This is a genomic window from Streptomyces sp. NPDC001970 (genome assembly GCF_053594115.1).
On sequence record NZ_JBSFDW010000048.1, the window covers coordinates 1 to 57,671 of the forward strand.

Annotated in this window: 43 protein-coding genes, 1 tRNA gene and 5 pseudogenes; 28 read left to right on the forward strand and 21 right to left on the reverse strand. The window is 68.7% G+C overall.

Annotation, left to right across the window (positions count from 1 at the left end):
* Positions 1 to 174: 174 nt before the first annotated feature.
* Entirely contained in the window at positions 175 to 504 is a 330-nt protein-coding gene (locus tag ACWCP0_RS36885) for a helix-turn-helix domain-containing protein (protein ID WP_451083119.1), read from the forward strand.
* Between the two features lie 204 nt (positions 505 to 708).
* Here ACWCP0_RS36885 and ACWCP0_RS36890 read toward each other — a convergent pair whose 3' ends face one another.
* Positions 709 to 930 carry a hypothetical protein gene (locus ACWCP0_RS36890; RefSeq protein ID WP_451083120.1) on the reverse strand — a complete coding sequence of 74 codons (222 nt, stop codon included), beginning with the start codon at positions 928 to 930 and terminating at the stop codon, positions 709 to 711.
* A 765-nt stretch (positions 931 to 1,695) separates the two neighbouring features.
* Here ACWCP0_RS36890 and ACWCP0_RS36895 point away from each other — a divergent pair.
* From ACWCP0_RS36895 to ACWCP0_RS36920, 6 genes and pseudogenes are all read left to right on the forward strand, one after another.
* Positions 1,696 to 2,118, forward strand: coding sequence for a hypothetical protein (locus ACWCP0_RS36895; RefSeq protein ID WP_451083121.1), 423 nt, complete (start codon positions 1,696 to 1,698; stop codon positions 2,116 to 2,118).
* Complete coding sequence (locus ACWCP0_RS36900; protein WP_451083122.1) at positions 2,105 to 2,569, forward strand: hypothetical protein; 465 nt, start codon at positions 2,105 to 2,107, stop codon at positions 2,567 to 2,569. The genes ACWCP0_RS36895 and ACWCP0_RS36900 overlap by 14 nt, the downstream gene beginning before the upstream one ends.
* 225 nt (positions 2,570 to 2,794) lie before the next feature.
* Positions 2,795 to 3,601, forward strand: a complete 807-nt coding sequence (locus ACWCP0_RS36905) for a DUF4158 domain-containing protein (protein WP_451083123.1) — start codon at positions 2,795 to 2,797, stop codon at positions 3,599 to 3,601.
* A gap of 720 nt (positions 3,602 to 4,321) precedes the next feature.
* Positions 4,322 to 5,778: pseudogene (locus tag ACWCP0_RS36910) on the forward strand (transposase).
* 328 nt (positions 5,779 to 6,106) lie between these two features.
* On the forward strand, positions 6,107 to 8,785 hold the full coding sequence (locus ACWCP0_RS36915; RefSeq protein WP_451083124.1) for a transglutaminase domain-containing protein: 2,679 nt from the start codon (positions 6,107 to 6,109) through the stop codon (positions 8,783 to 8,785).
* A gap of 228 nt (positions 8,786 to 9,013) precedes the next feature.
* Positions 9,014 to 9,673 (forward strand): recombinase family protein, encoded by a 660-nt coding sequence (locus ACWCP0_RS36920; RefSeq protein ID WP_451083125.1) that lies wholly within the window; start codon positions 9,014 to 9,016, stop codon positions 9,671 to 9,673.
* 387 nt (positions 9,674 to 10,060) lie between these two features.
* Here ACWCP0_RS36920 and ACWCP0_RS36925 read toward each other — a convergent pair whose 3' ends face one another.
* From ACWCP0_RS36925 to ACWCP0_RS36985, 13 genes are all read right to left on the reverse strand, one after another.
* A complete protein-coding gene (locus ACWCP0_RS36925; protein WP_451083126.1) occupies positions 10,061 to 13,579 on the reverse strand; it encodes a hypothetical protein in 3,519 nt (1,172 codons plus the stop codon).
* On the reverse strand, positions 13,576 to 15,639 hold the full coding sequence (locus tag ACWCP0_RS36930) for a WD40 repeat domain-containing protein (protein WP_451083127.1): 2,064 nt from the start codon (positions 15,637 to 15,639) through the stop codon (positions 13,576 to 13,578). Before ACWCP0_RS36930 ends, ACWCP0_RS36925 begins: the two co-directional genes overlap by 4 nt.
* Before the next feature lie 28 nt (positions 15,640 to 15,667).
* On the reverse strand, positions 15,668 to 18,268 hold the full coding sequence (locus ACWCP0_RS36935; protein WP_451083128.1) for a hypothetical protein: 2,601 nt from the start codon (positions 18,266 to 18,268) through the stop codon (positions 15,668 to 15,670).
* Between the two features lie 177 nt (positions 18,269 to 18,445).
* Positions 18,446 to 19,048, reverse strand: coding sequence for a hypothetical protein (locus tag ACWCP0_RS36940; protein WP_451083129.1), 603 nt, complete (start codon positions 19,046 to 19,048; stop codon positions 18,446 to 18,448).
* Positions 19,049 to 19,060: 12 nt separating this feature from the next.
* Complete coding sequence (locus ACWCP0_RS36945) at positions 19,061 to 20,023, reverse strand: hypothetical protein (RefSeq protein WP_451083130.1); 963 nt, start codon at positions 20,021 to 20,023, stop codon at positions 19,061 to 19,063.
* 11 nt (positions 20,024 to 20,034) lie between these two features.
* Positions 20,035 to 20,769, reverse strand: coding sequence for a hypothetical protein (locus ACWCP0_RS36950; protein ID WP_451083131.1), 735 nt, complete (start codon positions 20,767 to 20,769; stop codon positions 20,035 to 20,037).
* Positions 20,770 to 21,920: 1,151 nt separating this feature from the next.
* Positions 21,921 to 23,081, reverse strand: coding sequence for a hypothetical protein (locus tag ACWCP0_RS36955; protein ID WP_451083132.1), 1,161 nt, complete (start codon positions 23,079 to 23,081; stop codon positions 21,921 to 21,923).
* On the reverse strand, positions 23,078 to 23,872 hold the full coding sequence (locus ACWCP0_RS36960; protein ID WP_385425384.1) for a PP2C family serine/threonine-protein phosphatase: 795 nt from the start codon (positions 23,870 to 23,872) through the stop codon (positions 23,078 to 23,080). Before ACWCP0_RS36960 ends, ACWCP0_RS36955 begins: the two co-directional genes overlap by 4 nt.
* A 16-nt stretch (positions 23,873 to 23,888) precedes the next feature.
* On the reverse strand, positions 23,889 to 24,650 hold the full coding sequence (locus ACWCP0_RS36965) for a vWA domain-containing protein (RefSeq protein ID WP_451083133.1): 762 nt from the start codon (positions 24,648 to 24,650) through the stop codon (positions 23,889 to 23,891).
* Positions 24,651 to 24,692: 42 nt separating this feature from the next.
* Positions 24,693 to 25,640: a hypothetical protein gene (locus ACWCP0_RS36970; protein ID WP_451083134.1), complete on the reverse strand. Its 948-nt coding sequence runs from the start codon at positions 25,638 to 25,640 to the stop codon at positions 24,693 to 24,695.
* Positions 25,641 to 25,658: 18 nt separating this feature from the next.
* Positions 25,659 to 26,117 carry a hypothetical protein gene (locus tag ACWCP0_RS36975; protein WP_451083135.1) on the reverse strand — a complete coding sequence of 153 codons (459 nt, stop codon included), beginning with the start codon at positions 26,115 to 26,117 and terminating at the stop codon, positions 25,659 to 25,661.
* Positions 26,101 to 27,642: a caspase family protein gene (locus tag ACWCP0_RS36980; RefSeq protein ID WP_451083136.1), complete on the reverse strand. Its 1,542-nt coding sequence runs from the start codon at positions 27,640 to 27,642 to the stop codon at positions 26,101 to 26,103. Before ACWCP0_RS36980 ends, ACWCP0_RS36975 begins: the two co-directional genes overlap by 17 nt.
* The gene (locus tag ACWCP0_RS36985; protein WP_451083137.1) at positions 27,609 to 27,989 is read right to left on the reverse strand and encodes a hypothetical protein; all 381 of its coding nucleotides are present in this window, start codon (positions 27,987 to 27,989) and stop codon (positions 27,609 to 27,611) included. The genes ACWCP0_RS36980 and ACWCP0_RS36985 overlap by 34 nt, the downstream gene beginning before the upstream one ends.
* A gap of 246 nt (positions 27,990 to 28,235) precedes the next feature.
* Here ACWCP0_RS36985 and ACWCP0_RS36990 point away from each other — a divergent pair, with 246 nt between their 5' ends.
* The 11 genes and pseudogenes from ACWCP0_RS36990 (at position 28,236) to ACWCP0_RS37040 (ending at position 40,633) form a co-directional block, all read left to right on the forward strand.
* Positions 28,236 to 28,550, forward strand: a complete 315-nt coding sequence (locus ACWCP0_RS36990; protein WP_451083161.1) for a hypothetical protein — start codon at positions 28,236 to 28,238, stop codon at positions 28,548 to 28,550.
* Complete coding sequence (locus ACWCP0_RS36995; protein ID WP_451083138.1) at positions 28,432 to 28,824, forward strand: hypothetical protein; 393 nt, start codon at positions 28,432 to 28,434, stop codon at positions 28,822 to 28,824. The genes ACWCP0_RS36990 and ACWCP0_RS36995 overlap by 119 nt, the downstream gene beginning before the upstream one ends.
* A gap of 307 nt (positions 28,825 to 29,131) precedes the next feature.
* A pseudogene (locus tag ACWCP0_RS37000) lies at positions 29,132 to 29,523 on the forward strand (MBL fold metallo-hydrolase); the annotation flags it as partial.
* A 397-nt stretch (positions 29,524 to 29,920) separates the two neighbouring features.
* Positions 29,921 to 30,799, forward strand: coding sequence for a hypothetical protein (locus tag ACWCP0_RS37005; RefSeq protein WP_451083139.1), 879 nt, complete (start codon positions 29,921 to 29,923; stop codon positions 30,797 to 30,799).
* Positions 30,796 to 35,361, forward strand: a complete 4,566-nt coding sequence (locus ACWCP0_RS37010) for an AAA family ATPase (RefSeq protein WP_451083140.1) — start codon at positions 30,796 to 30,798, stop codon at positions 35,359 to 35,361. Before ACWCP0_RS37005 ends, ACWCP0_RS37010 begins: the two co-directional genes overlap by 4 nt.
* Before the next feature lie 428 nt (positions 35,362 to 35,789).
* A pseudogene (locus ACWCP0_RS37015) lies at positions 35,790 to 36,224 on the forward strand (MBL fold metallo-hydrolase); the annotation flags it as partial.
* A gap of 476 nt (positions 36,225 to 36,700) precedes the next feature.
* The gene (locus tag ACWCP0_RS37020; RefSeq protein WP_451083141.1) at positions 36,701 to 38,608 is read left to right on the forward strand and encodes a sensor histidine kinase; all 1,908 of its coding nucleotides are present in this window, start codon (positions 36,701 to 36,703) and stop codon (positions 38,606 to 38,608) included.
* Positions 38,609 to 38,615: 7 nt separating this feature from the next.
* Positions 38,616 to 39,050, forward strand: a complete 435-nt coding sequence (locus tag ACWCP0_RS37025) for a roadblock/LC7 domain-containing protein (RefSeq protein WP_451083142.1) — start codon at positions 38,616 to 38,618, stop codon at positions 39,048 to 39,050.
* 2 nt (positions 39,051 to 39,052) lie between these two features.
* On the forward strand, positions 39,053 to 39,424 hold the full coding sequence (locus tag ACWCP0_RS37030; RefSeq protein ID WP_451083143.1) for a DUF742 domain-containing protein: 372 nt from the start codon (positions 39,053 to 39,055) through the stop codon (positions 39,422 to 39,424).
* A complete protein-coding gene (locus tag ACWCP0_RS37035; RefSeq protein ID WP_451083144.1) occupies positions 39,402 to 40,061 on the forward strand; it encodes a GTP-binding protein in 660 nt (219 codons plus the stop codon). Before ACWCP0_RS37030 ends, ACWCP0_RS37035 begins: the two co-directional genes overlap by 23 nt.
* Entirely contained in the window at positions 40,058 to 40,633 is a 576-nt protein-coding gene (locus tag ACWCP0_RS37040; RefSeq protein WP_351227434.1) for a GAF domain-containing protein, read from the forward strand. Before ACWCP0_RS37035 ends, ACWCP0_RS37040 begins: the two co-directional genes overlap by 4 nt.
* Positions 40,634 to 40,831: 198 nt before the next feature.
* Here ACWCP0_RS37040 and ACWCP0_RS37045 read toward each other — a convergent pair whose 3' ends face one another.
* From ACWCP0_RS37045 to ACWCP0_RS37055, 3 genes are all read right to left on the reverse strand, one after another.
* On the reverse strand, positions 40,832 to 42,028 hold the full coding sequence (locus ACWCP0_RS37045) for an acyl-CoA dehydrogenase family protein (protein WP_451083145.1): 1,197 nt from the start codon (positions 42,026 to 42,028) through the stop codon (positions 40,832 to 40,834).
* Between the two features lie 471 nt (positions 42,029 to 42,499).
* Positions 42,500 to 43,666 carry a mandelate racemase/muconate lactonizing enzyme family protein gene (locus tag ACWCP0_RS37050; protein ID WP_451083146.1) on the reverse strand — a complete coding sequence of 389 codons (1,167 nt, stop codon included), beginning with the start codon at positions 43,664 to 43,666 and terminating at the stop codon, positions 42,500 to 42,502.
* Positions 43,666 to 44,721 carry a LacI family DNA-binding transcriptional regulator gene (locus ACWCP0_RS37055; RefSeq protein WP_451083162.1) on the reverse strand — a complete coding sequence of 352 codons (1,056 nt, stop codon included), beginning with the start codon at positions 44,719 to 44,721 and terminating at the stop codon, positions 43,666 to 43,668. Before ACWCP0_RS37055 ends, ACWCP0_RS37050 begins: the two co-directional genes overlap by 1 nt.
* Positions 44,722 to 44,967: 246 nt before the next feature.
* On the opposite strand from ACWCP0_RS37055, the gene ACWCP0_RS37060 reads away from it, so the two are divergent.
* From ACWCP0_RS37060 to ACWCP0_RS37080, 5 genes are all read left to right on the forward strand, one after another.
* Positions 44,968 to 45,849 carry an ABC transporter permease gene (locus ACWCP0_RS37060; RefSeq protein WP_451083147.1) on the forward strand — a complete coding sequence of 294 codons (882 nt, stop codon included), beginning with the start codon at positions 44,968 to 44,970 and terminating at the stop codon, positions 45,847 to 45,849.
* 133 nt (positions 45,850 to 45,982) lie between these two features.
* Positions 45,983 to 47,002: an ABC transporter substrate-binding protein gene (locus ACWCP0_RS37065; protein WP_451083148.1), complete on the forward strand. Its 1,020-nt coding sequence runs from the start codon at positions 45,983 to 45,985 to the stop codon at positions 47,000 to 47,002.
* Positions 47,003 to 47,004: 2 nt separating this feature from the next.
* Entirely contained in the window at positions 47,005 to 47,880 is an 876-nt protein-coding gene (locus tag ACWCP0_RS37070) for an ABC transporter ATP-binding protein (RefSeq protein ID WP_451083149.1), read from the forward strand.
* Positions 47,881 to 48,632: 752 nt separating this feature from the next.
* Entirely contained in the window at positions 48,633 to 49,223 is a 591-nt protein-coding gene (locus ACWCP0_RS37075; RefSeq protein WP_451083150.1) for a helix-turn-helix domain-containing protein, read from the forward strand.
* Positions 49,220 to 49,759, forward strand: coding sequence for an N-acetyltransferase family protein (locus tag ACWCP0_RS37080; protein WP_451083151.1), 540 nt, complete (start codon positions 49,220 to 49,222; stop codon positions 49,757 to 49,759). The genes ACWCP0_RS37075 and ACWCP0_RS37080 overlap by 4 nt, the downstream gene beginning before the upstream one ends.
* Here the strand turns inward: ACWCP0_RS37080 and ACWCP0_RS37085 are convergent.
* Both ACWCP0_RS37085 and ACWCP0_RS37090 read right to left on the reverse strand, forming a co-directional pair.
* Positions 49,753 to 50,628, reverse strand: coding sequence for a sugar phosphate isomerase/epimerase family protein (locus ACWCP0_RS37085; RefSeq protein WP_451083152.1), 876 nt, complete (start codon positions 50,626 to 50,628; stop codon positions 49,753 to 49,755). The genes ACWCP0_RS37080 and ACWCP0_RS37085 overlap by 7 nt on opposite strands.
* A 13-nt stretch (positions 50,629 to 50,641) precedes the next feature.
* Positions 50,642 to 54,160 (reverse strand): ThuA domain-containing protein, encoded by a 3,519-nt coding sequence (locus ACWCP0_RS37090; protein ID WP_451083153.1) that lies wholly within the window; start codon positions 54,158 to 54,160, stop codon positions 50,642 to 50,644.
* A 181-nt stretch (positions 54,161 to 54,341) separates the two neighbouring features.
* Between ACWCP0_RS37090 and ACWCP0_RS37095 the strand changes: the two genes are divergently transcribed.
* The 4 genes from ACWCP0_RS37095 to ACWCP0_RS37110 all read left to right on the forward strand — a co-directional run bounded on the left by ACWCP0_RS37095 (position 54,342) and on the right by ACWCP0_RS37110 (position 56,367).
* Positions 54,342 to 54,710, forward strand: coding sequence for an MmcQ/YjbR family DNA-binding protein (locus ACWCP0_RS37095; protein WP_451083154.1), 369 nt, complete (start codon positions 54,342 to 54,344; stop codon positions 54,708 to 54,710).
* 173 nt (positions 54,711 to 54,883) lie between these two features.
* Positions 54,884 to 55,075, forward strand: a complete 192-nt coding sequence (gene tgmA, locus ACWCP0_RS37100) for a putative ATP-grasp-modified RiPP (RefSeq protein WP_351227414.1) — start codon at positions 54,884 to 54,886, stop codon at positions 55,073 to 55,075.
* Positions 55,076 to 55,092: 17 nt separating this feature from the next.
* Positions 55,093 to 56,076, forward strand: coding sequence for an ATP-grasp ribosomal peptide maturase (gene tgmB / locus ACWCP0_RS37105; RefSeq protein WP_451083155.1), 984 nt, complete (start codon positions 55,093 to 55,095; stop codon positions 56,074 to 56,076).
* Between the two features lie 48 nt (positions 56,077 to 56,124).
* On the forward strand, positions 56,125 to 56,367 hold the full coding sequence (locus ACWCP0_RS37110) for a chaplin (protein WP_451083156.1): 243 nt from the start codon (positions 56,125 to 56,127) through the stop codon (positions 56,365 to 56,367).
* A 51-nt stretch (positions 56,368 to 56,418) separates the two neighbouring features.
* On the opposite strand, the pseudogene ACWCP0_RS37115 reads toward ACWCP0_RS37110, so the two are convergent.
* Together ACWCP0_RS37115 and ACWCP0_RS37120 are read right to left on the reverse strand one after the other, a co-directional pair.
* Positions 56,419 to 56,679: pseudogene (locus ACWCP0_RS37115) on the reverse strand (transketolase); the annotation flags it as partial.
* Positions 56,679 to 57,373 (reverse strand): annotated as a pseudogene (locus ACWCP0_RS37120) (transketolase); the annotation flags it as partial. The pseudogenes ACWCP0_RS37115 and ACWCP0_RS37120, both read right to left, overlap by 1 nt.
* Before the next feature lie 125 nt (positions 57,374 to 57,498).
* Here ACWCP0_RS37120 and ACWCP0_RS37125 point away from each other — a divergent pair.
* Positions 57,499 to 57,572 (forward strand) — tRNA-Pro (locus ACWCP0_RS37125).
* Positions 57,573 to 57,671: the final 99 nt, after the last annotated feature.

Consider the following 57,671-nt stretch of genomic DNA (forward strand, 5'->3'; position numbering starts at 1 on the left):
TCGAATGGAACGAGTGATCTACATGGCCAACGGCGCCGTGATCGCGGTCAAGCCCCGGGCATTCAGGCAGTTCCAATACCCGACTCCACCATTACACGTCCAGCAGACCCGGGTCGAGGACGCCTGGGTGTCCGGGCAGCAGCGGGCCGCGAAGCGGCTGGAAGGACTGATGGGATGAAGTGGAACCTGCGGCTGACCGCCGCGAACAAAGGGATCTGGAAGGCATCCGAGCTCCAGCGGAGCCTGGCCGAACACGGCTTGGTGATCTCGGCCGGGAAAATGTCCGGTCTATGGTCCGGCCAACCGGTCTCCCTCAAGCTGGAGGACCTGGACGTGATCTGCGTCGTGCTCGGCTGTGAGATCGGCGATCTGCTGATTCCCGAGCCAGGGAAGGTCAGACTCCCAGGTCAGCAGGCTGGCATCCAGGAGGCCACGACCGGCTCGGTAGTGGCTCCGGCCGTCGTGCCCAAGCGCCGCGACGGCCGTTCACTGCCGCCGATGTGACCTGGCTGCCACCACCATGGGGAAGATCAGCGAGAGCAAGCCGGCGGCCTCCTGCTCAGGCTGTTTCGCCTGGGGGCAGTTGCCCGGCCGGTTCTGCCGCGGCTGCTACACCTACGGCCAGCAACACGCCGTCGGTGCATGCGTCGGCTGCCGGCGACAGGTCCCGGTCGATGACAAGTACGGCTACTGCCGCCTCTGCCGGGCTCAGGCGACCTGGGCGATCAAGGCCAGCGGCAAGGCTTCGGTGATCGAGCCGTACCTACGGCAGGTGGCCTGCCAGCAGCTGTTCTTCGCGAACCTCCAGCGGCCCAAGAACGGCGGGCCGAGAGTCGGCAAGGCCGGACGGCGCGTGCTGAAGCCGCCGCCGCTTCCCGAACCACACCGCGTGATCACCACGTCAACGCAACTGACGCTGTTCACTGCCACTCGGGACTTCCACCGATTCGACCGAGAACTCCACGCCGACCTGGCCAATCCCTGGCTGATCCGGGCCCGGCAAGCCGCTCGGGCGCCGGGAGAAGCCCGCGGCTGGAGCCGCTGGATCACCAGCGACGTGAACCGAGCCCTGGTCATCGTGCTGTCCGGCTTCCGCGAAGGCGAGTCGATCCGATACTCCGAGCTCTTCCCGGCCCTACGACTCCGTGGGCTCCCCGTCGTGCGGACCGCCGAAGTCCTCGACCCTCTCGGCCTGTTTGACGACGACCGGGCACCTGCAGTCGACCGCTGGTTGGAACGAAAACTCGACGGGATACCTCCGGGCATTCGTCGCGCCGTCGAAGCCTGGGTTCGCACTCTCCTCGACGGTGGCCCGCGGTCCGAGCCCCGCTCCCGGCATACGACATGGGCCTACCTCGGTGAGATCCAGCCGGTGCTGCTGGAGTGGTCCAGCCACTACGACCACCTGCAAGAGGTCACCCGGGAGGACATCATCGCGGCCCGGGACGCTGTCACCGGCAAACAGCGCGAAAGCCGGATCGTCGCACTGCGGTCACTGTTCCGGCACGCGAAGAAGGCCAGGTCTTCCGCAACCCGACGATCCGCACCCGTGTCCCCCGACAGACCGGCGGCGTCCTCCAGGCCCTCGTCCAGACGGACATCGACGAGGCCATCGCCACCGCCACCACCCCAGACATCCGGCTCATCATCGCCCTGGCCGCCGTCCACGCAGCACGGCCGAAGACGATCCGCACCATGCAGCTGGACGACGTCGACCTGGGCAACCGGCGCATCACCATCGGCCGCCACGTCCGCCCACTCGACGACCTCACCCACCGAGCGGTCCTGGACTGGCTCGACCACCGCCGCAACCGCTGGCCGAACACGGCCAACCCCCACCTGCTGATCACCCAGAAGACCGCCGTCGAACTCGGCCCGGCCGGCAAGCTCTGGACCACCCGGGCCACCCGCAACCTCACCGCCACCCTCGAACGGCTCCGCGTCGACCGACAGCTCGAAGAGGCCCTCACACACGGCGCCGACCCCCTCCACCTCGCCCTCGTCTTCGGAATCGACGAGAAGACCGCCATCCGCTACGCGGACTCGGCTCGCCGCCTCCTGGAAACCGATTCCGAGTCGCTGAACGCCGTGAAAGCATCAAGGGGTGATCAAAGCTGAGGACCTGGTCGGGAGGCGCCTGCTGCAGGTGACAACGTCCTGGCACCACTACTCGGAGACCGAGCCGTCCCTCCTGCACATGTGGCTACACATGGATGGCCTCGGCCCCGTCCGGTTCCACACACCCGGTGACGACTTGGCCCTGGAGATCGACCAGCCCCACGGCTCCTACGACATGGACGAATACGGCCGCACCACGGTCGAGGACGATCTACGGGACTTCCCGATGAGTCCGTTCGTCGGCGAGCAGGTCCTCTCCGCCCGAGAGATCCGGTATCGGGACGGGAACCGCGACTTCGCCGTCGGCTTCACCGTTCAGTTCCCTAGCGGGAGCATCCGCATCCTCAACCTCGCCGACGAGCTCGTCCTCGCCCACGACCAGCACCTGGGCCCGGTCGAGGCGCATCTCCACGAGACGACGACCCACGCGGCCCCAGCTCCCTCGCCGTGAGTTCGGAGCGAACCCGCGGGTCCGTCTCTGCACAGCACAGCATCGGACCCGCGGGTTCCCGTTGAAGGTCCTTCACTTCGTCTGAACCCACGGGACTCACGGCCCCGGTCTCCTATCTCTGACCCACGGTGCAAAGTAGCCGCCGCGCTGCTGATGGCCTCGTTGCTTTGCGGCCGGCCGCTTCGTTATGCCGAACGAGTAGTCGGCGAAGGGGTGGGAGCGTTCATGCGCCGGGAGTGGTCCCCCGAGGACGTGGTGGCGTGCTGGACGCCGGTGGGCAGCGACTGGGACCTGGTCGCGAACAAGTCCGGCCCGACGCGTCTCGGATTCGTGCTGATGCTGAAGTTCTTCGAGCTGGAGGGCCGGTTCCCCCAGTTCGTCGAGGAGTTCCCGCAGGCCGCGGTCGACTACGTGGCCGACGTGGTGAAGGTGCCAGCGGAGGACTTGGCGAAGTACGACCTGTCGTCCCGCTCGGCGAAGGGGCACCGTACGCAGATCCGCGTGGCGCTCGGCTTCCGACCGGCGACCCGCGCGGACGAGGAGCGGCTGACCGCCTGGCTTGCCGAGGAGGTCTGTCCGGTCGAGCTGGTGGAGGTCCGGCTGCGCGAGGCCCTGTTCGTGCAGTGTCGCAGCGACCGCATTGAGCCCCCGGGCCGGATCGAGCGGATCGTGGCCGCTGCCCGGGCCCGGGCGGACCGGGTCTTCTGCGCGCAGACCGTGCGGCGCCTGGGCGAAGTATGCGTCGGCCGCCTGCTGGCCCTGGTCGCGGAGGGCAACGAGGACGGCACCGCACTGCTGGCCTCACTCAAACGGGACCCGGGCGCGGTGGGGTTGGACTCGCTGTTGACGGAGATCACCAAGCTGACCGAAGTACGCAAGCTCGGGTTGTCCGAGGGGCTGTTCGTGGACTGCTCGGAGAAGCTGGTGGCCGCGTGGCGGGCGCGGGCGATCAAGATGTACCCCTCGGACTTCCGGGATGTGGGTGAGGATGTGCGGATCACGCTGCTGGCGACGTTGTGTGCGTCCCGGTAGGCGGAGATCACTGATGCGCTGGTGGAGTTGCTGGTCGCCCTGGTCCACAAGATCAATGCTCGTGCCGAGCGGCGGGTGGAGAAGCAGCTGACGGCAGAGCTGAAGAAGGTCCGGGGCAAGGAGGGCATCCTCTTCAAGCTGGCGACGGCCGCGGTCGACAAGCCGGACGAGGTCGTACGACGGGCGCTGTTCCCGGTGGTGGGTGAGAAGACGCTGCGCGAGCTGGTCGCTGAGGCGAAGGCGAACGAGAGGGTCTTCAAAGCCAAGGTGCGCACCACTCTGCGCTCCTCGTACAGCTCGTACTACCGGCAGATGCTGCCACCGCTGCTGCAGACGCTGGGCTTCAAGTGCAACAACACCGCGTACCGGCCGGTGATGGACGCGCTCGTGCTGCTGGAGAAGTACGCCGAGGGCGACGGCAAGACCCGCTTCTACGACGGCACTGACACGGTGCCGATGGACGGCGTGGTGCGCAAGGACTGGCGCGAGGCTGTCGTCGACGACAAGGGCCGCATCGAACGCATCCCGTACGCGCTGTGCGTCCTGGTCGCGCCGCGCGACGCGATCCGGCGCCGCGAGATCTACATCGAGGGCGCGATGCGGTGGCGCAACCCGGAGGACGACCTGCCCGGCGACTTCGATGCCACCCGCACCGTCCACTACAACGCGATCCGCCAGCCCGAGGACCCCAAGGAGTTCATCACCGGCCTGAAGCGGCGGATGACGGACGGCCTGGACCGGCTGTCGGCGGCGCTCGCGGACGGCTCGGCGGGCGGGGTGAAGGTCACCACCCGCAAGGGCGAGCCGTGGATCACCGTGCCGAAGCTTCAGCCCTTGGAGGAGCCCACCGGACTGGCGGCGCTGAAGGAGGAGGTCGTACGCCGCTGGGGCGTCCTCGACCTGCTGGACGTGCTGAAGAACGCCGACTTCCTCACCGCCTTCACCGACGAGTTCACCTCGATCGCCGCGTACGAGCGCATCGACCGCGACGTCCTCCAGCGCCGTCTGCTGCTCGCGCTCTTCGGGCTCGGCACGAACATGGGCATCCGCGCGATCGTGGCGACCGGCGAGCACGGAGAGAGCGAGGCCGCGCTGCGGCACGTGCGCCGGCACTTCATCACCGTCGACAACCTGCGGGCCGCCGTCACCAAGCTGGTGAATGCCACCTTCGCCGCCCGGGATGCCGCCTGGTGGGGACAGGGCACCGCGTGCGCGTCGGACTCGAAGAAGTTCGGTTCCTGGTCCAGCAACTTCATGACCGAGTATCACGCCCGCTACGGCGGCAACGGCGTGATGATCTACTGGCACGTCGAGCGCAAGAACGTCTGCATCTACTCCCAGCTCAAGAGCTGTTCCTCCTCCGAGGTAGCGACGATGATCGAGGGACTGCTGCGGCACTGCACGGACGCTGAGATCGAGTCCAACTACGTCGACACCCACGGCGCGAGCGTGGTCGGGTTCGCTTCACCGAGCTGCTCAACTTCCGCCTGCTGCCGAGGTTGAAGAACATCGGCAGCATCCGCCTGTACCGCCCGGACGACGCCCCGCCCGGCTGGCCCGCGCTCGGCGGCTCGCTGACCCGGCCGATCCGCTGGGACCTGATCGCCCAGCAGTACGACCAGATGGTCAAGTACGCCACCCCACTCCGGCTGGGCACCGCGGAGACCGAGCAGGTGCTGCGGCGCTTCACCCGCGGCGGCCCCAAGCACCCCACCTACGCCGCTCTCGAAGAACTCGGCCGCGCGGTGCGCACCATCTTCGCCTGCGACTACCTCGCCAGCCCCGGCCTGCGCCGCGAGATCCACGGCGGCCTCCAGGTCGTGGAGAACTGGAACGGCGCGAACACCGTGCTCCACTACGGCAAGGACGGCGCCCTGACCGGCCCGGACAAGGAACACGCCGAGACCTCGATGCTCGCCCTGCACCTGCTCCAGTCCAGCCTCGTGTACGTCAACACGCTGCTGTTGCAGCAGATCCTGGCCGAACCGGCCTGGGCGAACAAGCTCAGCGACGAGGACCGGCGCGGCCTGACTGCGCTGTTCTGGTCCAACGTCAACCCGTACGGCACCTTCCGCCTGGAAATGGACAAGCGCCTCGAGCTGGGGCCGGTCGCCAACGTGCCCGACCCCCGAACCCCGGCGGACGCCGCCGACCGATCGGCTCCGGGGACACGATGAAGGACTTCCAGGGAGGCCAACCGGAATGCGCCGGAAGCAGGCAACAGGCGTGATCCGTTGATCCCCTGCTCGACACACTGACGGCCCCAACCCATGCACCACTTACAGTAATCTATGTGCCACTTTCCGTGACAGTGCGGGGCTGGAAACGTACTCTCCTGACCGTCCGAGCGCGATCTTCACCGATCGCTTCTGAAGAGATCCGCCGAGCGTCATCGGAGGAGATCTGTGTACGGAGAGGCCTGGGGCTGCCATGGGGTACCGGGAGTGGAGGCACAGATGGAGGCTGTACGCGGCCGGGGTCGCGGGGGTGATGCTCACGGGAACGTTGAGCGCCCCCGCGTGGAGCGCGCCGACGCCGTCCCCGCCCCATGGAGCGTGGCAGAAGTGGTCAGCAGCACTGGAGACGGCGGCGACCGGCGACCGGCGTGGCCTGGCACCTGCCTACGGTGAGGTCAAAGGGCTGCTCGCGGAGCAGAAACAAACCGCGACCCCGGCCGCGCGCCGACGGATCAAGGGCATCGAGAACTCCCTGTCGTCGGGCTACAGGCGTCTGAACGAGAGCGGCTCGTCCCAGGGGCTGGCCAACAATGCCGCGGCCCTGTTGAAGCAGCCGCCGAAGGCGCGACACTCCACGGCCCGGCGTTCGCTGCCCACCGTGCCCGTGCCCCGGACGGGCGAGACACCGAGCCTGCCGAGCAGTGCTCCCGCAGGAGCGGACCTGCGCCAGGAGTCGGTCTCCTCCTCCGACGAGATCAAGAAACTGGCGGCCGACCTCAAGTCCCCGTCCAGCATCTACTCGTGGGTGCGCAAGAACACCGTCAGCGTCCCGGTATGGGGCGTCACCCAGGGCGCCGACGGCTGCCTGCAGACCCGGGTCTGCTCCCCTCACGACACATCTTCGCTGCTGTCTTCGCTGCTGCGGGCCCGCGGGGTCGAGACCCGATATGAGCGCGGCGTCGTCAAGATGAAGGTCAAGCAGTTCCAGCAGGCGATGGGCGACTTCACCGACCTGGACGCCGCGGTGCAGTTCGCCGCGTCGCTGGGCACGCCTGTCAGCGTGGAGACCAACGCCTCGAACGAGCCGGTGGCTGTCGAGGTCGGGCACATCTGGGTGCAGGCCTACCTCCGGCACCGCAACGGCCATGGAGACGATGCCGACGCACAGGATGCGCATCAGGATGAGCATCCACATGCGAAGCCGAGGTGGGTCCGTCTCGACGCCTCGCTGAAGCCACTGAAGTTCATCAAACCCTTGGGCCTCGCCAAAGTCACTGGTGCGACCACGTTTAAGCAACTCGCTGCGAGCACCAGCGTCGACCCCGACTACCCGGCCGTCACCGGAGTGGACGCCGACAAGCTGCAGGCCGTGCAGGACCAGTGGCGCGAGAAGCTGTTGGCCAAGCTCCAGGAGATGGCGCGCCAGGGGGCGACCATCGGCGACGCCATCGGTGGCACGGTCGCCGCGGTGCCCTCCAAGTCAAGGTTCACCGGCCCACCCGGGCCTATCACCAGGTTGGTGTCCCGAACGGCCGACATCCCCGCCGCGGACTACCACTTCGTCCGGCTGACCGTCGCGAACCAGACCACGATCACCGTACCCACCTACCGAATGGCCACCCAGCGCCTGACGATCGCCTACGTGCCGGCATCAGCGGCCGACGCCAAAACCATCAACGACAACGGCGGCCTGGTCAACGTCGCCCCCTACCTGGTGGACCTGCGCCCGGTGATCTACCTCAACGGCAACAAGCAGATCACCGGTGACCCGATCACCATGGGCCAGTTCCAATCGGTCGTCGTGTCGCTGTCCGACCCGGCGGGAGGCGTGCGCACCTACACCCATAGCGTCGCCGCGGGCACCTACGCCAATGTCGGAATCAGCACCGGCAGTGAGACAGGGGACACTCTCGTCGGGCGCGAGGCCAGCTTCAGAAGTACCTACCAGCGGCTGCAGGACGGCGCCGACGTGGACTTCGAGAACGTCATCGGCGCGGTGCTGGACGGACACGCACAGCAGTACTACCTGATGGTCGACGCCTTCAATGCTTCCACCAGCCACCAGCGCAACGTGCGGATGGCCAGCCCGCCCCGCGAGCTGCTGATGATGTTCATGCCCGCCTTCCAGTATTCGGGCGACACGGCAATCTCCACTCTCGGTGTCGGCATGCTCATGGACGCCCAGGGGATGGTGTACTCCTCGGTGTCCCGGACGGGGAACACCCAGGGGGCCGTGGACACCATGCTGCAGTCCGGGCTGATGGGTTCCCAGCTGGAAAGCGGCATCTTCGAGGCAACCGAACTGACCCGCTCGGTCTCCACCGTCGAATTGCACCGCCAGGCCCTGGCCCAGCAAATCCCCTTGGCCGCATTGAACCCCTCCAACGCGGACACCGTCAGCGCCAAGCTGAATCTCAGCCAGGTCGACCGCGACTTCATCGCGTCGGCGGCACGCAACGGCTCTGCCGTCATCGCCACCACCTCCCCCGTCACTTACGGCAGGTGGACAGGTTCGGCATGGGCCACCCTCGATCCCCGCACCGGAGCGACCGGCAGCCTGATCCACGGGGGTCTGTTCGGCGGTGGCACCGCCGAGTTCAGCGAGCAGATGTCTACCTGGGCCACCCCCGTTCTCTCCCAGCTCGAGGCAGCGGAAGGGGTCATCCGGTCGGTCGGCGGGAGTTCAGAGGCCCTGGCCAGGGTCCCCGTGCTCAACAAGTTCCTCGCAGGCCTCATCGCGGTAGATCGCGGTATCGCCACCTACAACAAGACCCGCGATCCCCTGCGGGGAGCATTGGCCGGGTCGGCCTCCTACCTGGTCTCCATGGCCGTAGGTGCGGTGCAAGCCGAGCTCGTCACCGTTGTTAGCGCGGCAGTAGTCGGGACCAGCGGCACCACAGTCGCCCTCGGTGCCGCCGCGATCGTCACCGGCGTGATCTACCTCGACCAGGTCGGCGATCAGCTCACCACTGCCATCATCAACGAAATCGAGGCGCCCGCTCCCTGATCCTCCGACAACACCGGCTGGGTCGTAACGGTGAATACCTCACTGTTACGACCCGGCCATCACCTTTTCGAGCCAAGACCATTTCGGCCGGTCCGCACCTTCACAAAACCATCGTTTTCTGAAGATCCGGTGTTCAAGATCGAACAACCGCGACGTGCCTTCAAAACTCCTTCAGAAACCCGGCTCTTCAACAACCCCGTGAACACCGATTCTTGAGAAGATCCGGGCATGAAAGCGTCCCTGGAGCCGTCCGAACTCCTCACCCCCTCGCCCGCCGTCCTCACCGACATCCGGATCGGCTACGCACGGGTCTCTACCGGCGGGCAGAAACTCGACCGCCAGATCGACGCACTCAACGCCGCGGGCTGCCGCCGCATCTTCGCCGACAAGAAGTCCGGCAAGAACGATCTGCGGCCCGAGCTGAAGGCGTGCCACGCCTTCCTCACCCCCGGCGACACCCTCGTCGTCCCCTCGCTCGACCGCTACGGCCGTAGCCTCCAGGACCTCGTCAACATGGTCGCCGAGCTGCGCGAGCGCGGCATCGGCTTCCAGTCCCTGCACGAGTCACTCGACACCACCACCCCCGGTGGCCGCCTGATCTTCCATGTCTTTGCCGCCCTCGCCGAGTTCATCCGCGAACTCATCGTCGCCGGCACACACGAGGGCCTCGCCGCCGCCCGCGCCCGCGGCAAGGTCGGCGGACGCCCCACGGTCGTCAACGAGGACCTCATCCGTGCGGCCCGCGACATGCTGCCCAACCCGGAGAACAGCGTCACCACCATCGCCAAGATCCTGGGCGTCTCCGTCGGCGCGCTGTACAATCACATCCCGGACCTCAAGGAGCTGCGGAACTCCGGTGTCCCACGGCAGTTGGAGGGGAGCAAGTAGCCCCCGCGGCTACTTTGCACCGTGGGTCAGAGATAGGAGACCGGGGCCGATACGGCCCATGGCCACCTCGAACGCCTCCCGCCAACGAGCGGGATCTATGCTGTGACCTGCGGCCACCGTCTCATCGTTACTCCACACAAGTCACGATGATCAACGGTGGCCGTACCCGTACCCCTACCAGGCCCCACCAGCAAGATCACGATCTACAGCTGGAGTACTAGGGTGGGCTGAGCTGCGCCTTCTTGAGTGAGTGTGCCCAAAGGAGGCCGCCGGTCGCCGAACCTCGCCCAGAGCAAGGACTTCACGGTGCCAGGGGACCCGAGGAGGCCCTGGCTTTCGTTGTCATGGGATGAGATCTCGCCGTCGGTCGGGCTTCTTCGCGTCGTTTCACATGTCGAGGATCCATTCGGCAGGCAGGCGCACGACGTCGATGAAATGGGAGCGTTGCATGAGTTCGGTGGCGGTGGCGGGATCGACGCGAGAACTGGGAAGTTCGATCTCTCGGACGCGGAGCCGTAGCGGGCCGAGCGCGGTGGGTAGTGACGGGAGGTCGGCAACGCCGTCATGGCTGAGCACGGTGAGCCCGTCGACTGGTCGCCAGGCCGGTATGCGGGGGTCGAACTGGTCACCGATGTCAATCAAGTCTACCTCGTCCACCGGCAGCCTCTCCGGTGCGATGCAGTGTTCTACGGTGACCTCGAACGCATTGCGAGCGGCGGGGCCGGTTCCAGCCAGCTCTACCCTCACCGATTTCACCGATTCGCCCGTGCGACTGACCGTCAGCCTGCGGTCTGGGGGCAGTTGGACCAGGTCGGCCGCCACCACCGTGGACAGTTCCAGGCCGCGTAGGCTCTCCGGTTGGTATCGGGCAAGAATGAGCCGGATGAACGGGTTGTAGGACCGGTCGGGGGACGGGGTGCTGATCTCGACGTCGGCGGACCAGTGGTCTGCGGCGTCGGTGACGGCGTACGGGACGGCCTGCACATGTGCCTTGAATTCGGGCAGGAAGAGCCGTTTCACCTCGCCGGTGGTTCCACTGAACCAGTCGGCCGGTGGGAATGTGGGCAACGCTGGTGATGCGGAGATCGGATCCCGGCCTGCGCGAGTGAGGAATTCGGCCTGCTCTGGGCTGGGATCCTCGTCGGCGACGACGACTGCCAGCCGCTCGCCCTCGCCGGTTTCGTACCACGGCCGTGCCAGCTGGACCCGCAGCCGTTGGCCTCGGCGCACCCGTTCCAGCCGATCGGGACCGGCCGGTCCGGACTCCCAGCGGAAGGCCGGGGTCACGGAGCGCACGATCGGCGGCGACGGCCGTGCACTGGACACGATGGACACAGGCTGTTGGGTGGTGGCCACCTGGAACGCGGTGTCTGGCTCGGTCGGATGGTAGTAGTCACGGAACCGGCTGATGGCGGTCAGCGTATAGGTGACCGTCCGATGCTTGGTGTCGCCGAATGAATGGCGCATAGGGTTGAACTGCGGCTTACCGCGGGCGACCGGTTCGGTATGCAGCCGCTCGACGACCACCTCCTCCTCACCGATGTCCGACCGCTCGGTCCAGTGTGCGGCGACGTCCACCTGGACCGTGCTGTCGGTGTTGAGCCCGTTCTCCCTGAAGGTGGGATGCAGCACGGCGGTGGTGTCGCCCTCAGTCCGCACGATGGAATCCGAGGGCAACCGCCACCGCGGTTCCACAAGTGGTCGCCGAACCGCGTGTACGAGGTGGACAACCCTCGGCGGTGACAGCATCGGGTGCTCGCCATTGAGCGCCTCGGCCAACGACGCCTCCGGGACATGAGCCCGCGCCAGCCACTCGTACATGGCAAGATGGCCGGCGTACCCGCGGCGGATGGTGGACGACAATGCGATCGTTGTCTGCTCGGCCTTGGCCAGGCCGACCACGAGGCGGTCACCTCGCCAGTGCAAGGTCATCGGCCCCTCGCCTGCCGACCGGTCGACCAACTCGATCGACTTGTCGTCATAGTCGGGCCAGTCCGGTTGCCATTTGGACAGCTCGCTCACAAACTCTTCCACTCCACCCGGCTCGCCTCGCAGCCTGGCGTTGACGCCGCCCACGGCCGGATCAGGCAGTCCGTGCCCGGCGGTCTCGCCCTGTTCGGCATAGGCGGTCAGGGCGCGCTCAGCCCATCGTCTGGTTTGCTCCTCGGTTCGTGGCGGGTCGAACTCGCCGTGCTGCTCGGCCACACCGAAGGTGGTCTGCGGTGGCAGCAGGACGCGCTGGTCGGTCAGCGGGTAGCCCGGGTCGGCTTGCGACACCTCGGCGACGCTGAGGTTGTGGTCGCTGCGGATCACCAATCGGTCGATGGCCGCGCCGACGGCGAGTGGGCTGGACGCGTGCGGCACCGGCGGCAGCACCGGTTCGTGTCGCCAGTAGAAGATCGTCTCCGTGGCGGTGGAGCTGGAGCTCTCATGGTCGGCACCGAGACCGCCACCTGCCAGGTCGGCGATCCGAACCCTGAGGCTGTACTTCTGAGAGAAGCGCAGCGACGGCAGCGTCCCTGGTTTGAGCCGGTAGTCCCAGGTGAACTCGTACGGCAGCGCAACGTCAGGTCTCCTCGCGGCACCGGCCGTGTTGTCCAGGAGGTTGGGGCGCGGCACGGCGAGGCTCCAGCCGTCCCAGCGGGTGACTATCTGGTCGGCGTGGAGGCTGTTGTCCGCGTCCTTGACGGCGGCGTTGGCCTTGATGTGGCCTTCCTCGTCCCCGTAACCGTCCTCATCCAGGCGGCCGGCCTGCTCGATCGCCAACCCGTTGACCTCGTAGCGGGCTTGCCGGGCGCACAGCGGGTACCAGTGCGAATCGTCGCCCATGCGCACGTCCACCCGGTAGCCGAGAATCAGGTCCTCGGCATGGAATACCGCCTCGTCGGTCGAGTCCAGGCCCGCGTTGGCGGCGGCCACCGCGACCCGGTTGGCGAAATCGTCCGCGCGGCCGGGCCGCACGAGCATGAACCCGGCCGATCGGATGTGCGGCAGGTCGGGCAAGCCGACGTCGTTCTCGGACCGGCGAGCGGACTGGGCCGCGCCCCGCAGCCGGCCGACCACGCCGTCGACCTCGAAGGTGGTGACCGCCCAGCGCGTTGGCGGGGGCGGCTGCTCGGGCTGCGGCGGCGGGGCCACGATCACCGGAGCCTGACCGAGGTCGAGCAGACCTGCGTGGATGTCGACCGCCGAGTCTGTCGACGGGGCAGGTACGAACAGGCTGTCGGTGAGCAGGTAGTGCGTCCACGGCGCGGTCACCAGAAAGCTGAGTGGCGGATCGGGGCATCGGATCGACAGATACCGCTCGTCCGGATCGCCGACGTCCAGTGCGGAGCGGTCCACGGTCACCTCGAAGATCAGCCCGAGCTTGCGCAGCACTGCAGGGTGTTCGCGGAGCATCGCCACGGTGCCGTGGAAGTCGGCGACCGCGTGTGGAGGGATCGGCGGCTGAGGGGGTGCGGACGGCATCGGAGTTTCGTCGAACCAATGGTCCAGTTGCCGGCGGACTACGGCCGGGGTGTTCTCGTCCGGCATGGCCATCGCCGTCGCCGAGGTCTGGTAGGTGCCCACCACATCGCCTGCCTGGCGGTACGTGTCGGCAACCATCGGAGCCGGGTGCGTCTTCCGCGTCCACTCGTTCACCAGGCCTGCCTGGCCGCCGAAGAACGCCTGCCACACGTCCGGGACGGCCACATCCTGGTAGGTGACCTCGGCCTGCACCGCCTGGATGCCGTCCGATGTCCTGGTGCGAATGTCGAAGGTGGACGCTGCGAGGGTGGCGGGCCAGTCCTGGATTCCGAAGTCGGCGAGTTGGCCCGCCTGCAGCCTCGGCACGACGAGAACCTGGATGACGGCCTGCGATCCGGACAGGCCACCGGGGACCGGGACCCACAGCAGCTCGCTCATCCGAGTCTCCCGGCGACGACCCGGGCGTTGCCGTCCTCGCACGCGGTGACCAGCAGTTCGCCGTCGACGTTGAAGGCGAGGTCGCGCACCGGACCCGGATGCAGCACCCGGTACAGCTCCAACCCGGTAGTCACCTCGATCACCTTGACTGTCGGATTCTCGGTGGCCACGGCGAGCGCCTGATCCTTCGGGTGGAACACCAGCGCGGTGATCGGGGCATCGTAGGTCAGGCTGAGCGCCTCGGCCGACTCCTCCTCGGTCAGCCGGGAGATTCGCACTGTCCGGTCGACGCCGCCGGTGGCCAGCAACGTCCCATCCGGACTGAACGCGACCGCGGTCACCGGCCTGGGATGAACCACCGTGCGGCGGACTTCCCCGGAAGCGGGGTCGATCACGCGTACCCGGCCGTCCTCGTTGCCGGTCGCCAGAAGACCGTTCCGGCTGAACGCCAGCGCCCGCACCTTCCCGTCGCCGTCCAACTCGTGCCTCAGCTGCCCGGATGCCGCGTCGATGACGCTGGTCGTTCGGTTGCTTCCCGTGGCGATCAGCGTGCCGTCCGGGTTGAAGACCACCGCAGTGACCCCACTTCGGTGGGCATGCCGACAGCGTTCGTGGCCGGTGGCGAGGTCGAGCACCCGAGCGGTGCGGTCGCCGCAGGCTGTGGCGATCGCGTCCCCTGCTGCGTCGATCGCCACGGCGTTCACCGGCTGACCGTGGTCGACCGCCCACACCAGGCCGTAGAGCGTCCTGAAGAGCCTGGCGCTCCCATCCAGGCAACCGGTGGCGACGGACTGGCTGTCCGCACTGATCGCGAGCGAGGTCACCGGGCTGGGGTGAGTGCCCTCCAGCACGTTCTCCCCGGTGTCCGCCCGGAACGCTCGGACGCGCTGGTCACCGGCGACGGTTGCGGCGACATTGAACGCGGTCTTTCCCATGGCGACTCTGCTGACCGGTCCGCCGTGTTCGACCGTGGCTCGCTCGACACCGGTGTCGTAGACATGCACGAACCCCTGGGATTCCGCGGTGACGCCGCCGATGACCACCCGGCTGCCGTCCGGGGTGAACGCGATGTCCCGGGCCAGGTCGCTGCTCCGGTCCGACCACTTCGGCGTTCCGGTCCTGGCATCCAACACCGTGATACCCGGTCCCGGGGTCGACCCCGGTATCTGATTCACCGCGAAGAACCGCAGATCGGGGCTGTACACCACCTTGGTGCATTCCTCGATATCCGTGATCGGGTCGAACCGGTGCGCTCCGGTGACCGCGCTGAACACGGCGGGGCCCCGCTCCGCCACAGCGGCGATCCATTGGCCGTCCGGGCTGACGGCGAGCGAGAGCACGCCGACCGGGTCGTGGAGTGGGGTGACGAGTTCGCCACCGGTCTCGAGGTTTCGTATCCGAACCTTGCCGTCAGCCATTCCGGCGATCACCGAACGAGAGTCGGGACTGAACGCGATGGATCTGACGGTCTCGGGCAGCTTAGTCGACTCGTCGGGGTCGTTCACGTCGCATACGAACGCTTCCGCGCCGCGGATGACGGCCAACCGCCGGGAATCCGGACTGAAGACCAGCCTGCTGGACTGCCACAGTTCGCTGAGGTCGCCACTGCTCTGCCACTTGGTATCGCCGTTCACGGCGTCGAACACCCAGACCAGGAGGCCTGCGACATATCCGGTGGACGATCCGATGGCGGCGACGCACGAGCCGTCCGGACTGAAGGCGACCTCTTCCGCGTCGGCCTGCTCCGGGTTGACGCACCTGACCTTGCCGGACGCCACCGCGTGTACACCCGTGGTGCCTTGACGGGGAACGGCCAGCCACGCCCCGTCGCTGCTGACCGCGATGCTGTCCACCTCCGCCTCCGTCTCCAGCGTAGCGTCGGGCTGCCAAATCGGTCGACCGGTGTGTGCATTGATCACCGTGATCGCTCCGCCGCCCAGCGTGTCACCGGAAGGGCGGCCGGACGCGACCGCGAGGAATGCGCCGTCCGGAGTCCAGCAGATCCGGTTCACCGGGTACGGCAGTGACAGGGCGTGCAGCCGCTTGCCTGGCTCGCTCATGGAGATTCCGTCCGATCCTCGTATGCGGTCAGTACGCGAACGCCCCGCGGTAGCGCCGCCACCGATCCAGCTCCAGCGTCGCGGCGTCGCGTTGCGGCGCCCCGAGCAGCCCGCGTATCGCGCCGGCGGAACCACCGGCCAGTACCCATTCGCCGCTGTCCAGCTCCACGCTTTCCGACCACAGCGTCAGGTCCACCTCGACGACCAGGGTCGCTCGGCCGACCAGGGCCTTGCGGTCCGACTGGTACGTCAGCCCGATGCGCATCTCGACGGAGAGGGAGATCAGGCCGAGTATCTCGACGCAGCCGCCGATGCGCAGAAAGCCCTCAAGGGACACGGAGCCGTTGTGTTCCAAGGTGAACCGCACGCCGCCGAGCGCGTGCACCTCGCCGCGGGCGACGAGGAAGTCGATCGCGACCAGCGCACCGAACTCGAGTGCCGCTTCGAGGCGGCGCAGACCGCCCCGGTCGAGCGTGATGTCGATGTAACCGCCGCCACCGAACATCAGCACGCTCAGATTGAACGGGTTGGCCCTGCTGCTGAACGCCAGCGACACCTGGACCGGCCGCCCGTCGAAAGGCACCTCGACCTCGGTGTGCACGGCGATGTTGCGCAACGAAAAGGCGCCGGCGGACACCGAGGGCACCGGCAGCGAGTACCGCGCGGTGATGCCGGTCGGGCTTACGTCGAGATACCGCGCGGCGCGTGCCAGGTCAACGGCGTCCTGCAGCTCCTCCAGCAGTTGCAGAACGCCGAGGAACCGGGTTTGCAAACCCGTGATCTTCAAGTCCGGTTCCCGGCCGGTGACCTGAGTGAACTCGATCGAGCCGAAGGAGAGCTTGAGCAACTGGCTGGGCCCGGGAGGTAACACCAGGGCGAAGTCGTTGACCGTGCACGTGGTGTGCGCATGTGGGTTCGGGTCGTCGACCGGACCGGGCGTGGTGGTGACCGTCAGGTTCAGCCGGGCTTTCGCGGACGGCTGGAACGGTCCGACCTGGATCAGTTTGATCTGCTCCCAGCGCATGGTGATGTCCGGCGGACGGCCGTTGTGTACGACCGAGGTGATCTGCGGGGGCACCTTGACCTCGGAGACCAACTCCCGGAGAGGGAAGCCGAGAACAGTGGCCTCCTTCGGGAAAACGCGCTTCGGGTCGAGGAATCCGGTGACCGGGTTGGGCAGGCCTGCCAGGTTGATCGGACCGAGAGACCGGGACAGCGCGTCGGCGGAGAAGACCGGCGCGGCGAGGCCGCCGGACAACTGCGCACGACCGACGAAGTCCACGGTGATGGGGTCACCGGTCAATTCGAGCAGCACGTCCTCGACATCGCCGTTGCTCAGGTAGTTCGCGGCGAACCGAACCGGGGTGGGAGCGTCGTGGCCGATCAGCGACCGCAAGGCGGGGATGCGTAGTTCGAGCCCGGTGAGGGCCGGTCGGTAGCCGTCCGCCGCCAGCCGGCCGCCGATGGTGAGCGCGTGCACCTCGTGCACATCGCCTTCCCGCCGGCCGGCCGAGCGGACCAGGTCGATGTTGGTGCCGGGCAACCGAGCCGACTGGGTGGTGTAGACCGCGCCCAGTTCCTGGGCCAGCCCGAGGTCAGTCAGCGAGGCGAAGTGGGGGGACAGGTCGGTGACGAAGATCAAGGGAAGAGTGCATCGGACATCCCCGGTCGGGGTGGCGAACCGCAAGGGGAACCCGAGCCGCTCACCGGTCCGGTTGGTCGGCCAGAAGTACGTCGGCTGCGGCTGGCCCCCGTCCGGCGGCTGGTACCACTGCCAGTCGGTGGCACCGAGGTCGGCGAACTCGCGTCGGGTGATCTCGACCTCGTCGAACGGGAAGGCTCGCCTGCTCGCCACGTCCGCATCCGCATCCGCACGACGCACCGGATCGGTGATCGTGAGAACCGACCACGACCGAAGGACAGCGGCGTGTCCCGCAGCCGGGTCGAATGTGCGCTCGGTGAACTCCTGGTACATGGCGCGGTGCCCGAAGGGGTACAGCGTGCCGACGACGGCTGCGTGCACGCCCAGATCTCGGCCGAGCGCAGTCCGCTGTCGCCAGCGGAAGTTGTCCCAGACCCCGTCGACGCTGAGCGTTCCGCCGAACGCGCTGAGCTCCAGCCTGCTCGCCGCGGCCGGTCGGTCGGCACCGTTGAGCGCGATCAGGGCACGCTCCGCGGCCGGTAGCGCGACCAGGAAGTCCAGGGCGTCCGCCTGGCCCGCAAGCTCGGTGTCGACCGGGCGAATCGCGAGCCCGGCATCCAGCCGTGTCGCCGAAGGCGCCGTCAGTGCGGTCCGCCACAACCCGGTCACTCCGCCGGCCACCACCGGGGCCGTCGGGTGTACACAACGGACGGCGCCGTGGCCCGCTCGGTCCTCGGGAACGGTGATCAGGCGCCAGGGCAGCTCGATCGCCGTATCGTCGGGGCCAGGCGGAACTGCTCCGATGTGGACCGACGCGGAGCCCATCGCCTCGAGGACACCGGCGACGGTCGGGGTGATCGCGGTGCCCTCGTGAACGGCGAGCACGATGCGGCTCGGCCCGGACAACATGGACCGCCATACCGGTACCGGCGGGTCGAGCAGCTGGAAGGGGGCGTCCATGCCGGGGAAGGACACTTCCTCGACCACGTGTTGGGGCGGGAACGTCACGATCAGCCTGGCGCTGTCGCCAGCAGCGATGAGCAGGGGAGCTCCGGACGAGTCGTTCCTCAGCGTGAAACCCGTCAGGCGAAGCCCGAGAATAACGTGATCTTCGGCTCTGACCAGGAGAAAATCCGGCACGGCAGCCACCTCACAGACAGTCGTTCAGCCAAGGATCGTGCCAACGCTGACGAAGCCGTCGCTCTCGCTCCAACCGATGTGACCACGCTCGAACCAGCTCACACGCCCGGGTGCCACGACGCGCTCCCCGGAGATCGGATTGCCGAGTTCGCCTGCCTCCTCACTGAGTTCGCGATATTTGTCGAGTATCACGCCGCGGACTTCCCAGGTACCCCATCTCGGGTGGCTGAAAATGTGAGCGAACCCGGTGGTGGTCGTCCAGTCGAACACCGCCCCGAGGCCATCCGCGGTTCGGCGTTCGCTGTCCCTGGGTACCGAGCCGCTGCTAGCCCCCGAGCTCTCGGCGTGGTGCACGGCAAACGAACGGAGCAGGGCGTCGTCGTGGAATGTCACGGCCGGGCCGCGCAACCGAGAGAACGTGATGTCTCCTGGATCCGCGATCCGATCAGCCACACCGAACTGGGCGCGTTGGAACAGCTCAAGCGCGATACGGGTCGCCGAGCCCCAACGGCCGTCGATGTTCAGTCCGGCCCGTGGTGTTCCATTGAGCAACAGTTGGACCAGTGCGACATCTTCGGGATGGTTGGGCCGCCCGTCGCCGACTCCTGCGCGCAGTTGAACCGACATTGCCACTCCGTTCTACTGGCCGATCTCCTGGCGGGCTCGTTTCACGTCCTTGGCGAATTCGGCGAGATACTGGAAGTGCATGATGTCGCCGGATTCCGGTCCCATGGAGCAGGCGCCCCAGTCCATGCCAGCCGTGGTCAGCGCGACCACGAGATCCTTTGGCAGCGCATCCAGGAAGCCGTTCCGGGGGTCGGTGTGTTTGAAAGGCCGGTCGGCAGGCTGTCCATTCGCCTTGATCACGGGCTCCAGCGGCAGAATCGGGGTGCCCGGACCGCCGCCGTGATCGGAAAAGTAGGTGCCAGGGTGCTCGGTAAGGGTGCGGTACTGCTCCACCATCAGGCTTTTCTGAGTGAGGGCGAGCTGGGTCTGGGCAGGCTCCGGCAGGAAACTGGGGATCTTCCCCGAGTTGACCATGTAAGCACGGAGGACGTCGACGGGCTGGTCGAGGAACCCGAAGTACACCTTGAAGTCGTCGCTCTCCCGCTTGAGCGAGTCGTAGAATCCCGGCACCGAACCTGCGGGCAGAGTCAGCGGCAACGCGTTGAGGACGCTCGGCACTCCGCGCATGAACAGGGAGATGGCCCCGTAGGTAAGTGCCAGCTTGAGATCTAGTGCCTGCTCGCCACGCTCGCCGATCAGGTAGGGGCAGCGGTCGCTGTTGATGTCCAAGCAGAAGCCCCACTCGTGGCCGCCGAAGTCTTTGGTGTTCAAACCCTGGATCTTGGGCCTGGTGGCAGCGATGGCAGCGCGCTGGTCCGACCGCAGCAGTGCCTTGGCCCTGACCAGTACCCGCAGGAGATCCCCGGACACCCCGCCGACGATTTCAACGCCCGGCAGGAGCTGCCCGCCGATCGCATTGGCAGGATCGCGGGTCTCCCGGTCAATCCGCGCGCAGTAGGCTGCGTAGTCAGGGTCGGCGGTACCGAGGTTGTGGCTCAACTGTCGGGCAACGGCGTCGCGATCGTAGGTCACCATGCCTCCTTTGGTCAGTCGATCGGCACCGGATCAAGCGGGATGCGGATCGGATGAGAACGCTCCATGTGGGCTGCGGTGAAGCGGCCAGTCGTGTCATCGCGAACGATGACCATGCAGCGGCCTTCGCCGATGCGACTCTCTTCGCCGTGCAGGATCCGCCCTGCGGAGTTGGCGGTCACATCGGCGGCCACCTGCTTCCCGCCGACCAGGAACGTCAGGTGTACCGGACCGTCGGGCGAGAAGCCGGTACCGGCCACGGATATCCAGCCAGGCCGAGCCTGGACCGTGATCTCGGGCTGAACGACCACCGGTGTCGAGGCTGGGGTGGGCACGCTGTAAGCAGCGCTGCCCGTGTGGTCGTGCTGAGTGCCCGCCGGGCAGATCCCGCCATGGCCACCGCCTGCGAATACCAACACCTGGCATCTGTTGCACCAGCGCCAGCCCTCCTGCGCTCCGGCAGGAACCGTATCCATCGGTACGCTGTAGGCGGCGCTGCTCTCGAGCGAATGGACGCCACCGGCATAACATCGCCCGGCCTCACCCTCGCCGTAAGCCAGACTTTGGCATCGCTCGCACCAGCGCCAGCCGGGTTGCGTGCCGTCCGGGTTCGATCCGATGGTCACCAAGTACCGGCCGCTGGTGCCGAAGTTATGCCCCTCCTCGCCCCCGCACTGACCCCTGCCCGATGTGCTGTAGGCCAAGCCGTAACACTGGTTGCACCAGCGCCAGCCGTCCTGCATATCCACCTTGGGCTCCTTCCCTCTAAGGATCTGAAGCTCCCATCGACGATCGGTATGAGATTGATCGGTCCGACCGGCCCTCGTCATCAAGGCTGAGCCTGATGACGCCTTTCGTGCTCGGTGGTGTGCCACGAACGTGTACGGGGTGGCGTAAGGGGATAGACCTGCCGACGTGGCGGATGCAGGTATTCGATCACGGCAAAGACGTGTCGGTGGTCGTCACGTTGCAGTGCTGACGCTCGCTCAGTATTGGTTCTGCGCCACGAGACGAGGCTATCCTCCTGGCGGCCTCAGCGCAGGACTTCGGGAAAGTCGCGTGATATCCGTTTTATGATCACGTCGGGTCAAGGAAGCCGACGCGGTTGCGTTCAGCGGGTTTGAGTCAGGTCAAGGGGGTTGAGTGAGGCGAAGGGATATCCATGGAACAACGATTGCCGAATGGAGTCGATCAAGCGCATGGGCCGACCCGTTGATGAAGAGGCCTGTCAGCGCTCGGACGATCGGGCGATCGGGCGATCGGGCGACTGGAGGTGTGTATGCCTGGCCGATTGGGTGAGTTGACCCAGTTCGTGCACTTCGCGTCGGACTCGAGCGTGCTCCGCCGGTGCTGGTGGCGCTTCGGCAGTTGGGCCAGGGCGAGGTGGGTGAAGGTGATGTGGTCGGCTGCGGTGTTGCAACCGGCGTGCCCGGTCCGCGGCAGAGCGGCCACCGGCTCGGCGGCGCCGGCCTGCTGGTTGCCGTCAGCGGTGGAGCGGCCATGGCCCCGGCCGGCACCGCGCGGACGAAGCCCATTCCGCCCTCATCAGGTCGATCGGGTGCGGATGCACGGCAGGGGCGCAGAATCTTTGCCCATGGACACGGCACAACTGGCCGCCGGTTCGGGCCCGAGTTCGTGGCTCAGCGGACGGCGCCGCTATGGTCCACGCTTGCCACAGTGTGTGCCGCTGTCCTGCGACCTGGCGGTGGAAGAGGTGTACGAGCCCTGGCGGGCTTGGCTGGTCGCGCAGCTGGCGCACCTTCCGGAGAAGGCACCGAACCAGCCCGGATCAGGAACCTGAAGATCCGCGAAGAGACCGACTCGGCGGGGATCCTCATCAGTACCAACATGTAGCTCCATCAGGGCGGATGATGAATCGGCACCCTCAGTGCGCATGCTGTCAGCCGTTTGCCACGATCAGGATCAGCACCAGGACCGCCAGGACGACGAACGCCAGGATCAGCGCCTTCGGCATTACCGTTTCGGTGTTCTCGTCACTGTCCGGGACCCCGGGGGCAGGCGGAGGCGGCGTCACGTTGAACACATCGTGTCCGGTGACGGCGGCACGCTCGCACCAGGGGCAGCCGGCCAGATGGGACCCGTAACTGTGCCTCGGCCGTGCCGCGCACCGCTGGACCAGTGACCGTTCCTCGTCCAGCGCGCGCAGCCAGGCTTCCGCCCCTGGCCGCGCCTCCGGCTGCTGCACCCCCGGACCGAAGGCGTCGCGCGCCAGGGCGAGGAGCGCCGGTGGCAGCACCGTCGGGTCGATGACACCGCGCGGTACGACGACGCGGTCCGGCCGCACCACATATGAGACGCTCGCCGCGATGTTGTCCTTGACGGTCGACTCGGAGGCGCTGTTGTGTCGCACTCCCCCGAAGGGATGGTTGCCCGCGGTCAGCAGCTGGTAGATGAGAACGGCCAGTGCGAAGTCATCACCGGCCGCGGTGGCTGGAACGCCCTGCTGACGCTCGGGCGCCGCATAGTCGGCGGTCTGCATCAGGCACGGGAAGGATTCGTGCGTGGCCGGATCGGTGAAGGCGATGGAGTCGCAGTCGAGGAAGGTGACGAAGCCATTGCGGTCGACGACGACGTTGTTGCTGGAGAAGTCGCCGATGACCAGGTTTTCGTGGTGCATCCGGGCCGTCATGAAGGCGAGATTCCAGCCGACTCCGAGCAGGAACCTCCAGTCCGTGTGCTCGGGGAACAGCCGCAGCCGTTGCGCTCGCGTGAACAGGCCCACCAGCGGTACATGCTCGGGTTCACCGAATCTGCTCATTGAATAGCCGAGGAACTCCCCGTCCTCGCCGTGGGCCAGTGCGGTGGGCCAGGCGAGTTCGGGCGGCTGGGCGTGATCGGTCGGGCGGCCGCCGAGCGGGGACATCGCCAGCATGCGGGCGAGCCTGCGCTCCTGCTCGGCACCCGGCGGGTCGCGGTAGAGCTTGACGACGATCCCGTCGTGGCCCTCGACCGGGAAGACGGCCGCCTGGCCGCCGCCCTTCAGGGGGGTCTCGGCGAGTACGACCGGCTCATTGCCCAGAAACACCCTGCGTCCGGTCATGGCCGCACCGCCCTCACCAGCGTCTTGTCGTCGGCGTTGAGCGCTGTCAGCCGGTCGGAGCGGAGCAGGGCGGCCAGCGCCTGCTCGTCCTGGCCGGGATCGGGATGCGGGCTGTCGAGGGAGCGCAGTACCGCCGAGGCGAACGAGTCGTTGGGCACCTGCGACCGGTCCCCGCACCGGTTCAGCGCTGCCTGGGCAAGCCCGTCCGTGGACAGCAGCAGCCCGTCGATACCGCCGTCGTACACGCAGTCGGTGAGAACCCAGCGTTCTGCGTGCGGAGAGGTGAGAAACACCGTCTCGTTGCTGTACTCACTGACGGCCTCCGGGCGCGGCAGCAGATGGAACAGCCGCTTTCCGTTGTCTTCCCCGGCCCGGAGCACCACGAAGCCGTCACCGACGGTCAGATGGCCGAGCCAGGACGGCGTGAGCACCACCACGGTCAGCGTCGACGCGTAGTCGTCCGCCTCGTCGCCGGTTCGTCGAAGAAATTCCTCTTGTACGTCCTTGAAGGCGTCCAGCAGCAAGGCCCGGACCGCGCCGCCCTCGGCGGAATACCCGGCGGCCCGACGCCCGAAACGGTCCGTGGCCAGCTCCACCGCCAGCCGCGCCCCCTGGTCGGAGCGCGGGCGGCTGCCCGCGCCGTCCGCGATGGCCAGCACCGCCACGGGTGCATCGGGCGGGCCGGTCACCGTGTGGTGCCAGGCATCTTGGCAGGGGATGGCGTCCCGGCGGTGACGGTACCCCTCCACGCTCAGTCCGTGAATGCGCCACGGCATGCTCGACGCGTTCATCGGCCCGTACCTCCGCTCACGATTCCCACGCCGGACGCTGGGTTTTGAACCGGCTGAAGATCTTCTCCAGCACCTCGTCCCCGGCGCCCCTCTGCTCGGCATTGGCACTGGCCGACATCATCTGCAGCAGCTCACGGAACGGGAAACCGTGCAGCTTGGCGTTGAACTTCGGCGCGAAGGCCTTCAGCACCTCCTCACCGTGGTCCGTGATCCCGCCCACCCCGATCGCGTAGAGTCGGAACCGCTGGGCCCGCTGCTGCTCCGTCAGCACGGGGACAAGCCGCCGCCAGGTGTCCGTGAGATGGCCGGTGGAGTCGGTCGGCAGGCCATCGGTGACCAGGCAGATTTGCGGGCGGTAGTACTGCAGTCCGGACTGCCGAAGCTCGGCCTTGCGGGCCGCTACGACCTGCATCGCCAGCTCCAGCGCCTCGGTCATCGGGGTGACACCGGCCGCTCGGAGTCTCGGGGCCTGGAAAGCATGGGCAGGGACGAAGGGGCTGACCGACGCCTGCGCCGCCAGCTGTTGCGGCCCCCGCCACATGGCCACGCCCTGGCTGCCGAAGGTGATCACGGCGACCTCGACGCTGTAAGTGAGGCTCACATCGTCGTGCAACTCCTGCGTCCACGTCTGCAGGGCATCGTTGAGCGCCTTGATGGGACGTCCCTCCATGGAGCTCGAGGTGTCGAGACAGAGCACCAGGGGAAGCCGCTGCGCATTGTTCTCGATCTCGATGTCGGCGTACTCCGCGGGGAGTGCCTGGGGTTTCCGGTCTCGCATGGCCCCTCCTGCATATCTCCTGTAGGTGTGCTGCTGCCTGGCTCAAGGTGTTCGCCGCTCGGCGCCGCCGCGCCGGACCGCGAGCAGGGAGTCGGAGCCCTGCCCGGCTCCGTCGACGACGTCGACCGGATCGCCCGGGGCGGGCGGTGACGCGTCCGGATCCGCCCAGGCCGCCCGGTACAGGCAATGGTCGATCTCGACGTATCCCTGTGGGCGAAGTTCCGTGCGCACGATGGCGGTGCGCCTCGGACCGGACGGCACGGCAACGGGCAGGCCGGGCCGGGAGGTTGCCGCCCCCGGCGGGGCCGTACGCCGGCCGGGCTCCCGGGATACTGCCGAAGTCCTCGGATACGGCACCGGGCCCGGGTGGGCGGCGGTCGCGAGCCTCGGCGTTCCGGAGCGCCGGACGAGTAGTACGAGGAGCGCGAGCAGAGCCAGGAGCGCGGCGAACAAGGCGGCGAGGAGCCAGCCTGCGACACCGTCGGCCGGCCTCATGTCAACGACGGATCCGTGGGGGGCGTCCGCGGCGTCCTTGGCCAGCCCGGCGCTGATCAGGTTCTCACCGGACACGTCCTTGTCGCGTACGCGCTCGCACAGTTCGTCGCAGGCATGCACGTCGCCGAGGGCCTTGTACGCGTCCTGATCGAGTTTGGTGATCGTGCTCTCACGGTCGACGTACCGCTGGTCGGCCAGAATGAGGAGTACGGTGCCACCGGCGCCGCTCGCGCCGGCGATGTTCACCGAAACGGCCTCCCTATGGGGGCCGAAGGCGGTCATTCGATCCTTCAGGTCGCGCCGGTCATTGACGAGGTCGTCCACCTGCAGCCGCTCTTGTACTTGCGCGGCGACGTGGCTGCGCTCCCCGGCCAGCCGGGCCAGACAGTCCAGTCCGTCCCCGGAGCAGCCGGCGGATGAAGCGGCACAGCCCGCAAGCGACAAGGAGGCCAGCGATCCGAGGAGAAGAGCTGTGACGAAGACCGAGCGCCCCATGGCATGCCCCCACACCTTCTAGAGCTTGAACACCTGGTGGCATCGGGTGAACATCAGGCGTCCGCCTTCCATCCACTCGTCGGCCAGGGCATTGAAATCGGACTGCGTCATGCGGCAACTCAGGGGAAGCACACAGGTTCCCGCGAGAAAGGGGCGACCGCCGCGGACATCCCAGACGGCGAGAGTGGGAAGTAACTGCTCCGCATTCCAGGCATTCGAGGCCGCTGCCGCCACTGCCAATTGATCCTGCTGTACAAAGTGGCCATCCGTCATGAACGCGACGAGGAGCCTTGTGGTCGTCGTGAACCTCAGCGTCGCGGCTTCCCCCGTCGCCTGGGCGTCGAACTCCAGCGAGATGGACGTGCCGTCCGTCGCGGACCGCAGAAAGCTGCGCGCCGCCCACCCGTCGACCAGCCGCCGCCAGTGGGCACCGATCGCCAGCTCCTCGCCGGGCCCGGCTTCAGTCTCTTCCACCACGTCTCACCGCCTCCAGGACCATGCGATCGGTCAGCCCGGCGTCGAGCAAGGCCTGGGCATGGAGCTGCAGAGGGGACGGAGCGGGATCGCCCGCGCCCTCGGCAGGCTCGTCCGCGGAGAGCCGCGGCATCTGAGGAGGCGCGATCACCCGCTCGTCCTGCTCGCCGCCACCCCCGCCCTCGGGCTCTTCCGCCGGCGCGACAGCATCCGCCCGGACCCGCACCTGGAGCTCTCCCGTGGCGGTCCGCAGGATGACCCGGCCCTCGTGGAGGCCCGGCTCGGACGTGTATACGGAGAGCGCGACCCCGTCCTCCACATGCCTGACCACCACCCAAGGCTCCGCCTCGGCCTCCAGCGTCGCGCGGACAAGGGGTGGACCCTCGACGCGCAGCACCGTTTCGGGCCCCGCTTGTCCTGCCGTTGTCCGCCCCAGGTCCCAGGCCGTACGTGCCGCTATGGCCGGCGCCGCCGAGGCGAGCGCGCGCTGTGCCGCGTCGGCCACGCGGCGGCTGTCGTCGCGGCAGAGCGCCATCAGCGCCTGGTGAGCCGCGAGCGCCAGAGAAACATCGGCGCTCTTCAGCAGCTCCGCCAAGTCATCGACTGCCCACAGACGTTGGGCTCGTTCGGGCGAGGCCGTCGCCTCGGCGAGATGCCCCGGCAGCGCGGCCGCGCGGGGTCTTCGCCGAGGGGAGCGCGCGATGGGGAGGTCGCCCCGTGCGCCGAAGATCCACAGCTGAGGGTTCTGGTTCGGGGTCACGGTGCGGATGCGATGGCTGATGTAATCGGCGAGTTCCGACAGGCCGATCATGCCGTCGTGGTCCCGGTCGGCCTCGCCGGTCGTTAACCCCTCCACCAGCGCCCCGGTGAACAGGGAGGGGCCGGGCTCGCCGCGGCGGAGTCTGACAGCCATGGTCGACCCGGCCGTCTCGCTCGCCACGACCTGGTTGCCCTCGAACGCGTACTCCACCGCACTGGAGGCGGTGAGCACCGCGCGCCCCCGCTCACGGCCGATGGACTCCAGCGCTGTGAAGCTCTCCGCGACATGCACGTCTGCGGCGGCGCGGCTGAACATGTCGCGCTCGAATGCGCCGGCGTAGCAGCAGTCCAGCAGCACCGCGGCCCGCTGTGCCCGGCTCTTCATCATCAGTCGGCTGACGTACTCGGCAGGGATCGCCGTCGACTCCAGACGGGTGCGCATCGTGTCCTTGGCCGCGAGAAAGAGCTTGCCGCTCTCGTCCTTGAGCCCATGGCAGGCGAAGTGCAGCAGCAGGGTGTCGCGTAGCGAACGGTCGGCGAAGAAGTCCTCTATTCTTCTTCGGAGTGCATACGATCCGGGGTTGTCCAGGACCTGCACCTCGAAGCCGCCGATCGCGGGGTCGCCCAACACCAGCGCGAGTTCGGTGGCATCGCGCACCGGCGCCCACAGGCCGTGCAGACCCGCATCCTCGTACTCACCGGTGGCCACGATGAGGGCATACCTCCCCTCGGTGTTCACCGACGGTCCGCAGTCACTGCGGCGATCCACACGTCGGCCAGCCGCCGCTGCTCCGCGTCGTCGACACCGGCGACCTCCAGCCGGTGACCGTCGATCTCCAGCACGACGCTCCGTCCCCGGAAGGTGCCGAGCCAGGTCCGCACGACGTGGACGATGCCCTCCAGCAACGGCAGCGTAGGCACCAATGTGACCACGAGTGAGCCGACCGCGTCGACGACGCCCGCGCGGCTGCCCTCCGGTGCGGGGCCAGCCGCGCGCACCCCGACCTGGTCGATGTCCAGCCCGAGCAGATCCTGACGGAGACCGCCCAACCGCCACTGCACCCTGTCGCCATCCGCGTCGTCCTGAGGCGCGACGATGTACAACTCTCCGGCCATCGAGTCCTCCCCGTTCCGGGCCCACGCACCCTTCAGCGGATCGGCGCCCGCATTTCAGTCTGCCACCTGGCCCGCCCGCGGAGGAGAGTTTTATGGCATCACGTCAGTAAGGTCCACCCCGGGCATACCAACGTCAGCGCTGGCTCGTGGGCTCGGGGCGGCTGCTGTGGTCCGGGCCGGCCGGCCCGGGATCTGGCCGCAGTTCCGCATGACGGCTGGATCCACCGCGACATCAAGCCCTCGAACATTCTTCTCCTCGATGGCCGGTGGACGCTCGCGGACTGGGGTACCGTGCGACGGCCGTCAGGTCAGACCACCAAGGTCGGACGAACCCGTCTATCAATCGGAACCCCGGAGTTCGCGGCTCCAGAGCTCTCCGAGGCCCGCACGGTGCCACGGTCACCGGCGACATCTACAGCGTCGGCAGAGTATCGCCTGGGCCTTGACCGGGGAGATGCCGAAGGCCAATGTGCCGCTGCTTCCTCCGCCGGGGCCCTGGCGCAACATCGTCAAGGCCACCACGGATATCGATCCGGGGCGCCGCCCTCAGACACCTGGTGATCTGCTCGCCCTCATCGACCGCGAGCACGCCGAGTACTCCGAAGACCCGTTGGAGCGGGCCGAGGGTCTCCTTGAGATAGCCAACACCGGAGACATAGCGGCTGTAGAGGCATTCCTCGGCCTCGCCGATGACCATGATCAGGACTACGAGCTCTACATCGACGTTCTGACCCGCCATGCGGGCGAGTACGCCGCGCTCGCCCTGGCCAGTCATTCAGCGCTGTCGCAGCGCGGCGTTCTCCAACGGCGGTATCGCACTGACGGGTCGTGGTAAGACGCACGTCGCCAGGGCATCTCTGCTGGAGGGTGGCAGGATCATCTACCTCAATCGGCCATGGGGCACGCCCACGTCCGCCGCCCGGGCATCAGCCGGCGATGATCAGGTCGATGGATGGCGCTTCTGGCATCTCACGCTGGACGGCAGGACTCAGTCGCTGCTCGAACTCCGAAGCGCCCGGATGCCGGGCACTGACACCTGACCCCGCCCCGCTGTAGCGGGGAGCTGATCGGGGATTGGGAGAAGATGCTTTGGTCGCCGTGGTTGGTTATGTGTGCTTTGATCAAGATCTCAGAACGGCATGTGGCCCAAGAACCACACGGACTATACGCCGCTGCCCGGGGCCTGGCCAGACATTCACATGTCGCCCGCCCAGGGGGTGCAGGCCCATCTTGACCTGCAGGGAGGCAGTCCGGGCGGGGTGCTGCTGCCGATCCACACTGGGGGACGTTCAACCTGGCGCTGCACGCGTGGGCGGAGCCGGGGGAGTGGACGAAGGATGCGGCCGAGGAGGCCGGCCAGGCGGTGGCGTTCCCGCGGCCGGGCGAGCCGTTTGAGCCGGCGGGGAAGCTTCCGGTCGAGCCGTGGTGGCGGGCGGTCTCCGGCCCGATCGCGCACCCCTGGCGGCGTCCCCGGATCGCTGAGGGTGTGGCCGAGACGAGCAAGGGTGATCTCGACCTCGCCGGTGAGCGGTGACGTCGGTCGGGGACGAGCTCGGCGAGATGGCCCGGATGCTGGAACGTCTCACGGCTGAGGAGCAGGATCGTGTGCTGGGAGCCTTGCACGGGGCGCCCCGTGCGGAGCGTGAAGCCACTGCTCAGCGATTCACGCCCTTGCCGTCCTTAGACGGCTCGTCTCGGGTTGTCGTCCGAACACGCATCTTGGGGCGCTGAACTAGCCGGAGGGAGCCCAGGCTGGGCAGCGCTCGGCCGCACTGCTCGGAGATTGTCGGAGGCAGTGTCTTGGTGCGGCGCATGACGTGTGAAGCGCCCTTATGCCCGCATCGTATGCAGCACAATGGCCTTCAGCCGGGGGACAACAGCACATCCGCGGCTTGCATGCAGGTACACGGTGGAACGGGGCGGGGCAAGGCGTGGAGACAGTGCAGGTCGTCGGTGTACACGGAATCGGGCAGTCGAAGACTTCCCGGCATCGGCTGACCGCCGACTGGGGTCGAGCGCTCCAGCGCGGCATTGACTCGCTGCCCGACATAGCAGCCTGTGCGGCGTCCCTCGTGGTGCCGCATTGGACGGCACTCCTGGCGAGGGGAACAGACCGTCTGGGTCCCGAGGACGACCTCTTCGGCGAGTCCGTGCCGATGGAGGCAGCGGAAGAGGACTTCGTCGCCGAGGCTTTCGCCGACCTTGTAGGGCCCGAGGACGTAGCCTTTGCCGAGACCCAGCCCCTGGCCACGCTGGGGCCTCCTAAGCTGTGGTCGCCGCGTCTGACCCGGCTGGCGATGGCCTATGACCACCGTTTCCCGGGAGGTGGTGTGCAGTTCCTCGTCCGTCGCCTGCGGGAGGTGCGCTACTACCTCACGAAGCCAGCCCTGGCCGCCGAGGTGCGGGCGTTCGTTCGGGACGGATTCACGCTCGATGCTGCCGTGGTCATCGGTCATTCGCTTGGCAGTGTCATCGCCTACGATCTGCTCCGCCGCAAGGAGATCGGTGCTGCGGGCATGCCCGGGTCTGGCCTACACACGCTGGTGACCTGTGGATCGCCGCTGGGCATCCCCACCGTGCGGCGGCTCATTGGAATTACCGACGGCACACCCCTCCAGCTCGACTCGCACATCAGGTGGGTCAACGTCTTTGACCCCGACGACTTCATCACCGGGGGCGCGAGCCTGTCCGCCGTCGCGCGGGGACTCACCGAAGTCCCGGTGGATAATGGCATCGGCGACCCGCATAGCGCCCTGCGCTATCTCCGCAGCGTGCCCGTGGCCCGCGCCGTGGTGGGCGGCCGACCATGACACGCGCGCCAGCTCCGGATACCTTCGCCCGCCGCCTCGTCGTCATCGCGGTCTCGGAGTACGACGACGGATCTGCAGCCGAGCAGGAGGCGTTCGGCAAGGCGATCACCGCGCAGGTGACGGCGGTGAAGGACTGGTGGGCACATCCCTCTCTCGACGACGAGCGCCGTTTCGAGCCCTCCGAAGCCAAGCAGCTTCACGACTTGCGCGACCTGCGCACCTTCCTCCTGGAGGAGGACCTCGGGAACGCGGACGACGACGAAGCCCTCGTCGTCTACATCACCGGGCACGGGCTGGCCCCGACGAACTCCCCCCAGCACTTCCTGCAATTGCCGGACACGTACGTGGACAGGCCGTACGCGACCGCGTTCCCAACCGCTGAGATCATCACCACCGTGCTTGACTCCCATGCCACGCACGTCTTGGTGATGGTGGACTCCTGCTTCTCGGGCCGGCTTGAGGCTGAGCTCAAGACCACGCTGAACGGTCTGCGGCAGGAGCGCCGCGCCCTTGCCTCGCTGGTGGTCCTTGTCGCAGGGAATGACCAGAGCACGCCCAGCCCGAATGCCTTCGCCAACGTCCTGCGGGCAGTGCGGGCACACTGCGAGGACGAGACCAATGGCTTCGCCGAGCCGCACCTAAGCTGGCAAGAATGGAAGAGCATCGTTAGAGAGGTGTTCGACCAGAGCACCATGGCCGATCTCGTGTACGCCTGGCCCACGCCCTCGGCCACTACAGAGAGGGCGCAAGAACAGCTGAGCCCCTGCCTGCCCAACCCTGGCCAGACGGGGATCGAACCGGTCTTGAAGGCTTCCTCCCACCAGGTCGGGTGGACACGCGCCCAGCTCGACACGTTCTGGATCTCCCGCGCCGCCGGTACCTCCGAACCGGACAATCCGGGCTGGTATTTCACCGGCCGTACCGAGCTGGTCAAGCGCATCCTCGCCTTCCTGACCGGCACCGAAGGCGTATTGATCGTCACCGGCGTGGCCGGCTCCGGGAAGTCCGCCCTCCTTGCCCGCACCGTGACCCTGAGCGACACCCGCTTCCGGGCCGACGAGACGTACCGCGCGCTGGTCACCCACATCCCGGCAGAACTTCAGGTACCGGAAGGGTCTGTGGGCGCTGCCGTCCTCGCCCGCAACACCGACCCGGACGAGCTCGCCCGGGCGCTCTGCGAGGCCCTCGGCGCCGACCCGGGCCGGGCAATCCCGTCCCGGGCCGGCGGCCACGAGAGCGGACACCTCGCTCGGCTGCGGAACCTGTTGCAGAGCGAGGCGCGGCGGCGGGGCGAGCCGCTCACCCTAGTAATCGACGGCATCGACGAAGCCAAGAACCCAACACGCGTCATCACCGACCTGCTGCGTCCCTTGGCAGATCTTCGGATGCCGGACGAACGCCCTGCCGTCCGGCTGCTGCTCGGCATCCGCAGCACCCGACCCGGCACCTCAGCCGCCGCTGACGCGCCCGCCCCGCGCGCCCAGACCCCAGACCTCCTCGACTTGCTGGTCCGGGCCACCGCCGTCGGTACCCCCGTCCGTACGGACGGTCCCGACACCGCGCAGGACATCGCCTCGTACGTCCACGCGCTGTTGGAAGCACCGTATGGGGGCCAGGAGGACGGGGAGGTGCCGTCGGCTCCGCCGCTCGGCCGCTACGCGGAACTGGCGGAGGCGGTGGCCCGGGAAGTGACCCCTTCATTCCTGGACGCCCGTATCGCGGCCGAGCGGCTGCGCGCACGATGCATCCTGCCGGATCCGGAGGACCCTGAGTGGCTCCAGACCCTGCGCGAGGGCACCGAAGCCCTCCTGCGGGAAGACCTCCGTGAGGTCGCCGGCACACACTCCACGGCCGCTGAGCAACTCATGTCCGCATTGCGCGCCACCGCGCTCGCGTACGGGGCCGGCCTGCCATGGGCCGACATCTGGCCAGCCGCCGTGGAGTGCCTGTCACCGACCTCCGTCGCCGACCCGGATGACGTCATCCGGAAGGTGTGGGACAGCCGCCTCTCCGGCTACCTCACCACCGCGGTCGAGGACGGCCGGACCGTATACCGGCCGGTGCATGAGCGGATCGGTGAGACACTCCGGTACGCACCGCACACACTCCTCGGTGCCTCGGAAAACGGCGTGCGGGAGAGGCTCTCGGACGAGGAGATCTCGGATAACCACCGGGCACTAGTCGGGGCATTTGAGCGGCTCATTCCCCGCGCGGGCGACCAGATCGCCCCGCACCCCTATCTGCGGCGCCACCTGGTGGCCCATGCCGCAGCCGCCATGGTCCTCGACGGCAGCCACGTTCCGGCGCACTTCCTCCCCTGGGAGACCAGCGGCACCGTACGGGGCGCTCTCGGGCTCCCGGCGAACCCCACGTCCCGTACGCTGCACCTGGCCTCCTGGGCACGCATCGAGCCCTTCCTGGCCGATGCCCCACCCTCGGCACGCGCCGACAGCCTGGCCCTGGCTGCTCTCGGCATGGCGCGCGACTACGACGGCACCGCACTCAACACGCAGGATGCGGCGGAGAGCGAAGCCGTGCCGACCCCCCGCAGCGAGCACGACGTGGTACCAGCACAGCCGCGTGTCGCCCCGCGGTGGAACGAGCTACGAGTGCCCGGAAACCTGCTGGGGCGCACCCAGGCAGAGGTCTCCTCGCTCGTGTCCTTCACCCTGCCCGACGGCACTCTCCTCGTGGCGGCAGGAGACAGCGACGGCGAGGTCCGCCTATGGGACCCACTCACCGGCACCGACTTCGGGCTGCCCGTACGACGCGGTCCGTACGCACGTGCTCTGGCCGTGCTGGCCGGCCATCGGGGAGAGCCACTGCTTGCGGTCGGTTGCGCAAAAGGTGCCTGGCTCTACGATCCGCAGAGTGGCCGGATCGACCATCTTCCCGTGTCGGCCCCCGTGCACGCCCTGTCCGTCTTTTCCACGGCGGGCAGCGGCACCCGGCTGGCGCTGGGCACCACCGAGGGCCTGGTGATCTGCGACCCCCTGGCACGCCAAGTGCTGTCCAGAACACCCCGCGCAACCATGTGGGGCGACTCCATCAGGGCCCTTGCCGCGCTGCAGCTCCCTACCGGCCAGACTCTGCTCGCCCTCGGCGGAGAAGGCAGCACGGTCGAAGTCCTCGATGCCGAGTCGCTCACGCTGGTCAGTGAGGTGGGGGGCCAGGGCAGAGGAGTTTCGGCCCTCGCCCTGTACTTCGGCACTGACGGTCGGCCGCGGCTGGCCGCAGCCTCACGTTCCACGGGGCGCGTGCGCAACTACGACGCGTGGACAGGCAAGGAGAACGCTGCAGCTGTCATTCGCGAGTCCGCTGTGACCATCTGCCTGTACCCTGCCGGGCGCGATCCCCGCACGGAAACACTGCTCGCTCTGGGACCCAGCCGGGGCGGGCGCGTCCGCCTCTGGGATCCGGAAACCGGTTTGGCGGTGCACGACTTCGCCGCCAACCACGACAAGAGGGTAAAGGGCCTGACCGTTCTTGACACGGGAGGACAGGCACCGATGCTGGTGTCTGGGTCCGACGATCACGCCGTCCGGGTTTGGGATCCTTCCACCCCTGTATCACGGCGAAGCAACCGCCAGGAAGAGCCGCGTGACGGGTCGATCATGGCGCCGTTCCCCGTGCGGGGAGGTACGGCCCTCCTCCTGAAATCAAAGTCGCTGCGTTCCCTGAACGTCATCTCAGTCATCACTGGGGAAGTGCGGCAGCAGATCCATTTGCCCGAGGAGGTGGCCTTCCAGGGACTGACAGCTGTCACCAGTCACCTGTGGCCCGATGGATCGGTATCCGTGATCGCGGGCACGTACGGCGGCGGCATCGTCCGTTGGGACCAGGAGAACGGATGGTTCCGCATGCCTGATCCGACCCGCACGGTTTTGTCGAGGCCAGTACACGATCTGACACAGATACGTGCGCTGACAACGTTCCGCGCGGATGGCACGGACCAGGTGTTCCTAGCCAGCGGCACCAGTTCTGGCACCGTATTCTTCCACGATTTGGCCACTGGAGAGCCGTGGCCCGTCGTCCGCGCACCAAATGCGATCCGCGCCGTGGCGGCCCTGCCGAGTGCGGAAGGCACGATCGTGGCCTACTCAGCCGCTGCGGCCGTACGGTTCTGCCGTCCCGGGCAGCCATCCGTACGGCGCCTTCCCTCCCGCATCGGCATCGTAGGCTGCCTGACCACCTGGACGGCGGAGGACGGCACCGTGCTCCTCGCCACCGGCGGCTCCGACGGCACCGTTCGACTCTGGTCTCCAGATGCACCGAAACAGGAGGCGCTCCCCGTACTGCACGGCCATCAGGGCCCGGTCACTGCCATCACGAGCTTCCGGGCCTCGCCCACCGCCCCACCCCTCCTCGCCACGGTGGGCCAACGGGACACCACCGTGCGGGTGTGGGAGCCCCGTACGGGCGAGGAGTTGACGCGTATCGTTACTGGCGCTGCTCTGACATCGCTCTGCGCCCCGCCGGCATGGGGCGATCCAATGCTCGCGGATCCGGTGCTCGTCTTCGGTGGAACGGCGGGCGCTGGCGCGGTCTCGGTCCGGCTGTAAACGAGGCGTCGCTGAATGAATAGCCCGCTTGGAAAGTCAGCGCGCCGATGATCGTAGCCGCGCGCAAGAAACCGCCCATGCGGGGCTCATCTTCGTGGGTGGGATGGTGAGTTGCGAGAGGCGGATGACACCCCGGACAGAGCAGAAGACGCGTGGGAGTCTTAGGCACGGTAGTCACACAAGCGACTCGCCGAGCCTCCTCCCGCCTGCTCGGCTCGAAGAACAGTCGGCATGGTGTAGAGCCCTCTGCAGGACGGTGGCCTCGACAGGCGAATCGAGCGGCGCTCACATCGCCGGAATGCTTGATCGGCTGGATGCAGTGAGTGGTGAGAGTGACGCGGAGCTATCACAGAGGAGCCAACAGGCTGGTCGGCCCAAGCTGTCGCGTCGATCTTCTTAGCCTTGAAGTCTGATAGAACGTCATATTGCCGGACATCCACATGACCCCGGCCGAGGGCATGCGTGCCCACCTCGACCTCCAGGGCGGCGAGCCGACCGGAGTGATGCTGCCGATCCACTGGGCCACGTTCAACCTCGCGTTCCACCCGTGGGCGGAGCCCGGGGAGGGCACGCTCACCGCGGCGGCCGATGCGGGGGCGCGCGTGGCGCTGCCGCTGCCGGGGGAGCCCTTCGAACCCACCTCCGACGACGTCCCGGCGGCGCCCTGGTGGCGGGCCGTCGCCCCCGCCGCCGCGCCCGCCCCGGCCACCGCCCCCACGTCCGCGGCCGTACGACCCGACGCGGCCGGCACGGCCCCAGGTGCGCGTGCGGCATCCGACGCGGGTGCGATCGCCGACGCCGCCGTCCGGGGCACGAGTCCGGGCAGCGGTGCGGGAGCGCCCGAGACGGCCCCGACCGCTTAGGCCGGGCCTCCGACACCGCTTGGGCCGAGCTTTCGAGACCGCCTGGGCGTGGTTCCGGCCGCCCAAGGGCCCTTTCCCGCCAGCCCGGCCGGTCCCGCCGGTCCCGCCGGGCTCGCGTGGCCCCGTATGCACCCTGATCCGGCCTGATCCTGCCTGGTTCTCGGCCGATTCGAGCCGGACCCGGCCTGACCAGCCGGATCGGGCCCGGCCCCGGGCCGTCTTCGCGGGCCGTATGGGATGGCGTATTCGCGCTGCCGTGCGAGCCCTCATACCAGAGCGGGTTGCTCTTCGGGCAAGTTTGTCAACTGCCCACCGCACGTGAACGATTGACGACTACCCTGTGTGGTCGGTGATCAACGGTGGGCTCAACCAGTCCTGGCGTCACCCCGCCGCTGAGCCGAAGCTGAACAGCCGCAGTACGCCGATGAGTACGCCGATCGGTGCTCCGATTCCTGGGCCACGTACCAAGGACGCTGATGTCTCAACTTCGCGCACCCGCCGCGCGGCCGGACCGCCGCGAGGGCGGACGGCACGGCCGGTCAGGCTCCCGAACCTCCTCCGCCTCGGTCAGGCCGCAGACCACGCCGCCGTCGCCGGAATCCCGCATTCGCCCACAACTGCTGCGCACCGCGATCCTGCCGGTCGTCGTCGTCTCGCTGAGCGGTGCCGCAGCGGTGCTCTTCACCATCCGTTCCACCGAGGCGCGGCCGTCGGCCGCCCTGTGGGTCGCACTCGCCGGCTCCGCGGCCCTCGCCGTCGCGGCCGTGGCGGCGGCGGCGATGGGCGCCGACCGTGCCGCGAGATCGGTGCTCGACCGCTGTCACGCCCTGCGCCGCTCCAGCGCGCGCAACCAGGCCGAACTGCGTGTCGTGGTGGAGGGCTTGCGGCGCGGCGAACGCCCGCAGGCCCGCCACGAGGGTCCGCCCCCGGCACCTGCAGGTGATGAATTCGACCTGCTCGCCCATGAGTTGACGCGGTCCTACGACGCCGCTGTGGCCGCGGTCGTCCAGGCGTCCCGGCTCTCCAGCAGTGTCGGCAACGAGCAGAAGGTCGAAGTCTTCGTCAATCTGGCCCGCCGGCTGCAGTCGCTCGTGCACCGGGAGATCCAGCTGCTCGACGAGCTGGAGAACGAGGTCGAGGACCCCGAGCTGCTCAAGGGGCTCTTCCACGTCGACCACCTCGCCACCCGCATCCGCCGGCACGCCGAGAACCTGGCGGTGCTCGGCGGCGCCATCTCCCGCCGCCAGTGGTCCAACCCGGTCACCATGACCGAGGTGCTGCGCTCCTCGATCGCGGAGGTCGAGCAGTACCCCCGGGTCAAGCTCGTGCCGCCGATCGACGGCAACCTGCGCGGGCACGCCGTCGCCGACGTCATCCATCTGCTGGCCGAACTCGTCGAGAACGCCACCCTGTTCTCCGCCCCGCACACACAGGTCCTGCTGCGCGCCTCTCGCGTCACGGCGGGTCTCGCCATCGAGGTGGAGGACCGGGGCCTGGGCATGCCGGTCACCGAGCAGAACAAGATGAACGCCCTGCTCGCCGACCCCGACCAGGTCAATGTGGCCCATCTCCTGCAGGACGGCCGCATCGGCCTGTTCGTGGTCTCGGCCCTCGCCCGCAGGCACGGCATCGCGGTCCGCCTCCAGTCCAACATCTACGGCGGCATCCAGGCCGTACTCGTCCTGCCGCAAGGGTTGCTCGGAGTCGACCCGGGGACGCCCGGCACGGAACAGGCCGCCGGCCCGAACGCCGCCCACGCCGCAGCGCAGCACGAACCCCAGGCCGCCGTCGCGGCGCCCGCCCCCACCGCCGCCCCCGCACGGGCAGTGGCGCCCCCTCCGGCCGCCGCGCCGCGCTCCGCGGGAGACGTGACACACACCGGCTCGCACCGCTCCCTGACGTATGTCACCACCGGGCCCGCAATTCCGCACCAGCCACCGCCCTCGCCCTCGCCGACGACGGACGGGAACGGCGACGGGCAGGGCGACGGGCGGGGCAACGGGCACGGACAGAGCGACGGGACCGGCAACGGCCACGGTCCGCTCCCCGTGCGGGGCGAGCACACCGAACGGCCCAACCCGGCCACCGCCGCACCCGGCGTCAGCCGCACCACCCCCCAGAGTGGGGCCCAACTGCCGCGGAACCCCGCCGAATCCCCGGTGGTCCGTGGCACCATGGGCCGTCCCACCCTCCCCAGACGTCGCGCCCAGGAACACCTCGTGCCCCAACTGCGCGACGATCCCGCACCCCGCAAGGCCGAGGAGCCAGAGCTCCACGACCCCGGTCTGATGGCGGCCTTCCAGCGCGGCATCGGCCTCGCCGAGTCCCAGAACCCGGTCACTTCCCATGAACCGCTTCAACAGGGCGAAACCCACAAGGAGTAGATGCACCATGGCGAGCGATGTGCCGTCCGGCCATTCCTCGGATCTAGACTGGTTGCTCACCGGCCTGGTCCAGCGGGTGCCGTACACCCGCAACGCGGTCCTGCTCTCCTCCGACGGCCTGGTGAAGTCCGTGCACGGCCTCGACGCCGACAGCGCCGACCACATGGCCGCGCTCGCCTCGGGGCTGTACTCCCTGGGCCGCAGCGCCGGTGCCCGCTTCGGCGACGGCGGAGAGGTCCGCCAGGTGGTGGTCGAACTCGACTCCACACTGCTCTTCGTCTCCACCGCGGGCTCCGGCACCTGTCTCGCCGTGCTCGCCGGACGCGAGGCGGACGCCGCGGTCCTCGGCTACGAGATGGCGATGCTGGTCAAGAGCGTACGGCCCTACCTGATCACTCCGGCCAGACAGCCGGCCGGGGCGCCGAGCGCCACGGGGCACTGATCGTGCCGGCCCCGCAGGACGGGCCCTGGCTCGACGACGCGGCCGGCCGCCTCATCCGTCCCTACACGGTCAGCGGCGGCCGCACCCGTCCGACTGCCGCACTCGATCTGCTCTCACTGGTGATGGCGACCGGCACCGCCCCGCAGACGCATCTGGGACCGGAGCACGCTCTGGCCCTCGGCCTGTGCGACGGACCGACCTCGGTGGCCGAGATCGCGGCGCACTTACGGCTCCCGGCGGTCGTCACCAAGGTGCTCCTCTCCGATCTCGTGGACTGCGGGGCGGTCACCGCGCGAGCGCCCCGCTTCCAGGAGTCCCCTACCGACCGTTCTTTGCTGGAGGCAGTGCTCGATGGCCTACGACGACGGCTCTGAAGCCCGCGACGACCGCTTCGGCACCCGAGACGACCCGGGCCGCTTCGAAGCCGCTCTCTTTCCCACCGCGCTGAAGATCCTCATCGCGGGCGGTTTCGGGGTGGGCAAGACCACCTTCGTCGGCGCGGTCAGCGAGATCGAGCCGCTGAGCACCGAAGAACTGCTGACCACGGTCAGCGTGGCGACGGACAGCCTGGAAGGTGTCGAGTCCAAGACGACCACGACGGTCGCCATGGACTTCGGTCGCATCACCCTCGACGACCGCCATGTGCTGTACCTCTTCGGCACGCCCGGCCAGGAGCGCTTCTGGTTCATGTGGGACGAGCTCTCCGAGGGCGCGCTGGGCGCGGTCGTCCTGGCCGACACCCGCCGCCTGGAGGAGTGCTTCTCCGCGGTCGACTTCTTCGAGCGGCGCGGCATCGGATTCGTCGTCGCCGTCAACGAGTTCGACGGCGCCTACCGCTACGAGCCGGAGGAGGTGCGGGCCGCGATCGACCTCGATCCGGAGGTGCCGGTCGTGCTGTGCGACGCCCGGATCGCCAGCTCCGGGATCAGAACTCTGGTCACCCTTGTCCAGCATCTGCTGTCCACCACTCCGGCGCCGGCACCGGCGCCGAGCTACGGAGCACACTCATGACGTACGACCCGACCGGACATCTGCTGCTGACCCCCGTCGACCGTGAGGCGCCCATGCGGGTGCAGCGACTGCGCCAGCTGGGTCTGGGGGAGCGGCCCGACCCGGCCTTCGACGAGTTCGCCCACAAGCTCGCGGAGGTGACGCGGGCACCGTACTCGATGGTCAACTTCATAGACGAGAACCGGCAGTTCTTCGCCGGGCTGCACACTCCCGCGGGTACCCACTCGGGAAGCGATCTCGACGCCGCGGCAGCCGCGACGGGCGGGGACGTGAGCCGCTTCATGGCTCGCGACCACGGTTACTGCCCGCACGTCGTGGTGCGGCGCAAGGCGCTCGTCCTGGAGGACGTCTGCGACTATCCCCGGTTCGCCGGGAACCCCGTCGTCGACGAGATCGGCATCCGCTCGTATCTCGGGGCGCCGCTGATCGACCGAACCGGCATCGCGCTGGGCACCATCTGTGTGGTGGACACCGAGCCGCGTCCCTGGGGCCGGGCGGGTCTGGAGACGATCAAGTCGCTCGCGGCCGAGCTGGTCGAGCAGATCCACCGCCGCGAGGACGGGGGACTGTGAGGTCGGTACGCCTGGCCTTGATGTCGGCGACCGTGTGACGCCCCCCGGGAACTCCGAGCTCCCGGGGGCGTCACATGTCACGGTGTCCAGCGGTCTTCGCATGCGCACCCTCGTGTGCACCGGTGCACGTACCGGCCTCGTACGCACCGGTGCAGGTACCGGCGGCGGCGCCCGCGGACGCGCCTTCGTACGCGCCCGTCAGAGTGCGGGCTCCAGCCGGGCCACCTCCGCGAGCCGCTCCGACCACTCGCCCTTGGCGGTGCCCAGGGCCACCTCGGCGAGCCGGAGCAACTGGATGTCGGAGGTGCCGGCGGGCGCGAAGATGTGGTGCGCGTCGCGCAGATAGCGCTCGATGGGGCGGTCGGTGAAGAGGCCGGACGCCGCATGGATCTCCATCGCGTTCCGCGCGGAGTCGAGCGTGGATTCGACGTTGACCAGCTTCGCGTTCATCAACTCGGCGTCGCAGGCCAGACCCTGGTCCAGCAGATGCACCGCGTGGTACGCGGTGAGCCGTGCCGTCATCAGCCGTGACTGCAGCTGCCCCAGCTTCAGCTTGATGGAGGGGAGTTCGTGCAGCGGTCTGCCGTAGCGCCGGCGTTCGGTGCAGAACCTGGTGGTCTCCTCCAGGATCGCCTGGTGGAGGCCGAGTGAGACGGCGGTGAGATTGGCCCGTCCGTAGAGGACGCTGGAGGAGTAGGCCACGGCCAGGCCCTCGCCCTCCTCGCCGAGCCGGTTGTCCACCGGCACCCGGCAGTTGTCGAAGAACAGCTCACCGAAGCTGAACCCGTGCAGCCCCATCGTCGGCTTCTGTTCGCCGACGCGGAAGCCCGGGCGGTCGGACTCGACGAGGAACGCGGTGAGGCCGCCGGAGCCCGGTCCGGTGCGGACCACGACCCCGTGCAGATCGCCGACATGGCTGTTTCCGACGTACACTTTCCGGCCGTTGATGATGTAGTCGTCGCCGTCACGCACCGCTGTGGCGCTCATGCCCAGCACGTGTCCGCCCGATTCGGCTTCGGTGACCGCGATCGTGGGGAGACAGTCGCCGGCGGCGATCGCCGGCAGCCAGGACTTCTTCTGCTCCTCGCTGCCGAAGTGGACGATTTTCGCAACGCCCAGCTGGGAGGCCTGAACCATCGCCCCCATGGCGCCGCTGACGCGGGACAGTTCCTCGATGATGATGGTCTTGGCGAGATGGCCGGCACCCATCCCGCCGTGCGCCTTGCTGATGGTCGCTCCGAGCCAGCCTTGCCGGGCAATGAGCCGGGACAGCTCGCGGTGGACCGTGCGGGCCGCCTCCATGGCGGGAACCCGCGGACGGACCTCACTCTCCGCGAAGTGCCGGACCTGGGCCCGGAGCTGATGATGTAGTCGACTGGCGAAATACCCGTCCATCGCGAGCCCTCCTCTGCGAAACGCCTGCTCGCGCGTATGTTCGAGCAGGTGGTGCATCGGCGTGGTCCCGTCCCGTGCAGGCCGACCACCTCATGGTGTTGATCGATTCCAGGTGATTCAAGATCGTTTATTGATTTTGTCCGAAACTCGGGCGGTTGACGTTTGATTGAGGCCGTGTTCTGGGTGGTAGTGGCCTGTCCGGGCCTATCCGTACGGCATTCCCTGCAGGCAACTTTCTGCCACATGGCAATAGCGAAGGTTTCGTGGGCATATGGCACTCAGGGACAGTCGCCGGATCCGATGCCGTCGGCGGGCCGGTGAGGGGCGGTGCAGGACTCCGCGTACATCGCACAGCCCCCTGGGGCCCGGCTCTCACCGTACCGGCGCACGGTTGCGCCACGCGGCGCGTTTGCGGTCTCCGGGCGCCGCCGCTCCGTGGGCACGCCCCGCCGCACGCGGGGTCGCCGCCCTTCAGGCCCGCCGCTCCAGTACGTCGACGGCGAGCCGCCGCACGACCGACTCGTCCACCTCCACCCCGAGACCCGGCGCGTCCGGCACGTGCGCCACGCCCTTCTCCACCCGTACCGTCTCCGCGGCGTACGGCGAGTCGATGAACTGACGGCCGTTGAGGTCGACCGGGGTGCCGACCCCGATGCCGTACGCGGCGAAGAGATGCAGCGACGCCGCGAGCCCCAGATCGGAGTCGGTCAGCCCCGACCCCATCAGCCGCACCCCGCAGTCCTCCGCCAGCGCGCACAGCCGCCGCGACAGCGTCAGTCCGCCACTGCGCTGCACCTTGGCGATGGCCACGTCCACGGCCTCCAGCCTGACGAACGTCGCGAGATCGGTCGGGTGCCGAAGGCTCTCGTCGAGCGCCACCGGCACCGGTGAGTGCTCGCGCAGCCGCCGCAGGCCCGCAAAGTCATTGGCGGGCAAGGGCTGCTCGAAGGCGGTGAGCCCGTACGGCTCGAGGCGGCGGGCCATCCGCAGCGCCGCGTCCACCGTGTACGCCTGGTTGGCATCGACCCAGAGCGGCGCGGCGGGGGCGTGCTCGCGTACCGCCGCCACCACCGCCGCGTCGGTCGCCTCGTCGTGCAGCCCGATCTTCACCTTGAAGGCGCGGTGGCCCGCCTCCGCTCCCTCCGTGACGCTGTCGCCCACCTCGGCCGGCGACTGTCCGGAGACGATCCACCCCAGCTCGACCGTGTCCGTGCGCCGTTGGCCCCACATCACGCCCAGGGATACTCCGGCGGCCCGTCCCAGCAGATCGTGGAGGGCGACGTCCACCGCGCTCTTGGCGAGCGGGGCGCCGATCGACAGACCTCGGTTGACCGCCCGCTCGAAGGCCGCGTCCACCGCGTCCAGATTCCACGCGGGGCGCCCGGTGATCGCCGGGGCGAGATAGCGGTCGACGGTCGTGACGATGGACTCGGCGGTCTCGTACGTCCACGCGGGGATCGGGGTCGCCTCGCCCCAGCCGTACGCCCCGTCTGCACTGCTCACCTTCACCAGGATCCGGATCGACGGCCGCCCCGCGACGGCGACCGCGCCGCCCGAGACGCCGAAGGAGCGGCGGGTGGGCAGGGCGACCGCGAAGGTCTCGACGCGGTCGATGGTCAACAACGGGTCCCTCTTCATCAACGGGTCCTCTCGTCGGGCAGGTCGGCGGATGAACGAGCGGGTGGAGCGGTGCTGGCGCGCAGGACGACCTCGCCGCCGACCCGCAGCACGCGTGAGCGCCGGCCGGGTGCCTCGCGCAGGGCGAGGGCCATGACCTCCCTGCCCATCGCGCTGAGCGGCAGGGCGACCGTGCTGAGCGGCGGAGTCAGCTCCCGTACGAGAGGAATGTCGTCGAAACCGGCGAGGGAGATGTCCTGCGGCACCCGCACGCCCGCTTCCCCGAAGGCCGCCAGCGCCCCGACCGCCATCACATCGGTGACGGCGAAGACGCAGGTGGGGCGGTCGGCGCCGGCGCGGACACGGGCCAGCAGCTCGCGTGCTGCCGCATGACCGCCATCACGGGTGAAGGCGCCGCGCACGACGGACTCCGGCCGCAGGATCGCACCGCCCTCGGCGAGCCCCGCACGAAAGCCCGCCAACCGGTCGGAGACGGTGGTGAGTTCCGGTGGCCCGCTGAGCACCGCGAACTCCCGGTGCCCGAGGGCGAGCAGCGACCGGGCGAGCGCCGCGGCCCCGGCGCGGTTCTCCGGCAGGACGGCGTCCGCCCGCAGGCTGCGGTGACGGCTGACGACCGCGACGCGCCCGCCTGCCCGTACGTACGGATCGAGCTCGGCGGCCAACGCCCGCTCCCAGACGCGGTCCTGGAAACCGGAGCCGATGAGGAGGATGGCCCGGGCGCGTTGGGCACGCAGCATGGAGACGTACGCGATCTCCCGCTCCGGCTCGCGGAAGGTGCTCGCCAGCATGACGAGGAGGTCCGACTCCGCCGCGGCGCGCATGACTCCGGCCGCGATGGCGGAGAAGTACGGGTCGCCGACGTCATGGCAGACGACGCCGACGGTGTTGTTCGAGGCGCTGGCGAGCGCCTGGGCATGGGCGTTGGGGATGTAGCCCAGCAGGTCGGCCGCCGCACGTACGCGCTGGCGCAGTTCCTCCCGGACCCGGGTCGTGCCGTTGAGCGCTCTCGACGCCGTCGCGAGGGAGACGCCCGCCCTGCGGGCGACGGTGTCCAGCGTGACGTGGGGCTCCGCAGGTGGGCGCGTCCTGGCTTGCGCCGGTGCACGGGTTGGTGCCTGGGCTGGTGCCTGAGCTTGGCGTTCACTCAACCTGACCCCCGGAAAGTTCGGGACGACCTATTGACCGTGCGTGCAGGCAGTCATTAGCGTGGCGACACCTTAGCAGAAAGCGCTTTCTGAAAGCGCTTGTTCGGACGACACCGATCGCAGGATCCGAACGGCCGCTCTTCGCAACCGCCCCGGATGCCCGAGGAGTTCATCGTGAGCCAGAGCGTCATACCTGCCCCCGCCGCAGAGGCGAAGGGGGTTGCCCGGCGGAACAGCCCGGGGACGGGGGAGAGGCTCGCCCGCGCCCTCGAGAAGGGCTGGCGGCCCTTCGCGCTGCTGCTGGCCTGCTTCGCCGCCTGGTGGGTGATCGCCGCCGCCGAGCTGGTGGAGCCGTATCTCGTCCCGTCGCCCGGCGCGACCCTGGACGTGCTGCTGGAGAAGACCGACTACATCTGGCACCACAGCTGGGTGACCACGTACGAGACACTCATCGGCTTCGTCATCGCCGTCGCCGTCGGAGTGCTCGCGGCCGTGGTGATGGTCTACTCGTCGACCGTCGAGAAGACGCTCTATCCGATCCTTCTCTTCGCCCAGGTCGTACCGAAGATCGCGATCGCGCCGCTCTTCGTCGTCTGGCTGGGCTTCGGCATCGCGCCGAAGATCCTGATCGCCGTGCTGATCGCCTTCTTCCCCGTGGTCATCTCGATGGTCACCGGACTCAAGGCGGTCGACCCGGAGATGCTGCAGCTCTCGGCCACCATGGGGGCCCGGCCGTGGCAGACCTTCGCCAAGATCCGCTTCCCGGCGTCGCTGCCGCATCTTTTCGCCGGTCTCAAGGTCGCCGTCACGCTCGCCGTGACCGGCGCCGTCGTCGGTGAGTTCGTCGGGGCGAACGAGGGGCTCGGCTATGTGATCCTCCAGGCCAACGGCAACCTCGACACCCCGATGCTCTTCGCCGGGCTCCTCGTCATGTCGCTGATCGGCGTCGTGCTCTTCGTCCTCGTCGAGATCGCCGAGAAGCTGCTGCTCCCGTGGCACGCCAGCCGCCGCGGAACCGACGTGACCACCACGTACTGACTACGGCCACCACCCGGTGACCGCCACCGGTGACCACACGGCGGCGACCACCCTCTACCACCCTCCACCACCCATCGACCGCACCACGACCACGACCACCATCCAGACGTGACCCGTTCCGAGAGGGCCAGCCATGACTTCGCGCAGACTCCTGATCGGCCTCGTACCGCTGCTCCTGGTCGCCACGGCCTGCGGGGAGGGCGACGCGGGGACCACCACGAGCGACTCCGGCAAGAAGCTCGACAAGGTGACCCTGACGCTCAACTGGTATCCGTACGGCGAACACGCGCCGTTCTACTACGGCAAGCAGCAGAAGATCTTCGAGAAGCACGGCATCGACCTGACGATCAATGCCGGGCAGGGTTCGCAGAAGACCGTGCAGGCGACCGGCGCCGGGCAGACCGACTTCGGCTGGGCCGACACCCCTGCCGTCCTCGCCGGCATCGACCAGGGGGTCAAGGTCAAGAGCCTCGGGGTGTTCCTGCAGACCACACCCTCGTCGGTGCAGTTCTTCGAGTCCGCGGGCATCACGTCCCCCGCCGACCTCAAGGGGAAGACCATCGCCGGTACGGCGGGTGACGCGCTGTCCAAGACCTTCCCGATCTTCCTCGAGAAGAACGGACTGAACGAGTCCGACGTCAAGGTCCAGAACACCGACCCCGCGGGCAAGATCGCCGCGGTGATCTCCGGCAAGACGGACGGGCTGCTCGGCTACGCGAGCGACCAGGGCCCCACCATGCAGAACAAGGCCAAGAAGACCGTGTCCTACCTCCGCTTCTCGGAGCACGGCCTCAACTTCTACTCCAACGGTCTGATCGCCGGCCAGAAGACCCTCACGGGGCGCGCCGACGTCGCCAAGCGCCTGGTCCAGGCGGTCAGCGAGGCCTGGGCGGCCGCGGAGAAGGCACCGGACCCGGCCGTCGCCGCGATGGAGGGCGCGTCGGAGCAGCTGCCGCCGAAGGAGGTCCTCGCCGAGCAGTTCAGGACGACCGTGACACTGCTGCACACCTCGGCCACCCAGGGCAAGGCGCCGGGCGTGAACACCGAGGCGGACTGGCAGCAGACCGTCGACGTCTTCGCTCAGGCCGGGATGGTCAAGAGCCCCAAGGCCGTGTCGGAGTACTGGGACACCGCCACCGCGCTGAAGGGATGACGATGACCAGGGACACGACCCTGCGCAAGGAGCAGGGCGCGCAGGACACGAGGGGCCCGGCAGGCACGGCGGGCGGCACCGGCGCGGCAGCCGGTGCCGGGGCCGGCACTGCAGCGGTCGCCCTGGAGGACGTCGCCGTCCGCTTCCGTACCAAGCACCGCGATGTCACCGCGCTGCACGAGGTGTCCCTCGACGTCGCGGCGGGCGAGTTCGTCGCGATCGTCGGACCGTCCGGATGCGGCAAGTCGACCCTGCTCAAGCTGGTGGCGGGACTGCTGAAGCCGTCGGCGGGACAGGTCCGGCTGAACGGCGAGGCGGTGAACGGACCGCGCCACGATATCGGTTACGTCTTCCAGCGCGCCGCGCTCCTCGAGTGGCGCTCGGCCCGGCGCAACATCCTCATCCAGGCCGAGATGCGCCGGATGCCGGGCGACCGGGCCCGCGCGCGTGCGGACGAACTCATCGCGATGACCGGGCTCGGCGGCTTCGAGGACGCCTACCCGCACGAGCTGTCCGGCGGCATGCAGCAGCGCGTCGCGCTCTGCAGGGCGCTGCTCCACGAGCCGCCCGTCCTGCTGATGGACGAGCCGTTCGGCGCGCTGGACGCGCTCACCCGTGAGCAGATGAACATGGAGCTCAACCGGATCTGGCGGGAGACGGGCACCACCGTGCTGCTGGTGACCCACTCCATCTCGGAGGCGGTCTATCTGGCCGACCGGGTCGTGGTGATGAGCCCGCGGCCCGGCACCATCACCGAGATCATCGACGTCGGTCTGCCCGCCGAGCGGGACTACGCGCAAACTCTGGGCAGGCCCGAGTTCCGCGAGGCCACCGGGCACATCAGGGATCTTCTGGGGGCCGCATCGGCGCATGATTGAGGGTCTCGCCACCGGATTTCCCCGACCCCCGGGCAGCAGCGGCGAGGGCCGGTCTTTTGGATCGGGCCGCGGATCAGCGAGTGGCCCGCCGCGGAGCGGTTGATGTCACAGCGGTGCGTGCGGATGCAAGGCGGAGGAGGAAACGACGCGGTGGGGGTACCGCCCGTGCCCGCAGGGCTATGGGGGAGTCGGTGACCGACGACAACGCGGCTGGGGGTGCCCCCAGGCGAAGCTCTGGGGGAAGTGCGTGCCAGGGCACGTGAGCCCGGCAAAATCCGAAAGACAGGCCCCAAGTGGCCGTCCGCCGAGGCGGGAGCAGGGGGGCGACGCGCCTGCTCCCGGCCCGGCGGCGGGACCGGACGGCATCCGGGCCTGTCCACGAGGCAGTTCCGTCGATGCACTGTTGACGCGAGGGGTCGGACGGTGGGTTCGCCGCCGTCGACGACGAATTCGGCGCCGTATCGCCCGATGACGGCAGGAACCGGAAACCCGCGGTCCGAACTCGTCCCCTCGGGTGCAGCAGGCGCGGATGCTGCGTCCTTGGTCTCCGGGGCAAGGCGGCTCCGGAGCGCCATGCCCCTGGAGCCGGCGGCGGCGTGCTTCACGCGAGGCTCGGCGACGCTTGCCGACGGGCCCGCACCGCGCGGCGGGGACCCCGCGCGCGATACGGCCCGGCGCGGCGCAGCGCGGCGGGCCCTCGTCGTCCTGGTGGCCCTGCGGGTCTTTCCCGAATATGGGATAGCCTTCCAAATATGAGAGGCGATGGTGAGGGCAAGGATGGGCACCGTGACCCCGTCGACGCACGGCTGGCCGCCCGGCTCGCCGAGCTGAGGGCCGAGCGCGGCTGGTCCCTGGACGAGCTCGCGCAGCGCAGCGGCATCAGCAGGTCGACGCTGTCCCGTGCCGAGCGCGGAGAGATCAGCCCCACCACCTCCCTGCTCGGCAAACTGTGCGCGGTCCACGGCCGGACCATGTCCCAGCTGCTCAGCGAGGTGGAGGCGGAGCCGGCCCAGGTCGTGCGCGCCGACAGCCAGACGGTCTGGACGGACCCCGACGCCGGGTTCGTCCGCCGCTCCGTGTCCCCGCCGCAGGCCGGCCTGCGTGCCGAGATCGTCGAAGGGCGCCTCGCCGCGGGCGCGGACCTTGCGTACGAACGGCCCCCGGTGCCCGGTATGGAGCAGCACATCTGGGTGCTGGAAGGCACGCTCCGGATCACCGTCGGCGACGAGACCCACGCACTGCACAAGGGCGACTGCCTGCGCTTCCGGTTGTGGGGGCCGACGCGCTTCCGCTGCCCCGGCCCGGAGCCCGTCCGCTATGCCGTCATGGTGGTGCTGCCATGACCCAGGAGACCGTGGCTCGTGTCCACGCCGACGAACTCGACGCGCTTGCACCCCGGTTGGCGGACCTCCTCGTCGACGCCGTCGACGGCGGTGCATCGGTGGGCTTCCTCGCGCCGCTCGAGCGCGCCGCCGCCGAGGCCTGGTGGCGTACGCACACAAACGCGATCGCGGACGGAAGCCGAGCGCTCTGGACGGCCCGTACGGGTGGTGGCCGTATCACCGGCACCATCAGCCTCGGATTCGCCACGTACCCCAACGGACGACACCGCGCCGAGATCGCCAAACTCCTCGTCCACCGCGACGCCCGCGGCCGCGGCCTCGGCCGTACGCTCCTCGCCACGGCGGAAGGCGCGGCGGCGGCCGCCGGAGCCACCCTGCTGCATCTGGACACCGAGAGCGGCAGCCCCGCCGAGGCCCTCTACCGTTCGGCCGGGTGGACGGCGGCCGGGATGATTCCCGACTACGCCGCCGACCCGGCCGGCCGGCTGCATCCGACCACGGTGTACTACAAGCGCCTGGCGCCGCTGGGTCAGTAGCGCAGCCGCGACAGGTACGTGTAGCTGTTCTGCGCGGTCGCGAACGGATCCGCCGGCGAGTCGTGCTCGACGAGCCACTGCCGCACGCCGCCGCTGCTCGCCGTGTCGAACATCGCGGCGAAGTCCAGGACACCCGAGCCCACATCGGCGAAACCGCCGTCCGGGGCCATGTCCTTGACGTGCAGCGCCGGGAAACGGCGCCGGTGGCGTACGAACAGGGTGCGCGGATCCGCCCCGCCGTTGGCCGCCCAGTACACGTCCAGCTCGAAGCAGACCAGCTCGGGATCGGTCTCCTTCAGGAGGATCTCGTACAGGTTCTCGCCCTCCACGACGGCGTGGTCGCTGCCGTGGTTGTGGAAGAGCAGCGGCCCGAGCCCGGCCTCCCGAGCGGCCTGGCCCGCCTTGTTGAACTCGCGTGCCGCCTCCCGGAATCCGGCCGGGGTGTGCATTGCACCGGGCAGGCTCGGAACCACGATCCAGCGGGCGCCGAGCGTATGGATGTCGTCGAGCGCCTGCGGCAGACCGCTGCCGGTCACCGTGGTGTACGCGACATGCTCCAGGACCGCCTTGAGACGGCTCTCGTCGAGCATCTGCCGGATCGCCGCGGCGCTGTGCCCGTGACGGCCGCTCACGCCGACGGTCGCGTACCCCATCCCGGCGAGCCGGGCGAGTGTGCCCCCGAAGTCCTGGGCCAGGGACGTGCGCATCGTGTACAGGTGCATGCCGATGCCGGACGGTGGGATGCGACGCCGCCGTCCACAGCCGTTCCCGTCCGTCTCGGCCGCCTGGGCGGCCGCCGGGGTGCCCAGCCCCGCCGCCGCGGCGACAGCGAGTGCCGTCCCGAGGAACGCTCTTCGTGTGGAATGCATAAGACCTCTCCTCTCAGCTCACCGTGATCCGGACGGCGCCGGTCGTCGTGTCGCCCTTGTCGTCCGTGACGGTCAGATGCGCCGTGTACGCACCCGGCCTGGCGTACGTGTGCGTCGCCCCGGGCCCCTCGGGGGCCGTGGCCTTGCTGTTGTCGCCGAAGTCCCAGTGGTACGAGGCGATCGTGCGCCCGGACACCGGCCTCACCGTCGAGGCGAGCGCCACGGTGAGGGGCGCTGCGCCCGTCCCGGGCGTCGCGGTGAGCGCGACCTTGGTCCCGGGGCGCTTCTCGACGCCCCGCCCGTTGAAGTGCAGCCAGTCGACGGCGAACAGATCGGGCTTCTCCGCCGACCACGCGGGGTTCGTGAACACCGCGTACAGCTTCACCGTGTGCCCCGGGTCCTTGAGCGTCGTGGTGGGGGAGACGACGTTGCCCCAGTCGCCGGTGTCGGGAACGGTGACCTGTCCGAGCAGCGGACCGGTGGGGGAGTCGGCACGGAACTCGACCGTCCCGCCGAGCCCGGCCGATGCCGCCCCGACCGTCACCGAGTCGATGCCCTCGAGGTGCGCCGGATCGAGCATGATCCAGTCACCGTTCTCGATCTCGGTCAGCCGTTTGCCGCCCGAGGCGTCGGCCCGGCTCGCCACGACGGCGCCGCCCTGCGCACCTCCCGTCGTGGTGAAGTGCTCCGCCTCGCGATACGCCGGACGCAGAGTCAGCGACGCCGAGCCGGTCAGCGCGGGCACACCACCCGGGCCGCCCTTGTCCTCGTACTGCGCGCTGATGCCGTAGTACAGATTCTGTCCCGGGCCGTGGCTGTCGCCGGCGTCGGTCACGATCTCGCCCGCGCAGCCGGTGTAGTTGTCGAGCGGGTGCAGATGGGAGTCGTGGCCGAGCTGCGACTGGACGACGACGCGCGAGCAGTCGATCGGGCTGAGCCGGCCGTCCTCCCGGTCCTTCACCCGCACGGTGAAGGGGATGGTGTCGCCGAAGCTGAACATGCCGCCGTTCGGAGGCCGCTGGATGGTGACCTCGGGGCGGGTGTTGCCCACGGTGATGTCCTGGACGGCGAGCGCGGTGAGCTGCTGCGGCCCTGTCACCGTGAGCCTGGCCGTGTAGCGCCCGTTGGTCCGGTAGGTGTGCGTCGGGTTGGCCTCGGTCGAGTCCGTCGTCCCGTTCCCGTCGAAGTCCCAGGCGTACGTGACCGGCTTGCCGTCCGGCAGCCCGGAGCCCGCGCCGGAGAACTTCACGGTGAGCGGTCCGGGGCCGTTGTCCGGACTCGCCGTGGCCTTGGCGTCGGGGAGCCTGCCGTCGGCGACGTAGTCGATGCGGTAGATGCCCGAGCCCTCGTTGCTGCCGCCGCGGCCCGTGCCGCTGCCGAGCCCGAAGTCGATGACGTACAGCGCCCCGTCCGGGCCGAAGTCCGCGTCGAAGGGCTGGTTCCATGACATGTCACCGAACACCGCGTTGATGGACTGCAGATCGCCCGCCTTGGCCGGCGCGAACCGGGGGTCGGTGAACGTCTGGTCCTTCTGCTGGATCGAGAAGGACTTGAACCACTTGCGCGTGAGCTCGTAGTTCAGCCACTTCCCCTCGAAGTACTCGGGGAACTTCGTGCGGTACGTGTTCGCCGGGTCGTAGTCGTAGACCGGGCCGCTCATCGGGCCGCCGCCCCCGGTGCCGAGCTCCGGGAATTCGGCGGAAGCGGAGTACGCGTACCAGACCGTGGCGGGCTGGGCCGGCGGCAGATCCCGCAGGCCGGTGTTGTTGGGCGAGTCGTTGACCGGCTTCGCGCAGTCGAAGGCCGAGCCCGATGTCTTCGTCGCGAAGTCGTAGTCGGTGAAGGGTGTGTTGTTGCCGGTGCAGTAGGGCCAGCCGAAGTTGCCCGCCTCGGTGACACGGGTGTACTCGACGGTGCCCTCGGGGCCACGCTCCGGCTGGGCCTGGCGCGCGTCGGGCCCGTAGTCGGCCACGAGCAGCGCGCCGCTCAGCGGATCCGTCGTGATCCGGAACGGATTGCGCATGCCCATCGCGTAGACCTCGGCGCGGGTCCTGTCCGTGCCGGGCGCGAAGAGGTTGCCTTCGGGGATCGTGTACGTGCCGTCGGCCTGCGGGGTGATGCGCAGGATCTTGCCGCGCAGATCGTTGGTGTTGCCCGAGGTGCCCTGGGCGTCCCAGGCCCTGCGCCCTTCGCGTTCGTCGATCGGTGCGAAGCCGTCGGAGGCGAACGGATCGGTGTTGTCGCCGGTCGCGACGTACAGATTGCCGCTCTTGTCGAAGGCGAGAGAGCCCGCCATATGGGAATTGGCCCGGCCTTCGCCGCGCAGGGTGGGAATGGTCAGCAGCCGCTTCTCCGATGCGGGGTCGACCGTGTTGCCCGTGACGGTGAACCGGGAGAGGTTGAGCTGGTTCTCGGACTTGTCCGAATGCAGCAGATAGAGCCAGTTGTTGGTGGCGAAGCCCGGATCGAGGGCGAGCCCGAGCAGTCCGTCGGACTGGCTGGTCATCTCCGGGGTGTACGCGAAGTCCAGCGCGGTCGTGACCTTCAGCGTCGACTGGTCGACGACCTTCAGCTTGCCGGTGCGCTGGATGAAGAAGACACGCCGGTCGGGCGCGACGGCCAGCTCGAAGGGGTCGGCGAGATCGCTGGTGACGAGGGGCGTGCGCTGGAAGGCGCCGGTCTTCGTCGCGGTGCAGTCGCCGGGCTTGTCGCCCGCGGCCCACTGGATGCCGCCGAGCAGATGCTTCAGGAAGCCCTCTTCCTGGAACGCCGACGCGGCGTGACCGCCGGCGGTGAACCAGGAGCGGCCACCGTCGTAGTTCTGGCACCACGACCACGGGTGGTCGACGCCCTCGTCGAGGCCTGTGATGCCGTCCCGCACCTTGATCTGGGCGAGGGTGTGGACCTTGCCGGTCGGATTGGTGCGCCAGTTGTACCACTCCTCCGTACGCTCCCAGAGCTCCGGAAGCCCCCGGGTGGAGGGGTGGCTCTGGTCGAGCACCTTGATCCGGCCGGTCTGGACGGCGGGGTGCTGGTCGAAGATGGCGCCGACGAGGCCCTCGTACCACTGCCAGTCGCGCTCGCTCGCCGACGCGGCGTGCACACCGACCCATCCGCCGCCCGCTCGGATGTACTTCTGCAGGGCCGCTCGCTGCTCGGCGTCGAGCAGATCGCCCTTCTCCGGGGTGGAGTTGGTGTTGTTGAAGACGATCGCCTGGAAGCGGGCGAGGTTGTCGTCGGTGAAGGCCGTGGCGTCGTCGGTGGCCTCGACCTCGAAACCGTTATCGCTGCCGAGCTTCTTGATGGCCTCGATCCCCGCCGGGATCGAGTCGTGGAAGAAGTTCGTGACCTTCGAGAAGACCAGAACGCGGAACGGCGCCGCTTCGGCGCGAGGGGCCGTGGCCACCCCGAGGCCGATGATCAGCGCCAGTAACGCCGTGATGGCCGTGATGGCGGTGCGAGCCGTGCGTGCGGCGTGTGCCGTGCGTGCCTTGCCGGCGGTGACTGGTGACGTGGTTCTGCGACTACTCATGGCGCTCCCGGTGCTGGTGAGGCGGCTGCGGGTGTCGTCAGATGACGGAAAGCGCTTTCTGGAGTGCGTCGCTCAGCGTAGGTTCCGGTGTCGCGGGGGGTCAATGGGTCGGAAGAGGGCTCTGGTGACGGCCCGTCGGCCGGGAGCGGTGATTGTCGGTGGCGCACCGTACGGTCGTCGCATGGCCAACGCAGACGACGTACGCAGAATCGCGCTCTCGCTGCCCGGGGCGGTCGAGAAGCTCGCCTGGGGCGTGCCCACGTTCCGGGCCGGTCAGGGCGGAAAGATCTTCGCCTCGCTCGACGACGACGATCAGGCGATGGGAATCAAGTGCCCCAAGGAGGACCGGGAGGAGCTGATCGCCTCCGAGCCCGACAAGTTCTTCATCCGCCGTGGGCACGACGACGGCTACGCCTGGATGCGGGTGAGGCTCGCGGCGCTCGACGACGAGGAGGAGTTGTACGCGATCCTGCTCGACTCCTGGCGTCAGGCGGCTCCGCGCAAACTGCTTGATGCCTACCCGGAGTTGGGGTCCGCGGGCGCGCAGTGATCATCGCCGCGGACCGCAGATGAGGAAGACGAGTGTCGGGGGTCGAAAGGTTTAGCGAATCCGATGTGATGACATTCACCATGGTCACTGCCTGCGCTAACTCACTGTAATGAGCCGCCTACGACCTATTTACGTACAGTTACGTGTGTGCAGACAGTCGACGAAGGAGACTCATGCGACCGTTCGTACTGAACTACGTACTTCCGGCCGTGAGTCCAGCGGTAACGGTTCCTTACAGCTACGACCCCGCCCTGCAGCTGAACGTGCTGCCTGACGGGCGTCCCGCCGTGGACGACCGCGCAGTGCTCCTGGCCACCGGCACGACCACGTCAACCGCCGGTTCCAAGACACACTTCGACGACTGAACAGACCGGCACGAGACATGACTGTGCTCATCCTGACCTGCAGGCAGGACGTCACGGCGGACATGGTGGTCGCCAAGCTCCACGAGCGGGGCGTGCCCCTCATGCGCCTGGACCCCGCCGACGTACCCGGTGAGGCCGCCCTGTCGGCCGAGTACGTCCACGGCGACTTCTACGGCCATCTGTCCACGGACGGGCGCCTGTTGAGCATGGGCGCCCTGCGCTCCATATGGGTTCGCAGACCCGGCGAGCCCGCGGCGCACGCCCCCGAGCCCTCGGAGTGGCTGACCGCCGAGACCGAACAGGCGCTGTACGGAATGCTCTACTCCGCCACGGCGCGGTGGATGAACCATCCCTCCGTGTCGACGCAGGCGCGGTGCAAACCCTGGCAGTTGAGCATGGCGCACCGCAGCGGTTTCGCCGTGCCGCCCACGGTCATCACCACGTTCCCGCGTGTGGCCCGGCAGTTTGCCGCGCAGTACCGGGACATCGTGGTGAAGTCCGCGTCCGGCCCCCCGGTCGGCGACCCTCCGGTCGCCCTGCCCACCACCCGTATCGATCAGGACACCGACTTCAGCGGTGTGGCGGCCGGCCCGACGCTGTTGCAGCAGTACATACCCAAGCGGGCCGACATCCGGCTGACCTCGGTCGGCAGCCGGCTCTTCGCCGCCCGCAAGCTCTCGGCGACCGACCAGGTGGACGGCCGGTACGGCAGCACCGGCCACGGCTGGGAGCCCGCGGAGATCCCCGGCCGCATTGCCCGTGCCGTCCGCGACTACACGAGTCTCGCCGGCCTCGCCTACGCCGCGTTCGACTTCGCCGAGGACGCCGAGGGCGTGTGGTGGTTCCTGGAGTGCAACCAGGGCGGCCAGTTCGGATTCATCGAACTGGAGACCGGTCAGCCCATCGCGGAGGCCGTCGCCGCCTGGCTCGCCGCTGGGCCGAACGGGGGAAGGGGCGTTACAACGCCCCCATCGACCGGGGATGGTCAACGTGTTCTGTGAACAGTTCGTTCTCTGAACACTTCTGACCGCTTCTGTAAAGGAGAAGCCATGCGTATGCGCACTCTGGCGGCGACCGTCGGGCTCACCGCTGCCGCGCTCTTCGGCGGTGCCGGTGCCGCCGTGGCCGACAACGGCGCCGAGGCCATCGGTGCCACGTCGAACTCGGGCGGCGTGCTGTCGGGCAACGTCGTGCAAGTGCCGGTGTCCGTGCCCGTGAACCTCTGCGGCAACGCCATCAGCGTCATCGGGCTGCTGAACCCGGCCGTGGGCAACGTGTGCACCAACGGCTGACGCCGGCTCGCCCGGCCGCGGCCCTACGGGCCCGGCCGTGGCGAGCCCCGCTCAGCGGGGTAGGAACCGGGTGATCCGGTCCCGCAGGCCCGCCGGGTCCAGACCGTGTGCCGTGAGGTGCTCGTCGATCCGGCCGTAGCGGCGGAGTTCCCGCCTGGCGACGCCCAGGCCGAGGACGCGGTGCGGGATGTCGGCGAGTGCGTCGTTGGCGGCGGACGTGGACGTACCGGCGAGGTACGGCTCGACGAGCACCACGTCCGCCGCCCGGCCGCCTGCCGCGCGGGGCACCGTCGCTGCGTCGAAGGGGCGCACGGCTCGACCCGGGCCAGGACGGCCCGGGGCCGACCGGGGCGCGGGGCGGTGAAAGCGGCGTACAGCGCCTCGTGATCGCGCCCGTCCACGGTCTCGGCCGACCAGCCCCGCCGCCTCGAAGCGCCACGCGATGCCGCCCGGCCATCCGTACGAGGCGGACGCGTTGTCGATCACCAGCGTGTGCAGCTGCTCCAGCCCGGCGGGCCCGGCGTACGCGATGGCCTCGTGATTGCTGCCCTCGTCCAGTCACGCGTCACCGATCAGCACCCACACCTGTGGCTCGGTGCGCCCCTGCGCCCGCAGCCCGACGGCGGTGCCCACGGCGAGCGGCAGTCCGTGCCCGAGCGATCCGCTCCCGATCTCGGCCCCCGGCACGAGCACCCGGTCGGGGTGGTGCCCGAGCGGGGAGTCGTACGCCCCGAAGCCCGTCAGCAGCTCCTCGTCGAAGAACCCTTTCGCCGCGAGGACGGCGTAGTACGCCATCGGCCCATGCCCCTTCGGACAGCAGGAACCGGTCCCGCCCGGGGTCGTCGGCCGTCTCGGGCGTCACGCGCAGCACCCGGTCGCACAGCACCCACAGCGCGTCGAGGGTCGAGGTCGCCGCGGGGCCGTGCTTCTCGTCGCCCGTCATGAGGGCCATCAGGTGGGTCAGGTCCTGGTGGCCACGCGTCGTGGTGAGCCGCGTGTTCGCCATGCGACTCACCGTGCAACGTAAACCGCACTTGAGGTCAACCGGCAAACGGTTCGTGACCACCGGGGGAAGTGCGGTATGGTTCTCGTGCGCGATCGGCCGGGGGAAACCCCAGGTCAGACGGGCATCGGGACGTGGCGCAGCTTGGTAGCGCACTTGACTGGGGGTCAAGGGGTCGCAGGTTCAAATCCTGTCGTCCCGACTCTGCTTTGCGCAGGTCGGAGGTCGTCTTCTCAGAGATGAGAGGACGGCCTTTCGTGCGTTCGCGGGCCTGGTGTTCGCAATTGTGCTCGCATGCCAC

Bases quoted from the DNA above. Each gene is read 5' to 3' on its own strand.
- ACWCP0_RS36885 (WP_451083119.1), top strand. From the start codon at position 175: ATGAAGTGGAACCTGCGGCTGACCGCCGCGAACAAAGGGATCTGGAAG.
- ACWCP0_RS36895 (WP_451083121.1), top strand. From the start codon at position 1,696: ATGCAGCTGGACGACGTCGACCTGGGCAACCGGCGCATCACCATCGGC.
- ACWCP0_RS36905 (WP_451083123.1), top strand. From the start codon at position 2,795: ATGCGCCGGGAGTGGTCCCCCGAGGACGTGGTGGCGTGCTGGACGCCG.
- ACWCP0_RS36920 (WP_451083125.1), top strand. From the start codon at position 9,014: ATGAAAGCGTCCCTGGAGCCGTCCGAACTCCTCACCCCCTCGCCCGCC.
- ACWCP0_RS36925 (WP_451083126.1), bottom strand. From the start codon at position 13,579: ATGAGCGAGCTGCTGTGGGTCCCGGTCCCCGGTGGCCTGTCCGGATCG.
- ACWCP0_RS36930 (WP_451083127.1), bottom strand. From the start codon at position 15,639: ATGAGCGAGCCAGGCAAGCGGCTGCACGCCCTGTCACTGCCGTACCCG.
- ACWCP0_RS36940 (WP_451083129.1), bottom strand. From the start codon at position 19,048: ATGTCGGTTCAACTGCGCGCAGGAGTCGGCGACGGGCGGCCCAACCAT.
- ACWCP0_RS36945 (WP_451083130.1), bottom strand. From the start codon at position 20,023: ATGGTGACCTACGATCGCGACGCCGTTGCCCGACAGTTGAGCCACAAC.
- ACWCP0_RS36955 (WP_451083132.1), bottom strand. From the start codon at position 23,081: ATGACCGGACGCAGGGTGTTTCTGGGCAATGAGCCGGTCGTACTCGCC.
- ACWCP0_RS36960 (WP_385425384.1), bottom strand. From the start codon at position 23,872: ATGAACGCGTCGAGCATGCCGTGGCGCATTCACGGACTGAGCGTGGAG.
- ACWCP0_RS36965 (WP_451083133.1), bottom strand. From the start codon at position 24,650: ATGCGAGACCGGAAACCCCAGGCACTCCCCGCGGAGTACGCCGACATC.
- ACWCP0_RS36970 (WP_451083134.1), bottom strand. From the start codon at position 25,640: ATGGGGCGCTCGGTCTTCGTCACAGCTCTTCTCCTCGGATCGCTGGCC.
- ACWCP0_RS36985 (WP_451083137.1), bottom strand. From the start codon at position 27,989: ATGGCCGGAGAGTTGTACATCGTCGCGCCTCAGGACGACGCGGATGGC.
- ACWCP0_RS37010 (WP_451083140.1), top strand. From the start codon at position 30,796: ATGACACGCGCGCCAGCTCCGGATACCTTCGCCCGCCGCCTCGTCGTC.
- ACWCP0_RS37020 (WP_451083141.1), top strand. From the start codon at position 36,701: ATGTCTCAACTTCGCGCACCCGCCGCGCGGCCGGACCGCCGCGAGGGC.
- ACWCP0_RS37025 (WP_451083142.1), top strand. From the start codon at position 38,616: ATGGCGAGCGATGTGCCGTCCGGCCATTCCTCGGATCTAGACTGGTTG.
- ACWCP0_RS37035 (WP_451083144.1), top strand. From the start codon at position 39,402: ATGGCCTACGACGACGGCTCTGAAGCCCGCGACGACCGCTTCGGCACC.
- ACWCP0_RS37040 (WP_351227434.1), top strand. From the start codon at position 40,058: ATGACGTACGACCCGACCGGACATCTGCTGCTGACCCCCGTCGACCGT.
- ACWCP0_RS37045 (WP_451083145.1), bottom strand. From the start codon at position 42,028: ATGGACGGGTATTTCGCCAGTCGACTACATCATCAGCTCCGGGCCCAG.
- ACWCP0_RS37050 (WP_451083146.1), bottom strand. From the start codon at position 43,666: ATGAAGAGGGACCCGTTGTTGACCATCGACCGCGTCGAGACCTTCGCG.
- ACWCP0_RS37060 (WP_451083147.1), top strand. From the start codon at position 44,968: ATGCCCGAGGAGTTCATCGTGAGCCAGAGCGTCATACCTGCCCCCGCC.
- ACWCP0_RS37065 (WP_451083148.1), top strand. From the start codon at position 45,983: ATGACTTCGCGCAGACTCCTGATCGGCCTCGTACCGCTGCTCCTGGTC.
- ACWCP0_RS37070 (WP_451083149.1), top strand. From the start codon at position 47,005: ATGACCAGGGACACGACCCTGCGCAAGGAGCAGGGCGCGCAGGACACG.
- ACWCP0_RS37075 (WP_451083150.1), top strand. From the start codon at position 48,633: ATGAGAGGCGATGGTGAGGGCAAGGATGGGCACCGTGACCCCGTCGAC.
- ACWCP0_RS37080 (WP_451083151.1), top strand. From the start codon at position 49,220: ATGACCCAGGAGACCGTGGCTCGTGTCCACGCCGACGAACTCGACGCG.
- ACWCP0_RS37085 (WP_451083152.1), bottom strand. From the start codon at position 50,628: ATGCATTCCACACGAAGAGCGTTCCTCGGGACGGCACTCGCTGTCGCC.
- ACWCP0_RS37090 (WP_451083153.1), bottom strand. From the start codon at position 54,160: ATGAGTAGTCGCAGAACCACGTCACCAGTCACCGCCGGCAAGGCACGC.
- ACWCP0_RS37095 (WP_451083154.1), top strand. From the start codon at position 54,342: ATGGCCAACGCAGACGACGTACGCAGAATCGCGCTCTCGCTGCCCGGG.
- tgmA (WP_351227414.1), top strand. From the start codon at position 54,884: ATGCGACCGTTCGTACTGAACTACGTACTTCCGGCCGTGAGTCCAGCG.
- tgmB (WP_451083155.1), top strand. From the start codon at position 55,093: ATGACTGTGCTCATCCTGACCTGCAGGCAGGACGTCACGGCGGACATG.
- ACWCP0_RS37110 (WP_451083156.1), top strand. From the start codon at position 56,125: ATGCGTATGCGCACTCTGGCGGCGACCGTCGGGCTCACCGCTGCCGCG.